Here is a 57,671-nt window from a genome sequence, read left to right on the forward strand (position 1 = left end):
AGCTGCAGCCGCGCTTTCTCAGCCTGAGCCGCATCAATGTCCAAAAGCCAGCGGAGACGGGTGGAGGGCAGCGCGGCGTAGGTCAGAGCATGCTGAAAACCGATGCCAAGCCCGACGACGCCAGCCCCAAGCGGCGCTGATGTGGTCATGATCGTTCCTCCCAGATGTCTTCGAGAGCGATGGAGACATCGCCCGCGCCTTCCAATCGCCTCAAATCGTCGAGGGTGTCGACCGTGTGGGAGGCGCTGGAGGACAGGTCGGCGCCCAGACGGATGTTGAGGATGCGGAAATCCTTGGGATTCCGATAGAAATAGGGAGTGACATGCTCTCGGTCGTCAGTCGTCAGCGCGTGGTCGGAAAGCGCGTTCAGGCTTGCCGTCCGGATCAGTTCGGCGCTCTGCCCCTTCGGAAAGCTGCGTGGAAAGATGTTGGTCACAAGGTCGCCATCAAAATCGCAGCGGGCGGCGACCGCCGCGATCACTTGCGGATCGATCAGGGGGCTGTCGGCGCTGATCCGCAGCATCCAGGCGCAGGGAAAAGCCACAGCCGCCTGACGGAATCGCGAAAGCACATCATCCAGCGGCCCTCGGAAAACCGGAAAACCTAGATGCTCCACGTAGAGCGCCAATGGATCATCTGTCACATCGTCGCTGGTGATCACTACGACTTTGCCGTCGCCGGGCAGCGCCTGGGTGGCGGCACGCAGGACATGCGCAATCATCGGCTTGGACCGGAAGGGGGCGAGAACCTTTCCGGGAAGCCGCCGGGACGACATGCGGGCCTGAACGAAGATGCGCAATGGAACGCATTCGACGGGACCGCTCAAGGCGGCTGTCCCCTCAAGGGCGATCATGATGGTCATTGGTTCCAGTCAAAGTGCAAGGATGCGACCGCTCCGGACAATTGCCCAGACTGCGGTGCTCGATACACCAGATACGACCGAGGACGCTACCCCGCACTGCAACCCAACATGCTGTTGCTCGTTCTGTTGGGCTTGCCGGTGAACAAAGTTGCCCACCACATCGCCTCAATCGAATTCGTTGCTTGACAGGTTGGCGACGCAAGCGTGTCAACGCTCGACGATCCCCCGTTCTTCCAGCATTGCCAGCACCCGTTCTGCCAAGCGTTCCGGCGGCTCCACACCCGCAGATAGGCGCAGTTCGGGTGCTTCTGGCATCTCATAAGGGCTGTCAATGCCAGTAAAATGTGGCAATTGGCCGATCCGAGCCTTGTGGTAAAGCCCCTTCGGATCGCGGCTTTCGCACAGCGCCAACGGGGTGTCCACGAAGATTTCCAGAAACTCGCCTGGCTCCACCAGATCACGGGCCATTCGACGTTCGCTGCGGAAGGGCGAAATGAAGCTGACCAGCACGATCAAACCGGACTGCACCATCAGCCGCGACACCTCGGCGACGCGGCGGATGTTTTCCACCCGGTCTTCGTCGGTGAAACCCAGGTCTCGGTTCAAGCCCAATCGGACATTGTCGCCGTCCAGGCTCATGGTGTGATGGCCCCGGAGGTGCAACGCCTGTTCGACCAGATCGGCAACGGTGGATTTCCCCGCCCCCGACAGCCCGGTGAACCACAGCACGCAGGGCTTCTGTCCCAGGGCGGCGGCGCGGGCGATCTTGTCGACCCTCATTCGGCGGTGATGAATGTTTGACGCCCGCCGCAAGGCGAAGTCGATCATGCCGCAACCAACTGTGGCGTTGGACATGCGGTCGATCAGCACGAAACCGCCCATCGTCCGGTTGTCGGCGTAGGAATCGAACGGCACTGGGCGGTCCAACGCCAGATTGCACACGGCGACACCGTTCAGTTCCAGATGTTTGGCCGCGATGTGCTCCAGGGTGTTCACGTCAATGGCGTGCTTCAACTCCGTCACCTGGGCGCCGACCGTGCTGGCGCCCAGACGCAGAATGTAGGAACGGCCAGGAAGCAGCGGCTGGTCGCTCATCCACACCACATGCGCGGAAAACTGGTCGTAAGTCTGCGGCATCCGGTCGGGATCGACCAGGACGTCGCCGCGCGACACGTCGATCTCGTCGGCCAGCACCAGGGTGACGGCCTGGGTGGCGGCAGCCTCCTCGCGATCACCGTCCATTGTGACGATCCGCGTCACCGTGGTGGTGCGCCCGGCGGGCAGAATCGCCACCCGGTCGCCCGGACGGATGACGCCACTGGCGACCGTGCCAGAAAAGCCTCGAAAATCCTGATTGGGCCGATTGACCCATTGGACTGGGAAACGGAACGGAACGCCTCGCGCCTCGGCGTTGGCCGGGGTTGTCTCCAGATGTCCGAGCAGGGTCGGGCCGACGAACCAGGGCATGGCCTGTGACGGGGTCGTCACGTTGTCGCCGGTCAAGGCCGACACTGGAATGCAGGTCACGTTGGTGATGCCGACGCGGCTGGCAAAGTCGCGGTAATCGGCGGCGATCCGCTCGAACGTCGCTTCGTCCCAGCCAACCGCGTCCATCTTGTTGACCGCCAGAACGACGTGCCGGATGCCCAGCAACGCCACGATGGCGCTGTGGCGGCGGGTTTGCGTCAGCACGCCCTTGCGCGCGTCCACCAGCAGCACGGCGACGTCGGCGGTGGAGGCCCCAGTCGCCATGTTGCGGGTGTATTGCTCGTGTCCCGGCGTGTCGGCGACGATGAATTTCCGCTTGTCGGTGGTGAAAAACCGATAGGCGACGTCGATGGTGATGCCCTGTTCGCGCTCGGCGGCAAGGCCGTCCACCAGCAGGGCCAGATCAAGCTGGCCGCTTCCGGTCGTGCCAAATCGGCTGGAATCTTTTTCCAGGCTGGCAAGCTGGTCTTCGAACAGAAGCTTGCAGTCATACAGCAACCGCCCGATCAGGGTGGATTTCCCATCATCCACCGAACCGCAGGTGATGAAGCGCAGGAGATCTTTGTTTTCCTGAGCGCGCAGATAGGCTTCGACCTCGGTGGCCGCTTGCCTGGCGTTGTCGGATGCCGTCTGGAGAGGGATCGTGTCTTGGCGCGCGGGCATTAGAAATAGCCCTCCTGCTTCTTGATCTCCATTGAGGCGGCGGCGTCCTGGTCAATCACCCGCCCTTGCCGTTCTGAGGTGGTGGCCAGCAGCATTTCGTGGATCACTTCCGGCAGGGTGGCGGCCCGGCTTTCAACCGCCCCTGTCAGCGGGTAGCACCCCAGCGTGCGGAACCGCACCCACCGCATTTCCGGCGTTTCGCCGGGACGCAGCGGAAAACGTTCGTCATCCACCATGATGAGCGCGCCATCCCGTTCAACCACCGGGCGCGGTTTGGCGAAATACAGCGGCACCACCGGGATGTTTTCCTGGTGGATGTATTGCCAGATGTCCAACTCGGTCCAATTGGACAGCGGGAAGGCGCGGATGCTTTCCCCTTTGCCGATCCGACCGTTGTAGAGGCTCCACAGCTCCGGGCGCTGGTTTTTGGGATCCCAGCGATGGGCGGCTGTGCGGAACGAGAAGACGCGCTCCTTGGCGCGGGATTTCTCCTCGTCACGCCGTGCGCCGCCAAAGGCCGCGTCAAAGCCGTGGCGGTCCAGCGCCTGTTTCAACGCCTGGGTCTTCATCACGTCGGTGTGCGCCGCCGACCCGTGGCTGAATGGCCCGACGCCCTGGCGCACGCCATCCTCGTTGACGTGGACGATCAACTCCAGCCCCAGATCCGCGATGCGGCTGTCACGGAACGTGATCATTTCCTGAAATTTCCAGGTCGTGTCCACATGCATCAGCGGGAAGGGCGGCTTGGACGGGTAGAAGGCCTTCATGGCCAAGTGCAGCATCACCGAGCTGTCCTTGCCGATGGAATACAGCATCACCGGATTGCGGAATTGCGCCGCAACCTCGCGCATGATGTGGATGCTTTCGGCTTCCAGGCGCTGCAAATGCGTCGGTCGGGGGGATGACGTGGACACGGGCGAACAAGACCTTACAAGCGGCGGTGCGGCGCAAAGGGCGATGCCTAGGCGCGTCGCGGGGCAAGACACCTGATATACGTCGTTGGCGCGCTCTTCGGCAACGGCTTCGCTTTCCAGCAAAGTCGGAAGAGGTAGGCCACACTGCAACGCGATAGTGCGTGACAGCCACGGCTGTCTAGAGTAGGACAGCGGCGTATGGCTTTGCGCCTGTCACCGAGAGGAAGGGGGCTTTGCGTTGGATTGCCCTCCCATGCCTTGCCTCCACATCGCGTCCACACCCGCATGATCCGCCGATGACCCTCTTGTTCGATTCCGCCGACCGCAGTCAAGCCGCGCGCGCCTGCGAAGACCTGCAACTCGGCGCGATGAGTTGGTCGCTGTGGGGCATGCTGGGTTGGCATGACATCCGCAAACGCTACCGCCGTTCGGTGCTTGGGCCGTTCTGGCTGACTCTCAGCATGGCGGTCCTGGTCGCCAGCCTGGGCTTCATCTACGGTTCCCTGTTCAATTTCCACCTGTCAGACTATCTGCCTTTCCTGGCTCTGGGACTGGCCATTTGGAATTTTGTCGCGGCCATCTTGAACGAAGGCTGTCACAGCTTCCTGGAGTTCGAGAGCCTCATCAAACATGTGCGAATGCCGCTGTCCGTGCATGCTTTGCGTGTTGTCTGGCGAAATCTGATTATCCTCGCTCACAACGCGGTCATCTTCGTGGTCATGGCGCTGTGGCTTGGTCTGTGGCCGGGGTTTGGCCTTCTGGAGGCCATGCTCGGGGTTGTTCTGCTTGTGGTCAACGCGGTGTGGATCGCTTTGCTGTTGGGCATCGCCTGCGCGCGCTTCCGCGACATCCAGCCGATCACCGGCAGCGTGGTCCAACTGCTGTTCTTCATCACGCCGGTGATGTGGAAACCGGAACTGATGGCGGAACGCCAGCTTCTGATCACGTTGAACCCGATCTATTATCTTATGGAGGTGGTGCGCGGCCCCCTGCTGGGCGAGACGCTGCCGCTGTCCACCTGGGCGGGCGCCCTGCTCATCACCGCGCTGGGATGGTCGCTGACCTTCGCCGTCTATGTTCGTTTCCGCAAACGCATCGCATATTGGCTGTAAGCCCGTGGCTCAGATCCATCTCGATCAGGTTTCCGTGGATTTCGTCATCTATCAGGGCAGCGGCCGCTCCCTGAAGAAGACGCTGCTGCACTCGTCAACCAGCGGAATCATCCGGCACGACGCCCAGCACCGCATCCAGGTGCAAGCGCTCGACAAGGTGTCCATACAGCTGGAGCATGGCGACCGGCTCGGGCTGATTGGCGGCAACGGAGCCGGCAAGACCACGTTGCTGCGCACCATCGCCGGCGTGTATGAGCCGACCGCAGGCCGGATCCGGGTCGAAGGCAAGATCACCCCGCTGTTCGACCTGTCGATCGGGTTCGACGGCGACGCTTCGGGTTATGACAACATCCGCATGCGCGCGGCCTATTTGGGCGTGTCGCGTGAGGAAATCGAACGCAAGATGGACGACATCGCCGCGTTCACCGAATTGGGCGGCCATCTCGACCTGCCGGTGCGCACCTATTCGGCGGGCATGATGCTGCGCTTGGCCTTTGGCGCCGCCACGGCCATTGACGCGGAAATCCTGCTGATGGACGAATGGATCGCCGTCAGCGACGCGCAATTCCTGGAAAAGGCGGAGCGCCGGGCGGCGGAGTTCGCCGGGCGGGCCAGCATCCTGGTTGTCGCCTCGCATGTCGAAAGCGTCCTGCGTCGGCTCTGCAACAAGGTGCTGTGGCTGGAAAATGGCCACGTCGTCAAGATTGGTCCGGTGGATGAGGTGTTGACCGAATACCGGCAAAATCAGCATCTCGACGCCGCTCCCGCCAACCGGGATCTGGAGCCAACGGTCGGCAAACTGACCATGTAGAAGGCTCTTGCGGCCTTTTTGCCCGCCCCATTCCTTATCAACACAGAACGCCAAGAAAGCCCATGCCGAACAGCGCTGTGGTTCTTGCGTCGGAGCCGGATCGGATGGAGCGGCCACCGCCGCCATCGGAACTCCGCCTCGACGCGCCGCCGCCCGAGCGCGTGGATGGTCGGCGTGACTTCACTTGGGTTTTTTCCGGTTGGGCGCGACGACCGGACGCGCGCTTGCGCGCCACCCAGCTGTCCCTTGGCGGGCGGAGCTTTGCCGGACGGACTCCGGCGGTTCGTCTCGACGCCGAGGACACGCTCGGTCGAACGGGCGCCAACATCGTCTGCGGTTTCGTCGGTGTGGCCAACCTGCCCGCTGGTCTGCCCACGGCGGAGCTTGACGCGGTCCTGCGCCTTGACTGGGATGACGGCGTCCAGGAAACCCGCCATCTTGGCGCCGTGACGGTTGCTGTGGACGCTTCTCCTCCGGACGGCCCCGCCAAAACATCGGAACGACGGCTGGTCGCGGTCTGCATGGCCACCTACAACCCCGATCCGGCGCTGTTCCGGGCGCAGATCGCCTCGCTGCTCGCCCAAACCCACCAGGATTGGATCTGCCTGATCCAGGATGACGGATCGACCGAGGCGCGTTGGCGTGAGATCATCGACGCCACCGCCGGGGATGCCCGCTTCCAGCTCGACCGCAACCCGGTCAATCTCGGCTTCTATCGAAATTTCGAACGCAGCCTGACCCGCGTGCCGCCCGACGCCGCTTTCGTCGCCTTCGCCGACCAGGATGATTCCTGGCATCCCGACAAACTCCGCGTTCTGATCGGCCCGCTGGAGTCCGGCGCGCTTTTGGCGTTCTGCGACATGCGAGTCGTGGATCGCCAGGGGACCGTGTTGTCCGAGGTGTTCTGGCCCGGTCGGCAGGGGCGCCACGACCAGCCCGGGGCTGTGCTGATGGCCAATGTCGTGACCGGCTGCGCCTGTCTGTTCCGCGCCGAGCTGCTGGAGCGGGCGTTGCCCTTCCCGCAGGTTGGGCGCCACGCCTACCACGATCATTGGATCGCCTGCTGCGCCGCAGGGGCGGGAAGCGTCGCCTATGTGCCCCAGCCGCTCAGCGATTACGTTCAGCATGGCGGCAACACGCTGGGCTATCGGCGGGCGGGCGTCCGCTTGATCGCCAAGGCGGCGACGGCGCTGCTGCTGGCGCCGCTGGTCGCGGTCGCGTTGTGCGCGCATGGAGTCCGCCGCCGCTGGTCCGGCGTGTTCAACCTGCTGATCGGTTCGGCGTTGCAGGAGTATCTGGTTCGGGCAGCGTTCGCCGAGACCCTGCGGCGGCGCGGCCTGCTGCCGGATGGGCCGGACGCCGTTCCGGCGGACTTCCCGCTCGACCAGGGCGCGCAGCGCTTCCTCATCCGCGCCGGTTTGGCTCCTGGCCGTCGGGGGATCGCCTACCGCGCCACCGCCCTGCGCCTGCTGGCCGGGCTGAAGATCGAACGGCTGCTGGTCGCGCTTGCCGACTGGCGTTTCCCCGGTTCCAACTGAACCTTCCCCGAAGCCATCTCCGGCGGCCGCCCATGCGCGTTCTTCTGCTGTCCCGTTACGGGTCTCTCGGCTCCAGCAGCCGTTTGCGCCATTATCAGTTCCTGCCCTTTCTCAAGGCGCAGGGAATCTCGGTGGATGTCGCCCCCCTGCTGTCCGACCATTATCTGACGACGCTCTATGGGGAGGGGCGGCGTTCGCCGGGCGCGATCCTCGCGGCTTACGCCACACGCATTCCCAGGCTGCTCACCGCCCGCCGCTACGATCTTCTGTGGATCGAGAAGGAGGTTCTGCCCTGGTTGCCTCCCATGCTGGAACGGTTGCTGCTGGCGATGGCCCCGCCCTACGTCGTCGATTTTGACGACGCTTGGTTCCACCAGTATGACCAGCACCGGCTGGGAATCGTCCGCCGTCTGCTGGGCGACAAGTTGGATCGGCTGATGCGCGGCGCAGCGCTGGTCACGGTCGGCAACCCGTATCTGGAGGCGCGCGCCCGCGCGGCGGGTGCCTCCAACGTCCTGATTCTGCCCACCGTGGTCGATCCAGCCCGCTACCCGACGACGGCGCCGATGGACGGCAAGAGCCGGACGACCATCGGCTGGATCGGCTCGCCCAGCACCTCCCCCTATCTCGATCTGTTGCGGGGGCCGTTGGAGACGCTGGACGCTCGTGGGGTGGCCGACGTGGCGCTGATCGGCGCCGCGCCGGACGCTCTCGCCGGATTGCCGGTGCGGCGCCTAACCTGGACCGAGGACAGCGAAGCCGCCAACATCCTGGGCTTCGACATCGGCGTGATGCCGTTGGCCGACACGCCATGGGAACGCGGCAAGTGCGGCTACAAGCTGATCCAATACATGGCCTGCGCCCGCCCGGTGGTCGCCAGCCCGGTCGGCGTGAACCGGAGCATCGTCGAGCATGGGGTGAACGGCTTTCTGGCCGAAACGCCGGAAGAATGGCTCCAGGCGCTCGACCGGCTGTGCGCCGATCCCGCGTTGCGTCAGCGCATGGGCGCCGCCGGTCGCGCCAAGGTGGAGCGCCTCTATTCCGTCGAACAGGTCGGCCCGTTGCTGGCCGATGGGCTGCGGCGGGCGGCTGGAACGGGCGGCTGAACCAGAACGCCGAAGGCGGTCACTCGGCCTGGGACAGTTCCGCTTGACGGGCCATCAGCCGGGCTTCCGCCGCCGCGTCTTCGGCCCCGTCGGCCATGCGCAACAGCAGGGCGTGCAGGTCACGGGTGATCGGGCGGATCGGCGCGTCGGAATTGGCCGCGTGCTGCTTCAGGTTCGGGTCGATGTTGCGGGCGACCTCAGCCCGCGCCGCCGCCCGCTTGTCCGGGTCGGTCAGGCCCAGGAAATCGGCCAGCCGGTCATATTGACGGCCCCAATCGGCGAACCAAGCGTCGTAATCGACGACGAGGCGCGGCGCGCCCTGGCTGTATTGCAGCGATTCGAAATAATGCCGTGTCCACAGCCGCTCGGCCTGTGGATAGGGGACCTGCCCCTTGGAGGCGAAGGAGGTGGCGACGGTGCCCGGCCCGCGCAGGCTGATGAGCAGCATCGGATCCAGGCGCAACGACGCCATGATGTCGTTCCACAGCGGCATCAACCGCACCGTTCGGGGATCCTTGAATCCCCACAGCCCCGGCGCCTCGGCCAGTTCGCGGCGGACGATCTCCGCCAGCTCGCGCTTCATCGCCAGAATCTCGGGCTGCCGCCACGCGCTCTCCGGGATCGGCCAGTCGGCGCTTTCCCGGTTCCAATAGCGGTCCAGAGTCTGCAACAGCCGGTCCTGGATCTCGGTGATCTGGGCGTGCTCCCAGTAATCGTAGCGCGGCGCCTGTTCAAAATTCTCGCGGGTCAGCACATGGCGGCCAAGCTCCACCCCCATCAGCGCGATCGCGCGCGCCAACAGCGAGGTGCCGCTGTTGTGCATCCCCAGCACGATGACGATCCGGCGGCGGCGGGGACGGGAGAACAGGCCTTTGAACATCGCGTGCATCCGATGGTGTGAAACGGCTCAAGCTCAGAGCGGTTGCGCCCGGCTGTCGAAGGCGAAGTCGATGGGGCCGTTGGAGCAGCGGCCGCGCACCGGCAGGACCATGAACATGGCGACGTCCACCAAACGGCTCAGCCACTGCCGCTCGCCCTCGATCAGGCCGGAGATGGCGGCGTTGAGGAAATAGGTTCCCTCCATCATCCGGCACTCGAACTCGTGCGTCACCTCCAGCGTCGTCCCGGCCTCCACATAGTCCAGAACGCGCGTGGTGTTCAGCGTCGTCGCTCCGCCCAGTTCGACGCCGGTCACGGTCTTGATCCGGGTGCCGACGGCGACGCCCCAGGCGGCGTCCTCCACCGTGACCCGGTAACGGATGGTGTAGCGGCGACCGGACATCAGCACATTCACCGGGCGGCCGTCCTGCGACACGATCTGCACGTCCAGAATGTGCGCGCCCCGCGTCTCGTAAGCCGTTGGGCTTTTCGGGACGAGGCCCGGGTTGAAATGCTCCTCCAACTCCGCGTCAGCCTTGGCGGCGGCGTTGGTTTCATCGACCACGACGGCGTCGGTGGCGGCCCCTTCGTCGGGCAGCGGCGCGTTCCCCCGGCGGGAGGCCAGCAGGGTTTCACGGAAGGCGGCGCGGCGATCCGCCGGGGTGTAAAGCAGCCGGTGGTAAAAATTGATCGCCCGGCGCGGCGGGCCATCATACAGAAGCTCGCCATGGTCGAGCAGGATGGCGCGGTCGCACAGCTCGACCACTTGGTTGGCGGAGTGCGAGACGAACAGGATGGTCGCGCCCTTGGCCTTGATCGCCTCGATCCGCGCCATGCAGCGGCGTTGGAACGCCTCGTCGCCGACGGCCAAAGCTTCGTCCACCACCAGAATGTCCGGGTTGACCGAAATGGCGACGGCGAAGGCCAACCGCATGACCATGCCGGTCGAATAGGTCTTGGTGGGTTGGTCCAGATAGGGGCCGATGTCGGCGAAGGCGGCGATGTCGTCGAACAGCCGGTCCGTCTCGGCGCGATCAAGGCCGAGGATGGCGCTGTTCAGATAGACGTTCTCGCGCCCGCTGAACTCCGGGTTGAAGCCGGATCCCAGCTCCAACAGCGCGGACACGCGGCCATTCACCGTCACCTCGCCCGAAGACGGGCGCAGGGTGTGGCAGATGATCTGCAAAAGGGTGGATTTGCCGGATCCGTTGTGACCAACGATGCCGACGGTGCTTCCCCGCTCGATCTCGAAACCAACGCCGCGCAGCGCCCAGAATTCCTGATAATAGCGGCGGCGATGACGGAACAGTGCCTGCTTCAGACGGTCTTCCGGACGGCTGTAGATTTGATAAACCTTGGAGACGTCGCGGACCGCTATAGCCAAATTGGATCGGAGCATGAAGGACGAACCGCTGTAGAACCCGGAAAGCTTGCCGTATCTTGCCGCAACGCAACGCACGCAGTATTCGAAGGGCGCATCCAGAAGCGGGGCATACATAGTCCTGCGGGCTTCCGCCGCGCAACCTTATTCTTTCCACAGCGTCTTCCTCACCACCCCGGCGCAGGGGCTGGAACATTGGACGGGCAGCGGCTTTTCCACTAGAAAAACAAAGCGTTGGAGACAGGCGGCGGGGTCGCCGATGAGACGAGGATGGCAACGATCATGGTCCGCGCGCACGACGCTTCGCCCCCCGCCCGCGTCCTGTTCGTGACGGGCGCGCCGCCCGACGGGCTGGCCGGAGGGGTGAAGGTGGCGCACCGCCACGCCGAACTGCTGGTTGATCTGGGAATCGACGCTCAGGTTCTGGCCCCGCGCGGGCGGCCTGTGTGGTTCCGCTCCAAAGCCGTGGTGACAACCGACCCCCGGCTGCGCGTTGGCCCAAGCGACCTTCTGGTGTTCGGCGAGGAGATGGACCGCAATCTGGACGCGGCCCGGCCTCTGCCCTGCCAACGGGCGCTCTACTGCCAGAACCATCATTACCTGCCGCTCGACCGCTTGAACGGGCAGGGGCTGGCCGAGGCGGGGTTTCACCGCGTCGCCGCCGCCAGCCGGGTGATCGGCGCCTTCCTGGACAGCGCCATGGGATGGCCCGGCGCGCCGGTCCTGTCGCCGCCGATCGATCCGGCGCTGTTCCGCCCTGGGCCGAAGACGCTGCGCGTCGCCGTCCTGCCGCGCAAGCTGCCGGAGCATGCGGCTTTCATCCGCGCCGTCTTCCGCCAGAAGAACCCGGATCTGACGGGAGTTGAGTGGGTGGAGATCGTCGGCCGTCACGAGGAGGAGGTCGCCGACATCCTGGCCGGTTCGGCGGTGTTCCTGTCGCTTGGCCACCGCGAGGGGCTGGGCATGGTCGCGCTGGAGGCGATGGCCAGCGGCTGCGCCGTGGTTGGCTTCCACGGCATGGGCGGGTTGGATTACGCAACCCCGGAAAACGGGCGTTGGTTCTTCAGCGACGACATGATCGCCTGCGCCGACGCCCTGGCCGACGTCCTGCGCGGGTTGGAGGGCGGAGACTCGACCGTCGCGGCGATGATCCAGGCTGGGCAGACCACCGCCGCCGCTCACGCGCCGGATCGGGTGAAAGCCCAACTCCTCCCCTTTTACGGAGCGGGCGCATGACGGCGGCCCCCTTTCCCGTCCGCATCGTGACCGGGGCGGACGCCCGCTATTTCGCCATGGTCGGCCTGCTGACCCAATCGCTGGCGCGGTGGCTGCCCGCCGCTCCGCCGCCGCTGGTCTGCGATTTCGGCCTGACCCCGGCGCAACGGCGCTTTTTTGCTGACGCCGGGCGGCTCTTGCCCCGCCCAGACGGGGTGGCGGAGGGCACGCACCCCTACCTCGCCAAGGCTGCCTTGGCCGATTATCTGGCGGACCATCGCGAAGGCGCGGACGTTCCGCTGCTCTGGATCGACGGCGACATGATGGCGACCGGCCCGCTGGAAGAGCCGTTGCGCGCTCTGACCGACGGGATGGCGCGGGCAGGGGCGACTCTGGCCGCCGTTCCTGACGCCGAAGTCGGCGACATCGACGCCTTCATCGCCCGCTGGGGCGTCGCTCCCTTCGCCGGAGCCATCGAGGCGGCGGGGATCGCGCGAACCCGGCCCTACCTGAACTCAGGGTTCTTTTTGTGCGCCGATCCCAAGGCTCTGGACGACGTCCGCGACCGCTGCGCCGCGCTGGTGGATCATCCGATGATCGATCAGAACGCCTTCAACCTTGTCGCCTGGGAAACGGGCCGCCGCTGCGGCGTCCTGAACGGAGCGGTGTGGAACGTTCATGGCCGTCGGCTGGCGCACACCGTCGTGGGCGAGGATGGGGCTGTCGCGTGCGGTGGACAGCGCGCCCTTGTCCTGCACGCCACCTCAATCGGCGGGACGCATCATGAGGAGCGGAGCGGCGATCTGCGCGGGCCTACGGGCGCGTTGCCGGTCACGGTGAAGCTTTTCCGCACGCCCGCCCTGGCGGCGATGCAGCGGGCGTTTCTGAGCGATTTTGCCGCCACCCACCGCGACGCGCTGGTCGCCGCCGGGTGCTACGGCTAACCGCCACTCCAACGGACGCCCAAGCCCAGGCTCAGCGGCAGGTGTGCGCGCGCGCGGACAACCAGACGCGCAGGCGCTGGGACAGGGTCAAAGGCTGGGCCGAGCCGGACAGCCAGCCCGACAGGTCTCGGCCCAGATAGCGGCCAAGACTGTCGATCTTGGGGCGGTACAGGCTGTCCAGATAATGGCGCAGCGTCGGGCGCATCGGCTGGCCGGAGCCGACATTGTGCGGTGTGGAGAGGGAGTCATCCGGGATCCCGTCATACACCGCCGGGTCGATGCCCAGATGCCCACAGCAACGCCGCAGCACCCCACGCGGATCGGCGACGATGTCGTCGAACGTCTCGACGTGGATCTGCTCCGCTGGGAAGTGGCTGCGCCAAACGGTCAGGCACGCCTCGTAATCGCCGCGTTTGGCCGAACCGCGCGCGTTGAAATGGTCGATGAACCAGGCGTCCGACGCCTCTTCGAACGTCATCTCCGCGCGCGGCAACGCCATCAGCGCCGCCGACCAGGCCCGCTCGATCGGGTTGCGGACCAGATAGATCAGGCGGATGTCCGGAAATTCACGTCGAATGTCCGCCACGATATCGGACGGCAGAATGCCATAGGCCGGGGTGATTTCCCCCGCCACGGTTCCGGCGGGGGCCAACGCGAATTGCTCCCGATACCAGTCCAGGCCACGGGCGCGATGCCAATCCCAGAAATGCAGCTCCTTTTCATCCGTCAGACAGACGCCCGGATGCTTCTTCAGATTGAAGTACAGCCACGTGGTGCCGGCTTTCTGGGCGCCGATGCCGAGGAACTGAAGCATGAGCAAAGGTTTCCGGGTTGAGGCCGACAAGAGAGCGTTGACGGGCGCGCCGCCGTCACATCACGTCGGCGAAGGCCGGGCGGCTGCGGTTGAACCAGTAGAGTCCAGCGGCGGCGACGATGGCCGCGACCACGCTGTAGACGCCCAATTGCAGCCAATTCGGCAGGACGCCCCAGATAATCAGGTCGCGCGCCTGCTCCACCGGAATGGTCAGCGGGTTGAGGACAAGAAAGCCCCGCAACGCTTCGGGAATGGCCGAAATGGGAAACAGGATCGGGCTGAGGAACAGCATCAGGGTCAACACCGGCGGCATGACCTGCCCGATGTCCCGCAGAAAGACCCCGAAAGACGCCAGAAACCACACCAGCCCCAGCGTCAGCAGAACCAGCGGCAGCACCACGATGGGCAGCAGGACCACCGTCCAGGGAATCGCCCCCTGCACCAGCCCATAGATGGCGAACAGCGCGACAAAGCTGATGGCGCCATGGAACAGCGCCGAGCCAATCGTGCTCCAGCCCAGGATCTCCAACGGAAAGACAACCCGCTTGACCAGATTGGCGTTGCCCAGGATCAGACCGGGCGCCCGGCTGAGGCATTCCGCCAGGAAACTGTGCAGAATCAGGCCGACGAACAGGATCAGCGCGAAGCTGACATGGCCGTTGGCGGGAACCGTGGAATGATCCGGCGCGGCGGCGGTCCATTGGGTCTTGAACATCACCCCGAACACCAGCGTGTACATGGCCAGCATGACCAGCGGCGTCAGGAACGACCACAACAGCCCGGCAGCGGATCCCCGGTAGCGTCCGGCGATGTCGCGCCACGTCAACTGACGCACCAGATAATGGTGCTGAAGCAGGCTGCGGGGAATGCACAAAAGGCTGGCGAACATCGATCCGCTATCGAATGGTGAGAAGGGAACGGCCTGAACCGCGCCTTGGCGCGGAGCGGCCGATCTATAACACGCTTCTCTTCCCATGGTACACCGGGAACGGATTTCCCGCATATTGCACTGCGATGGTGTCTTTTTTGCGTTTTTCCGCCCTCGCACCCTCAACATTGCCAAGAAGTAATGTGCAATGCCGAGGCTCCCATTTTATCCTGCTTTCGAGCCAAGCTGAGTTTGCCAACTATAGAGCGCGACGCCGAGGTGGCAGCCCCATGCCTTGTGGCGGCGCGCGCTATAGTTGGCAGTCCCTTTTCATCCAATCTCCAGAGTGCTTCAATGGTTTTAAACCCGGCCTTTCAGGCTCGGGTTTTTTGCCATGAGCGGCTTTCTGGACAAGCGTTTGCCCGGCGGGCATAAGAGCGGACGCGACGTTCAGCGCCTTCCCAAAAGCGGCACCCCATGAACCTTGCCTTCCTGTTTTGGTTCTACAAGGACCTCGACGTCTGCGAGAACCGGCTGTCCGCGCTGCGCGCCAAGAACCCAAACAGCCGGATTTATGGCCTGTATGGCGGCGATCCTGCGAAAGCCGACGTGGCGCAAGCGCGTCTGGGCCGTTGGCTTGATGATTTCTACGCGTTCCAGGATGACCGTGACGCTCATTGGAAATGGCGCCATGGCGACCAACTGATCGCGGCGTGGCACCGCGACCGGGGACACGCCCTGCCCTGGGACAGCCTGATCGTCGCGCAATGGGACATGTTGCTTTTGGCCCCGGCAAAGCGGCTGTTTCCCACATTGAAGCCGGGAGAGGCGCTGTTTTCCGGGCTGCGACCCGCGCGCGAGGTGGAAGGCTGGTGGGGATGGCTGAGCGGCGTCGATCCTGACAAACGCGCGGACCGAGACGCCTTCCGCGCCTATCTCGAAACAGAACATGGCTATCAGGACGAGTTGCTGTGCTGCCTGTTCATCGTCGCTTGCCTGCCCCGCCGTTTTCTAGACCTTTACGTCGCCGCTGGACCGCCGGAGGTTGGATTCCTGGAGTACAAGCTGCCGACCCTGGCGCGGGTTTTCGGCATTCCCTTCTGCCAGGACCACCCGTACCGCCCCTGGTGGGCAAGCAACCCAGCGACCAAGGATGCACCGGCACGAGAAAGGCTGCTGAACGCGGTCGGTCAGGACATCGCCTTCGACGATGTGCTGGCGGAAATGGCGCGGTGGGACGGGTTGCGGATCATCCATCCGTACCGCCGCCGCTTTCCGAACTGGCTTGTAAACGGCCTTATGGCATCAATCATGTTGCGGTTGCGTCACTTGATCAGCGCGCGCAACTAGATGTTTAGAGCGCCGCGCGCTAAATCTGAAACAGCGCGGCGCTCTAATCTTTGATTTATCGAGCAGATTCACGCATTAGAGCGCCGTGCCTAAAATATGAAACAGCACGGCGTTCTAAGCTTTGATTTATCGAGCAGATTCACGCGTCGAATCGATCCCGATTTAACGCGATCTGCTCTAATCCCGGTGTTTGATGATGCGGATTCAGGCTGAAACGCTCTGGCTACGGTTGGCGGCTTTTGCCGAGAGACTTCCCGCCGTGGCAGGCGGTGTATTGGTGGTTCCAGCAATTCATCCGGCGACTCCTCTTTCAAACGATCCACGACGTGGCGTTGATGCTGGACCGGGAGCACGCTGGACGGGAGGCCAGTCCAACCGCTGGAGTTGTCGACAGTCAGACGGTGAAAGCTTCCTCGGCAAAGGAAGGGCTGCGTAAACGGATGCTTGGAGGAGGTCCTTGCTCTGGAAGAGGCTCTGCGGCAAAAACGGCAACGCTGATGCCAGAAAAAAGCCGGGATTTTATGGACGCTGTCCCGCCCTCCCGTTACAAGCAGCGTTTGTGCATGCCGGGAGCCTGATGACGATGGACGCTGACCGTATCAAAGCCCTTCAGACAGCATTCGGCCTTACCTATCATGTGTCCTACGCTCTTAACGCGGAAGCGCTTGTTGGACTGAAAGGGAAGGACGTGCTGGAGGTGGGAGGAAGCCTGCCGTCAAAATTCGTGCTCAATGCCCTGGAGGCCCGTCGTTGGATTTCCATTGAGGAAATGGACTATTGGCGGGAATCCACCGCTACCGGTCATCAACAGGGGACACCGCCGCAGGCATCGGCGGGTTTGCTGACAGCGGTGAGGGGCATTGACACGCTTGGGTCCCACGCTGTCCTGGATGGACGGATCGAGCGGCTGCCACCCAGCCTGCACGGTTGCTTCGACGTCATCTTCTCTATCGCTGCCTTCGAACACATTGATCGCATGCCCCTGGCGCTGGATCTGATGTTTCAGGCTCTGCGCCCCGGCGGCGCCATTTTCACCATGTACTCGCCGATTTGGTCGGCCCATGATGGCCATCATCTGCCGACGATTGTCGACACGCATGGCAACCAGTTTGATTTCGGCAACTCGCCGATCCCTCGCTGGGGACACCTGACCATGCGACCGCCAGAGTTGTACCGTTATTTGCTGAAGCACACCGATGCAAAAGCCGCAGGCGAGATCATCTATTACGTCTATCAGTCCCCTCATATCAACCGGCTGTTTACCGAGGATTATATCAACTTCTTTCAAAAAAGCCCCTTCACCGTGGAGAAACTTCATCTGACATTTCCCCTTCAGGAGTCATCTGAATTTATCGCCAAGGCGCAAGGTGCGTTGGAAAACTTACATCCAGGCCGCAAGCATTTTTTAAACAACGGTATTTTGGCTGTTCTGAGGAAGCCGGAATCATGAAAATAAATGATCCTAGTAAGGTTTATAAATGGCTTTTATGTCAAGGAAATATATTTCCCGACCCTAGTCTATACCGCTTCCCAGCAGAGACATAAGAGCTGCTCTGGACATTCGCAGAACCTTTGTCTAAAAGCATGTTCCGGGTGGGGTCGTTTCTTTTGGTCGATTGGGAATGGTGGGAATGGTGAACATGCCGTCTTCTGAGCAAACCGGCCTGAAATCCCGTATCACGGATGGCAGCGCGACAATCGGCATCGTCGGCATGGGGTATGTTGGGCTTCCTCTCGCTCGAGCTGCGGCAGGAGTGGGATTTGCCGTGACGGGCTTCGACATCGACCCAGACAAGGTTGAGATGCTGATGCGGGGGCAATCCTACATCCGGCATATTCCAAACGAGGATCTGGCCGCCCTGATTGGGAAGGGGCTGCTGAACGCGACCACAGATTTCTCACGCATCCGTGACATGGACGCCATCCTCATCTGCGTCCCGACACCCCTGACCAAGCATCGGGAACCTGATGTTTCCTACATCGTCTCGACCGGCGAAGCGATTGCCCCCCACCTTCGCCCTGGTCAACTCGTGGTGTTGGAATCCACGACCTATCCAGGCACCACTGCGGAAGTCCTGACTCCTATTCTGCAACGCGGCGGCTTGGTCTGCGGTCGCGACCTATTCGTGGCTTATTCTCCCGAACGGGAGGATCCGGGCAACCCCCATTTCAATACCGAGCGCATTCCCAAGATCGTCGGAGCGGATGATCCCGTGTCCCTTGAACTCGCCCATCAACTCTATAGCCGCTTGGTGGTCGAGGTGATGTCTGTCAGCAGCGCCGCCACGGCCGAAGCCGTGAAGTTGACGGAAAACATCTTCCGCGCAGTCAACATCGCGCTCGTCAATGAGCTAAAAATCATTTTCCAACGCATGGACATCGACATCTGGAGCGTGATTGAGGCGGCCAAAACCAAGCCCTTCGGCTACATGCCTTTCTACCCTGGCCCGGGCCTGGGCGGGCATTGCATCCCCATTGATCCTTTTTACTTGACCTGGAAAGCTCGCGAATACGACATCGCCACCAAATTCATCGAGCTGGCCGGCGAGATCAACACGTCGATGCCTCATTACGTGGTGCAGCGTCTTGCCCAGGCCATTGACAAGACGCTGGGCAAGGGTTTGAACGGTTCGCGGATCATGATGGCGGGCATCGCCTACAAGAAGAACATCGATGACGTTCGCGAAAGTCCAGCCTTCAAGCTGATGCATCTGCTTGAGGAGAGAGGCGCCGCCGTCTCCTATCACGACCCCTACGTCCTCGAGATCCCGTCGCTGCGCGAACACGCCGACTATATCGGGCGCCAGTCGGTTCCGCTGACGGCGCAGACGCTGAGCGAAGTCGACGCGGTGCTCGTCGTCACGGACCATGATTGCGTGGACTATCGCCTGATCGTTGACTCCGTGCGCGTCGTGGTCGACACGCGCAACGCTACCCGGACCGTTCGGCAAGGACGCGTCAATGTTTTCGATGCATGACCATGATGCCTGAAACGGTGCGGCGGCACTGTCCACGCCGCACCGTCACCTTGCGCCCATCAGAGCAGAATATGGGAAGAAGAACCCTCTCCCGCAAATCTGCCAAAGAAGGTCGGAGAAAAGCCGTGTCCATGGGATATTGACGAGATACGACATCACCAGGACCATTCCCACAATCTCTGAAACATTGAGATTCCGAGGCTACATGGACGCCCCCTCTGCTCGCTCTTCTGGTTCCACGTCACAAAAACGCCGTGTTCTCGTCTATGCGCCGGAAGGCATGGTCACCATTCACCTTGCGACTCTGGTCACGGTCGCGCGCTGCTTGAGCGATCAGGGGCATGACGTGTACATGCCTCGCTGCAATGGCCTGTTTGAACGCTGTGTTTCCATGGACAGCGTCACCTTGCCGTCCAATGCGGCGCCCGAGATGGTGAGTAAATTCTGTGCGAACTGCTTAGCATCGCACGATGCCGTGATGGCCGACACCGACCTTCATGGGGTGAAACGCTTCGATCTGGGGCTGCTGATCTCCCAAGACATCAAGAACGAGGCACGCCGCATCGTCGACGCCACGCCGGATCCACGCGAACTCGCGCATGATGGGGTTCTGTTTGGCGCGATGTGTCTGCATGATCTCCTTCTTAGCTATAAATTGATGAAGGACACGCCGCTGCAAGACTGGGCGTGGCGCTATTTAAGGCAGTATTTAAATTCGACGCTTGCAACCTATCTTGCCCTATCGAAGCTGTTCGCCTCAGGCGACCTGACCGATCTGGTGGTCTACGGCCAGTATGCGGCAAACATCGCTGCCGTCAGCGCCGCCCAGCGGTGGGGCGCCAACAGCCGCCTGATCACTGCGATCAATCATCGCGGCGTGGACCGACGGTTTCTGCATGTGAACAAGCACCATTATCACCTCTGGTATTCATCCTTGATCGCGGATTGGCCAACCTGCCGAGATTTTCCTCTGACCCCAACGCAGATCCGCGAAATCGGGCACGATATTATTTTCCGCCTGAGCGGCAACGGGGTGCAGACCTATTCGCCGGGCCGGACCGGAACCGAAATCCACAGCCGTTTGAACCTTGACCAGAGCAAGAAGCTGATTGTCGCTTATACCAGCAGCCTGGATGAATACAACGCCGAAGACCAATTGGACATCGCGCTGGGCGCGCCGCCACAGCAGCCGCCCAAGCCATTCGTTGACCAGATCGACTGGCTAACATTCATGGTCGATCACGTCAGGGGGCGGGATGACCTTCAATTCGTGATCCGAATCCACCCGCGCGAGGATGCGAACAAACGCGATAACCTGACGTCGCAACATCTGACAATGCTGCGCGCAGCGCTTACTGACCTGCCGCCGAACGTTCGGGTGGTGTGGCCGCGCGATCCAGTGTCGAGCTACGACCTGATGGAGGTCGCGAACCAGGTGCAGGCATGGAGCAGCACGGTGGGGCTGGAGGCCGCACGGCTGGGCGTTCCCGTGCTCAAGGCCAACCGCGGCTATTCCAGCTATCCCGAAGGTGATTTCGTGATGAGCGCAGCGGATCGCGAGGAGTTCGGGGCCATGGCCGACTCCCTGATGGAATTTCCCCCCACCCTCGAACGCCTGATCTTTTCCCACCGCTACTATGCCTGCTCCCGCTTCAATGCGGCATTGGACCTGGGCGACATCATCGGGCCAACCCCATTCAAGACTTGGCTGGCGGCCTATCGGCGCCCCAAACGCATGGAAGACGTCGAGCGGGCCTTCTTCTCCAATGAGCCTATCTGGCGCTGGAAACAGGCTGATGAGACGACCGATCAGCTTTCCCTGAACCATGAGGCCATGCTGGTCATGACGGAATTGCGTCGCGTGCTGCATTTTCTCATCACCGGCACCGATCTGCAACGCGATGTTCGAATCGTTTTGAACGCCTCCGACACCCCTATTCTTCATCCGGTCGATGGGGAGGCTGTTCTCCAACTCAATTCTGGTCGGTATGTCTATCGCTTCGGAAAAGAGATTTATTCGCGATATTCGCCCCTGTGTGCCCGTTTGGCCCAGCTTTGCGCCATCATGGCGCCCGAGGGCCGATCTTAACCTTGCAAGCTTCGACCAGCCCCAAAAGCTGCCGGGCGCAAAGGTCGGCGGCTCTTGCGAGGTTAAGGCTCGCGCGAATCGGATCGCCGCCATGAGCCAACTGATGGCCATACAATTTCAAGGCATCGCCAATCTGCCCAGGAAGCCCCCGCCAAGAGGTCATGTCCACAAAATGCCTAGCGCTGACGCGCAGTTCATTGGCTTTGCTGGAGTGATCCATGGCTTCCAGAAATTTTCCCGTCTTCGACTGGGCTTTTGCCAAGACATCATAGGCGGAAATGCAGTCAGGATTGGATGTTAGGGCCAATTGGAGCAATGCAACGGCCTCCTCATGCCGCTCCATTCGGACGAACTGATTTGCCATGAACAGATAGCCCGCTGGTTCGTCCGGGCGCAATTCAAGGGCACGGCGACATAATTTTTCGCCCTCCTGAGCAGCGCCTTCCGCGAAGCGGATCTGGGCTAAGTTGAAATAGGCCCCGGCTGGAACGGGGGGGCGGGCAATGGCCTCGACATAGGCAGTTGCCGCCTCAGCGGCGCGGCGTTGCGCTAGAAGACAATCCCCCAGAACTTTGTAGGGGCCAGCCATAGTTGGCAAGCGGGCGACAGCTTGCCGGGCGGCCCGCTCGGCTTCCGACGCAGAGCCGCTCCGAAGCAAGCTTTCCGCAAGAAAACGCCATGCGTCGGCGTCCTCCGGATCACGCGCCAGCCAGCTTCGGCATAAATCGATGATCTGATCCTGAAAGGACGGAGCGTTTGTCGAATCCTGTAGATGCGCAGTGTTTTTTGACATCGTTTTCTTTCCATGCACGACGGAGAAAAAGTCTTTCCGAAGGGCCGCCAAGCAATGATTGCCATGCCTCACCGTGTGGTGTGGGAGACGTTTGTTCATGGCAAGGGCGACATTGTGTCGGTCTTCGATTCGAAGCGAAAGCATTTCTCTTAGAGTCTGACCGGAAATAAAGTTACGTGATCTCGCTGAGCTGTGATTCGCTCAAGTGGCGACACAGGAAGGAATCAAAAAATGGTCTGGAGCGAAACCACATGACCGGACTATGAGCGGAAGGAGTCGCGTTATGCAAGCGATCCGATGGAGGCGGAATAGGCGATTCGTGACTGCCCAGGTGCCCATTGAGCAAGAAAGTGGTTGACGCGGGGATGGAGTTGCCCTGGAAACGTGGAGAGCCTTTGGTTTTGGGCTATGCAGCGGCCTCGAAAGCGCATGGGCTTTTGTGGCCAAGCGCCGAAGTCGCCGCGCAACAGGATTATAGAACCCGTCGATGCAGCGCCCAATGGCGATTTTGGCCACTGATCTGGAAAGGAAAATTGTTCTCCAGATAAGTTCGGCCTTCAGCGGCTTGAACACCGTTTCGACCATGGCGTTCTCTTTAGAGCAGATCGCGTTAAATCGGGATCGATTCGACGCGTGAATCTGCTCGATAAATCAAAGCTTAGAACGCCGTGCTGTTTCATATTTTAGGCACGGCGCTCTAAATTGGTTTTTCCATCGCGTCAGCGTCGATTTGCCGATACCCGGACCAGCGGCGACCTGCGCCACAGTGCGTCCGCTCGTCTCGGTCAACCGCACCGCCTCACGCTTGAAGTCTTCCGTAACTTCCCGTTTTTTGGTTGTTCTTGTGGAGGCTTTCTGATCCTCGTTGTTTTCTCAAAAGGCTCTCCACTTTTTCAGGGCAACTCCAACAGATGGGGATCAGCTCAGAGCAAAGGGTTTTGCATGCTCCCTTTCGGGAGAACGTTTGCTGAAATATCACTGGGGATTAGCAGAGGAGATGGCTTTGTAAAGCGCGATATAGCGCGCGGCGCCGACGGAGGTGGAAAACATCCTTTGCGCCGCTTTGGCGATGCCCAAGCCTACGTGACGGCGGTCGGTTCTGGTCATGGCGGCGGCGGCGGCGATGGCGCTGGACAGCCCGTCGGCGGTCGGTTCCACATGGTGGATGCCAGGAGCGAAGCCTTTGAAGTCGGCCAACCCCGGAACGTCGCTGAGGATCTGCGGCAGCCCTGTGGCCATGGCTTCGACCGCCGCGACGCCCATTCCCTCCCGCAGGGACGGCATCAGGTGGATGTCGGCGGCGTGGAGGTGGAACGGCACGTCGTCGGTTTCGCCGACAAAGCGGGTGATCGCGGACAGCCCCAGGGCTTCCGCCCGCAACGGCAGGGAATCGCCGGTGTTGGGATCCGTCGGACGACCAAGATGGAGAAAACGCAGCCGCCGGTCGCCTCGAAGCGACGCCAGGGCATGGAGCGCCTCTGTCAGGTTCTTCACCGGCGCGTGGGAACCAACGCTGACCACCACCACATCATCGTCCGCATAGCCCAAAGCCTGCCGGGCCGCGTCTCGCTGGGCCTGATCGGGTGGGAAGAAACGGGTGTCGTCGTACCAATTGGGGCAGAGCAGCGTGTCGTTCAGGAACCGCCGCCGTTCGTTTTCGGCGACGGACGGGCTGGGCGCGATATGGCGCGCGCCGAGAAGTTGGCGGCAGACCCAGCGCTCCAGAATTTTACGCGCTCGCAGCGAGCCGGTAAAATCGAACCAGCCGTGAACCGTGCGGACCACGCGCGCCCTGGTGGCGGCAAGCGCCGTGTAAAACACGGCGGCGCGCTCGCAATGCACATGCACGATGTCCGGACGCTCCTGGATCGTCAGGGCGTGGAAAGCCTGGAAAAAGGCTGGATTCTTGGCGAAGGGGATGTGGTGGACCACACAGCCGACCCGTTCGAGAGTCGGGGCGAACGCCCCAAGCTCCCGGCCTGTGGAGAGGATGTGCGTGTCATAACCGGCGGCGCGGAAATAGGGGACCGCCGCCGCCAGCATGACTTCGGCGCCCGAGCGTTGCAGCGTGTTGAGAACGTGCAGAACCCGGGGCATGGATCAGAACCGGCGTTCCAACACCTTGATGACGTCGCCGGGCGCGATGGGGGTGAATTCGGTGGCGCGGTAGAGCCGCTGCTCGGTCCCCTGCGGGCGAACCAGAATCACTTCCCCCTGCCGAGCGCGGTAATCATAGCCGCCCGCCCGCGCTATGGCGCTCAACACCGTCAGGCCGGTGGTGTAGGGGAATTCGCCGGGCTGCCGCACCTCGCCCAGGACGTAAAAGGGGCGGAAGGTTTGAATTTCCACGGACGCCGAGGGGTTCAACAGCAAAGCGCTGCGACGCAGCACATCTTCGATCCGCTTGCCGGCTTCCTTGGCGGTCTGGCCGCTCATGGGAATGTTGCCAGCCAGCGGCAAGGCGATGTTGCCGATGCCGTCCAGCGTGAAGTCTCCCGACATGTTCGGTTCGTCGAAAACGATGACCCGGATGCGGTTGCCCGGTTCCAGGCGATAGCCTTCCGTCGGATTGCTGATCGTCGTGGGAGCCTGTTCGCTCGGAAAATCGCCGACGGTGGACGCGCACGCGGCAAGCGCCAAAGAAACAGTCAGAACCAGCGCCTTGCAAGCCATAGTGGAAAGTCTTTGAAACACGATTCCCTCACCCCTTGTCTCACGGCACGCTAGCACAATTCACCAGCCAAATGCGCCGCCGTTGTGCCGAACCATGGGAACAGCCGACGGCTGCGAAGTCCGACTGCGGCCTTGCGTTTCCTGTCGGCATGGCTCTCAGCGCCAGCCCGCCCGCCAGCAGGTCCACAGATAGCGAACTTGCCAATAGGCATAGACGACATCGGCGGCGCGCGGCAACCCTGGCGGCATCAGCCCCGGCTTTTCCCACGGATGACGGCCATAAACCACATCGGATGTGGGCTTCGCGTAACGGTGCAGCACCAGACGTTTGGCCGATAGGCGGGGAAAGGATTCCACCAGATTGGCGAACGCGCTGTCAATGCAGTGGATCTCATCGGCCCGCTCGATGATCGCCAGGTAATCGAAGATGTTGTCGCTGCCCGTCGGGCGGATCACGGGAAGAGGGGAGTGGACGCGTCGGCGATCAATGGTGAATCCGCGCGATGAATCATCATGCAGAAAGATATAGGGCGTCTTGCCGTCGGTCAGCCGCAGGCAACAGGCTTCTTCCCGGTCGCGGTCCCGTTCGACGTGAAACCCCGTGTGGCGCTGTTCGGCGTCCAACCCGACCTGCCGGTAAAAGGATTCCACAAAATTCCGCGAATCCAGCCGCTCGAAACCAACCTTGAGGACAGGGGTGTCCGGCATCGTCTCCAGCAGCGCCGCCGCTTCCTGGTCGTCGACGACCGGCAAAATCTCGATCTGTGGCAGATCCCGATACATGAAAGCCACCGAGGTTCGATAATGCGGCTTGCAGAACAACCCGACTCGCTGGAGTCCGGTCGCGTGATGGCGAACCAGCGCGTTGCAGACGAGGTGATCGCCCAGTCCCAGATGGTGATAAACGATCAGATCGTAGGAGGGGGGCATCGCAGAGCACCGAAAGAGGCACCCCCTTCACAACTTGGGTGCGGGGGGAGGGGGGCATCTTGCGCCACCTTTTTCCAGTCTGGCAAGGTGACAAGAGGCAGAGTGAATATGGAGATAATCAAGTGGCGCGATCTGTGCCTGCGACAGGAATATTGAGATGAAAACGGATTGGGCTGTCCGTATAAAATGAGTTTTTCATGGCGCGCGGTCGGAGGCCGTGGCAAGCCTCTTATGAGATAAAACGATTTTCCGCCTGCATAACCCCCGTTTTGAGCGAGGCTTCTGCGAGCACGGGAATGTCGATTTTATGATACGGATCGAGGCTGGCATGTCAGCCAAGTCTATGATACGTGGGGAAATGGCCGTGGTTGTATATCAAATGGGGCGCCGAATAATGCATATGGTCTCAGATAAAGGTTATCAGCCGATCATTCGCGCTCTGGCGGCGTGTGTGGCCATGGGGCTTTTGTCATCCGCTTCATTGTCTTACGCTCAGGCTTTGAATGTTCAGAAAGAGGAAGACCCTCGGCGAGCTAAAAACGCAGCTCGCGTGACAAAAGAAGTTACCCCGAGTGACGATGACAATGGGAGCAATGACAAAGAGCGCGTTGACGAGTCATTTCAGCCAAAAGGGCTGGAAGTTGGGAAATTTCTTTTTTTCCCGTTGATTGAAAACGATGTATCATTTAATAGCAATATTTATAGCACTCGCGACAATGTAAAATCTGATCTTGTCACAAAAATTGCGCCAGAATTCAGGCTGCGCTCTCGGTTTTCCGAGCACTCCTTGAATATTACAGGGCGCGTTGAAGAGTTTGTTTATAAAAACCATGAGAAAGAAAACCATCTTGACGCCAATTTGACCGCCGACGGTCGTTATGACCTGTCGCGGGATTGGGAGGCCACTGGGCTTTTGAACTACGCCCGCCAGTATGAAGATCGCGGCAGCCCCGACGCGGTTGCTGGCAAACGGCCGACTCTGACTCACCTCTATTCCTCCCGCGTGGGCTCCAAGCTGCGGGAAGGCCGCATGACCTATGCGGGCAATATGACGCTGGATCGGCGTATCTTCGAGAACGTCACCACGTCCACCGGATCCGTCATCAACAATTCTGACCGTGACCGGACCGAAGCAGAGGGTGAACTCTCGACATCCTACGAGATGTTCCCCGGCTATTCGGTGGTCGGCGAGGTTTCGGCCAACCGTCGTTCCTATGACAGCAACCGCGATGACCAGGGCTTTCAGCGGTCCAGTTGGGGCTACGCCGCCCGCACGGGTATCGGCGTTGACATCAGCCAGTTGATTCGCGGTGATTTCATGGTTGGCTATATGGCGCAGAACTATGAAGATCCGCGCTTCAAAGATCCGCAAGGTCTGTCGGTGCGCGCCTCGTTCAACTGGACGCCAAGCAAAATGACGGTTGTGGTTCCCAGTTTTGAACGTTCAATCCAAGAAACCACCACCAGTCAGGTGAGCGGATCGGTGCGAAGCTCGGCAGGTCTTTTGGTTCGTCATGAGTTGGAACGCAACGTCGTGTTGACGATGACAACGCGGGTGTCCAACGATTATTACAAGGGAACAGGCCAGAGCAACTGGACTTATGAAGCCCGTCTGCGGGGTATTTGGTCTCTTGCGCCTGAATATTACATTGGCGGCGAGGCCGGAGGCCGCATTCGCACATCGACCGTGCAGTCGTCGGAGTTCAAACAAGCCACCGCTCTGCTGCGTTTTGGGTTGCGGATGTAAGACGGGATGAAAGACATCCATATCGCGGCTCAGGCGTCGCCAGTGGTGGCGGCGCTGCGCGGCCCACGGGTCGCGGCTGCGCCGTTGGCGCTTGCGTTTGTCGATCTTCTGGTTCTTGAGACCGTGGTTCAGTGCGGGGTCGCGGGGCGGTATCTTCTCAACGTCTGGGTTCCTATCGGCATTGGCTCCGAAATCTATTTTGGCGCGATGATCGCCGTTGCGTTCATTCTCGTCGGCTATTGGATGGCGGGGCTTTATCCAGGTTATGGCCTGACCGGCGTGGAGCGGCTGCGGCTGCGGACCATCGTCACCGCGCTTGGGTTTGGCGGCCTGATCCTGTTCGACTACATCGCCCAAAAGGGGCAATGGTCGCGTGGCATTCTGCTGATTGCCGCCTCGGGCGCGCTGGTCGCCATCCCGGTGGCCGACGCGCTGACCCGTCGTGTGCTGGCCCGGTATAAGCTCTGGGGCATGCGGGTGGCGGTGTTCGGCGCGCCCAACCACCGAGGGGAAGTGGTGGCGCGCCTGAACGGGCGCCCCGACATCGGTTGGATTCCAGTCTATGAAGCCGATAAGCCGGTGGCGGTGGACGGGGTTTCGGTCGCCGTCCTGGCGACGCCGTCGTTCGATACTGGCGATGTGGCTCTGCTGGACCATCTGCCTTACCATGCGGTGATTCTGGTCTTGTCTGGAACGACGGGCCTGCAAAATCTCTGGGTGTCTGCCCGCGATGTCGGCGCCTGCCTGGGGTTGGAGATGCGGCGCAACCTGCTGGTCGGCTTGAACATGGTGTTCAAGCGTGGCGTCGATCTGGTGTTGGCTTTGCTGTTCGGTCTGTTCGCCGCCCCCATCGTCGGGCTGTTCGCCCTGCTGGTGAAAATCCTGTCGCCAGGTCCTTCGTTCTTTCTGCAACGGCGGGAAGGGCGTGGCGGGCAACCATTTCTGATCATCAAGCTGCGGACCATGCGCGTGGACGCCGACGCTCGTCTGGCCGAGTTTCTGGAACGCTCGCCGGAGGCTGCCGACCAATGGCGGCAGGGCATGAAGTTGCGCGACGATCCGCGAATCATCCCCGGGCTTGGCCATTTCATGCGGCGCTTCAGCATTGATGAGCTGCCGCAACTCCTCAACGTCCTGCTGGGGGACATGAGTTTGGTGGGGCCGCGCCCTCTGCCCGCCTATCACATCGCCGCCCTTGATCCGGCATCCTGCCGATTGCGCCGTTTGGTCCGTCCTGGATTGACCGGCTTATGGCAAGTGTCAGGCCGCAGTTCGAGTTCTCTGGACGAGCAACAAACGCTTGATTCCTATTATGTGCGCAATTGGTCCATCTGGCTCGACTTTCACATTCTGGCACGCAGCGTTGTTATTGTGCTGATGGGGCGGGATGCGTGGTGACATCTCCGCGCTTCGCCCAGAGTCTTAAGTGGGAACGTCCTCAATGAACTCCGCCGAGCATCAGGCCCTGGGGCATCCGAACAGGGATGCCCCCCATGTCATGGGTCTTGTCAGCGATCTCGACCTCAAACAGACGCTGGTCACGTTGTGGCGACGGCGGTGGGCCATTTTGGCGTTGACGCTGCTGAGCGCCGTCGGCGCTTGGCTTTTCGTGTCCCGCATCCAGCCGATTTACACGGCCACCGCCGAAGTCATGATCGACAGTCGGCGCACCCGGATCGTGGACATCAAGGAAATCCTGTCGCAGCTGTCCCCCCAGATAGCGACTGTGACCAGCGAGGTCGAGGTGTTGCGGTCGCGCACTCTGGCCAAACGGGTGGCGACGGCGCTCAACCTCTATGAGGATCCTGAGTTCAATCCCGCCTTGCGTCCGGTCCAGTCATCGCGGTTTGACCTGAGCGTCGTTCAGGATCTGGTCGACACGGTGCGGAGGATGATCCATCTGGAAAAGGAAGCGGTTCCCGAACTCGCCCCGGCGGAGATTGAGGAGCGTCAGCGCGCCGTTGTGATTGATGGGCTGCGCGGCGGGTTGACCGTGTCGGCGGTTCCCCAATCCATGGTGATCCGCATCGCCTACCGTTCTCCCAACCCGGCAACGGCGTCGCGCATCGCCAACGCCTTTGCGGAGCATTACGTAACCGAGCAGTTGGAGGCTAAATTCCAGGCCCTCCGTTACGCCACGAATTGGCTGAACGAACGTCTGGAAGGGCTGAAGCATGATCTGTCAGCCAGCGAACAGGCCATCAGCGCCTATCGCGCCAATCACAATCTGCTGGAAAACCGGGGGGTTTCAAGCACGCAGCAGAAGCTGACCGAACTGAACACCCTTCTGGTGACCGCCCAAACCAAGCGGGCTGAAACGGCGGCGCGCATCGCCCGGCTGGAGGCGGTGGGTCGGTCCGGACGCGGGGGGATGGCCACGGATGAGTTGTTGGACTCCACCTTCCTGTCCCGCCTGAAGGAGCAGGAAGCGACGCTGGCGGGCGAGGCTTCGGATCTGGCGTCGCGCTATGGCGACCGCCACCCGCAGATTGCCAAGATCCGCGCCGAGCTGGGCGAGATCCGCAGCAAAATGTCGACGGAAATCGGACGCCTGACTCAGGGGTTGCGCAGCGAACTGGCTGTTCTTGAGGAGCGGGAGCGGTCCGCCACCCGTGAGATCGCGGACATGGAAAGCCGGTCGCTCAGCCAGAACAAGGCGGAAATCGGGCTGCACGCGCTGGAACGGGAGGCGCAGGCCAACCGCATCCTCTACGAAACCTTCCTCAACCGCTTCAAGGAAACCGACCAGCAGGAAACCATCCAGCAGCCGGACGCCCGCATCATTTCCTTCTCCGAACGCCCGCGCGCGCCCTCCTACCCGCAAAAATCCACGCTGATTATGGCGGTGACGGTCGCCGGGTTGGTGGCGGCCATCGCGCTGATCCTGCTGATCGAGAAGTTTGACAACACGATCCGCACCAAGGACCAGTTGGAGCATCTCATCGGCCTGCCCGCTCTGGGACTGGTGCCGCAGGTGGCCGGCTCGACCGCCAACGTCGCCGCCTATCTGGTCGAACGACCGTCTTCGTCCTATGCCGAAGCGTTCCGCATCGCTTGGTTCGCCATCCGTCACCCACCAGACCGGCCAGAGCCAAAGACCCTGGTCGTCACCTCGTCCGTGCCTGATGAGGGGAAAAGCCTGACCGCCCTGTCTCTCGCCCGCACCGCCGCCGCTCTGGGCCTGAAGGTCATGCTGGTGGACGCCGATCTGCGCCGCGCGACGGTGGGAACCAAGGTTGGCCTGTCGTCTGAGCTTTCCTTGGCCGAGGTGTTGGCCGACGGGGTGGATTTCCAAAACGCGGTGGTCCGTGATCCGTTGACGTCGCTGGACATTCTGACCGCGCGGGCGGGCGGGCAGAAGCAGGTGGACATGCTGGCCATGGCCGATAAGGTGCGTCAGACCATGGACGCGATGCGGGCGGTCTACGACGTGGTGATCTTCGATTGCCCGCCGGTGCTTTCCGTGGCGGATGTCCAGATCCTGGTGCGCCACGCCGACGCCACGCTGTTCTGCTTGCGCTGGAACACCACGCCCAGGGAAAGCGCGCTGACGGCGGTGCGCATGCTGCGGGACGCCAAGGCCAAATTCGCCGGCGCCCTGCTGACCCGCGTGAACGTGCGCAAGCACTCCAGCTATGGCTATCGCGACATGGGGTATTATTATGGCCGATACCGCAGCTACTACAACAACTGATGGCGTCAGAAGCGGCGGCGGTGGTCTGGCGGCGGCGAACCGCAACCGTCGGCCTTCCCAGCCAAAAGCCACCGCCCTTTTGTCCGTGCTGTTCGGGTTGGCCGGGTTGGCGCTCGCCTCCAGTCGGCTTCCGGTTGAATGGCTGATGCTCCAGGCGCCCGCATCGTCGGCGCAGACGGTTCCGGTTGGGTTTGCTGACGCGTTGAGTGACGCGGCGGCGTCACCGGGGGCTGCGCGGGGGGCTGCGACAGCGGCCCGCCTGCGGCTTGCCGCGCTGCCCGACCCGGCTCACCGCGCCGAGCGGGAGGCCGCGTTGAGCGCCGCCGTGGCGGATCTGCACCGCGCGCTGCTCGGCGCGCCAGCCGACGCGGAGATTTGGGAGCGCCTTGCCTTTGTCGAATACGCCCGTCACCAACCTCTGGAAGCGGCGCGGGCGTGGCGCATGGCCATTGTCGCCGGAACCTTCAATCCATCGGCGATGCCCCGGCGTTTGCAAAGCGGCTTTGCTCTGTGGCCCTTCATGGACGCCGATGGACGGGAGAGCATGAACCGTTTCGTCTGGTCCTTTTTTGCCTGGGGGCCAGGAACGGTCACGGAACTGACGGCCCGTTTTGGCGCTGCGGCCATCGTGCGCCAGGGGCTGGCGGCGGATCCGGCGGTGGTCGCCGACTTTGATCGGCGGTTGGCGGCTTTCAAGAAACCCTGACCACACACGGCGCGCGCCGCCGAGAGAGATGCTGCCGATGGGGGCCGAGTTTTCGTATGATTTTCTGAGCGATGCGGAAGTTGTCGTCATCGCCGCTGGCTTTTTTTTCATGATGATCGCCGCGACGATCTTCTGGGAAATCGCCATTGTCGGCGCGCTGCTGATGAGCCTTGGAGAAACGCATCTCGGGTTCGATTTCGGTTTCGTGGCGATGGGTTACACGGTGTCGCCCTTTGATCTGTTGTCGGCGGCGCTGGTGTCGGCAGCCTGCTTCCGCTTTCTGATCGCCGGAGGAATGAGCCGCGTCCAGCTCCTTTGGATGGTCATCCTGGGGTACGGATTCCTGCGTTTTCTGGGAGGAGTGGCGGATTTTGGCCTGCCGACGGCCGTCAGTTTCTACCGACAGTCTTTTTACGTCGCCTCGGCCCTTTTCTACAGCCTGACCATTGATTGGACGCCGGAACGGCTGGAGCGTTTGGTCAAGATATGGCTTGTGGTGGGGCTGACGCTGGCCTGCATGACCATTGTTGAATGGCTTTTCCCCAATGTCATTCCGCGTCCCACCACCTCGAACGCGATGTCCTTGTATGCTTTCGATCAAGGCCGGGTGGTGCCGGCGGCGTCGGCGCTGATTATGGCGCAGGCGGGCATCATAGGGTTGGTCGTCTGGTCAGAGGCGCGTTCGTCTGTTCTGATGCGGGTTCTGTGCATTTTTCTTCTGGCCATCTCATTTGGGCTTTTTCACCGCAGCGTGTGGATGGCGGCGGCGGCTGGAATTGCCGTTCTGTTGGCGTTCAGCCGGGAATCCCTGGTCCGGGTGGTTCCCTTCATCATGTTGGGGGTGGCGGGGGCGGCGGTGTTGTGGATGTTCCAGCAGGGGCTGGGTGGTGATTTCCTGACGCGCGCGGTGCAATCCGCCGTGCAGGAGCCCTTTGCCGCAGACAGCAGCATCGCCTGGCGCGTCACCGGCTGGGAACTGCTGCTGGAGCGAGCCTTTTCCAGCGGGGTGGAAACCGTGATCTTCGGCGCCGGTTATGGCGCTGGGTACGAACGCCAGATCGGTTGGTCCACGGTGCTCTACTCCCCTCACAATTTCTACATTGCGACCCTTCTGGACACCGGCCTGATCGGCGTGGGGCTGTGGGTCTACGGCTTCGCCCGCATCACCCTGGGCCTGCTGGGCGCTCTGCCGCCGGGCTTTGTGATTTTGCGGCCCGGCCTGATGGCGCTCTTCGCCACCATCGTCGTCTACGACATCCCCTACAACCACCTGACCGAGCAAGGGCTGTGGCTGGGGGCCTTGGCCTCAACGGGAGGCGCGCTGCTCGTCAGACGCAACGCGGCGGTGGCGCGGCTGGTCGCAAGGCCATGAGCGGAGTGGCGACGGAAAGGCGGCTGATTTCCACCGTCATCGCTTGCCACAACCGACGGGACACCACCTTGCGGTGCCTGGAAGGATTGCGCACGGCTGTGCGATTGGTTCCGGATCTGCGGCTTGAAACCATTCTGGTGGACGATGGCGGCAGCGACGGCACGGCGCCAGCCGTGACGGCGTGGTTTCCCGACACGCGGATCATCCAGGCGGACGGCGCCCTGTGGTGGGCCGGGGCCATGGAATTGGGGCTGCGCGCCTGTGACCCGACGGCGGATTTCCAGCTTTGGCTCAACGACGATGTTTTGTTGCGGGACGACGCCCTGCTGCGCCTGCTCGACGCCCATGACCGTTGGCGCGACCGCCATGGCCAATCGCCGATCATCGTTGGGGCCGTCGTCGCGGCTGACGATGGCGCCGTCACCTTTGGCGGTGGGCGGCGGCTTGGCTCCCACCCTCTCCGTTCAGCGCGACTGGCGCTGGATGTCCAGCCCCAGCGGTGCGAGCTTATCAACGGCAATGTGATTCTGGTTCCTGCCCCGGCGGCGGCGCGGCTGGGCGGCGTCGATCCGGTGTTTATTGGCACCCAGGGCATGGCCGACACTGATTACGGGCTGCGCGCCGTCGCTCTGGGCATCGACGTGATCGTCGCCCCCGGTTCGGCGGGGGTGTGCGAGCGTGACCGCCGCCCGCCGCCCTGGCGCGATCCTGATCTTGGGGTTGTTGATCGGCTGCGCGCCATCACCGGCCCCCGTGGCTGCCCCTGGCGCTCCTGGCTGGTGTTCACCCGGCGGCATGGCGGCCCCTGGTGGCCTGTCTGGTGGGCGGCGCCGCTGATCAAAAGGGCGTTCGCCGTTCTGGCGCCCGACCGCTCCCCGGCCCCCCGCGTGGCTCTGGTGGAGGGGGTGGTCCCTGATTATCGGCTGGGGCTGATGCGGGAACTCGCCAAATCCACCCATCCGCGCTTCATCGTTTATCATGGGGATGGGCAGGCGGGATTGATGGCGGCTGGCAGCGCCGCGCCGCTGCCCATCGCCGCCCGGCGCGGGCGCAACCTGTTCTGGCCCCGCCTGTGCGGTGGTCGGGTTGTGTGGAGCGCAGGCGTTCTGGAGGCGTTGACCGGCGGTTTTGACGCGGTGTGCGTCGGGCTGCACACGCATGACCTCGGCATCTGGGTCCTTTGGCTGGCCCGCCGTGTGTTGGGGCGGCCCCGGCTGATGATTTCCGGCCATTTCGCCTTTTCTCAGCCCGGCGCCTGGCCGTTCGGGCCGCTGCGGCGTTTCCTGCGCCGTTGCCTTGCCCGTGGGGCCGACGCCGTTCTGCCTTACACCGAGGAGGGGGCGGAGCAGTGCCGCGCGGCGGGGATTGCCGCCGACCGTGTTTTTGTGTCGGGCAACAGCGTGGACGTGGCGGCGGCGCGGGCCGCCATAGCCGCCTTGCCCGCCGACGCCCTCGACGTGACGCGCCGCCGCCACGGGCTTGCCGATGGGTCGGTTTTCCTGTTTCTCGGGCGGTTGTATCCGGGCAAACGGGTTGACGCCGCCATTGAGGCGATGCGGGAACTGGCGCGGCGCGGCGGGCGGGCAAGTCTGTTGATCGTCGGTTCGGGGGTGGATGAAGCGCGGTTGAAGGCCTTGGCGGCTGACCTCCCCGATGTGCGCTTCGCGGCGGCGGAATTCGACCCTCACGCTCTGGCGGCGCTTTTCGCGTTGGCCACGGCGGTGATCGTGCCGGGCGCGGTGGGGTTGGTCGCCGCCCACGCGGCGGCCCATGGCGCGCCGCTCATCGCTTGCCACGGCGGCGCCCCCCATGGGCCGGAGTTCGCCTATCTGCGTCACGAAGAAAACAGTCTGCTGACCGAAGCCGTCGATCCGGTTGAAATCGCCCTGGCGATGGAACGGCTGTGCCGCGATTCTGCCCTGCGGGCGCGGCTGCGCCAGGGGGCGTGGCGCACCGGCGATGATCTGGGGTTGGAACAGGCGGCCAACGCCTACGCCATGGCCGCCCGGCGCGCTATCGGCCTTCCGTCCGGAAGAGGACCATCGCTGTGAGCGCGTCTTCCGTTTGCCCGCCGGAAACCATCCCCGCCGATGTCGGTCATCGGCTGGCCGCCGCCGGGGTGGAGGGAACGCCGGAGCGGGTGCGCGCCCTGTCCTTTGGCAAGACCGCCGTCCGGTTGGGCGGCGGAGCTGGCTTCGTCAAGCTTGCCTGTGGTCCTTTCGCTGTGGAGTTGGCGCGACGCGAGGCTGCGGCCTACGCCGCCGCCCCGCCTCGACCGCCCTTCACCAGACCGGAATTGTTGGGATTCCATGACGGGGGTGATTGGGCGGCGTTGTGGCTATCGTCGATTGATGGAACGCCAGAGTCGGCGTGGCGGGCGCTTCTGCCCTGCCGTGGCCCGTTCGACGGGGCTGGCGCGACCGTTCAACCCCTGTCCGTTGTTCTGGACGTCATGGTTCCGGGAAACGATCCGTCATCGTCGGCCGCGTCTCTGCGGCGCCTGCTGATCGAGCGCGAGGGCGACCGGGCCATCGCGTGCGAGCGCGCCCATGGCGACTTCCTGTATTGGAATGTCCTGCGCCGTCGTGGGGCGCCGCCAACGCTGATCGACTTTGAACACAGCCTTTCCATAGCCCCGCGCGGCCATGACCGGCTCTATTGGACCGCCGTTCCGCTGCTGCGCCGGGCGGCGGCCATGGGCGGGGCGGAAGCGGCGGGCCGGGCGATGGGGCTGCTGCTGCGTTTGACCGCCGGGCCGCATCTGGCGGCGACGTTCCTGCTTCATCTGCGCGCGCGTCTGGAACGCGAGCAGGCGGCGGCGTGCCGTCCAGAGGACGCGCGCGCCCATGAAACCCAGTGGCGCGCCCGCCAACTGGAACTGATCGGCCACCTGTTGCGGGAGACGCTGCGATGACCCCCCGGCTTGTCGCCCTGTACCGCCGGGCGCAGGATCTGATCCTGCCGGAGCGGGCCATTGTCCGCCGCTTCATCGCCACCCATCTGGCGGACAGGACCATGCCGCGCCTGCCCTGTCTGGACATTGGCGCCGGACCGGACCCCTATGGCGCCGCTTTGAGCCAGGCGCTTGGCCCGGACACGCCGATCATCACCGCTGACATCGGCCCCGGCGACCGGGTGCAGGCGATGGCCGACGTCCAGTTTCTGCCCTTTGCCGACCGGACCTTCGCGGCGGTGATCGCCAGCCATCTGCTTCAGCATGTGGAGGATCCGAGGGCCGCTCTGGCCGAAATCGCGCGCGTGCTGGCCCCCGGCGGCGTTGTTCTGGTCATTCACCCGTTCGTCACGCTCCAGGGCCGTCACCGGGATCTCTGGCGCTGGACGTCCGGGGGCATGGCGCTGGAAGCGCGCCGCGCCGGGCTGACCCCCATCGCGCAGCAATCGGTGGGGGGCCGCTCTACGCCGTGGCGGATCTGTTGGCGTCGTTGCCGGGGCGGCTGCTGACCGCCCACAGCCGGGGATGGCGGTCGGGGCGCGGTCCGGTGGAATCGGCGCGCCTTGCCCTCGCCTTCGCCCTGGCCGTCCCCTTTCACATCCTCGCCCGAATCGGCGGGGCGATCGACCGGGCGCTGTGGCCCGACGCGCCCTTTTATGTGGGCGGCGTCACCTTGGCGCGGAAGGATGGTCATGGCTGAGTCCCTTCGTTCGGCCCCTGTGCTGACCACGTCGTGGGACGATGGTCATCCGCTGGATCTGAAACTGGCGGAGATGCTCGCCCGTCATGGGGTTTCCGGCAGCTTTTACGTTCCGGTGCGCAACCGCAGCGGTCGCCCGGTGATGGCGGCGGCGGAACTGCGCCAACTGGCGGCGGCGGGTTTCGAGATCGGATCCCACACGCTCGACCATTGCCGTTTGCCGCAGTTGCCGCGCGACGAGGCGCGGCGCCAGATGGCCGATGGACGGGCCGCGCTGGAAGACATGCTCGGGCAGCCGGTGACGGGATTTTGCTTTCCCGGCGGGCGGATGGGGCGATGGGGCAAAGCCTTGGCGCAGGAATTGGGTTTTTCCCACGCCCGGACCACGCAGATGTTGTGTTTCGACGTCGGCGCCGATCCTCTCGCCATGCCCACCACCGCCCAAATTTACCCGCACCGCTCGGCGGCTCTGTGGCGCAACTGGCTGCGTCATGGCGGGGGGCTTGGCCGTCTGAAAGCCCTGCGCGCCCTGGCGGTGACGGGGCATGGAAACCCCGCCGACCGCTTGACGGACATCCTGACCGCTCTGCCCGACCACGCGGCCCGGTTGGGCGGCGTCTTGCACCTGTGGGGCCATTCGTGGGAGATCGAGGCCCACGGGTTGTGGCCTGTGCTGGATCGCGCCCTGGCGGCGGCGGCGGCGGCGACGCCGCCGGAACGACGCCTGACCAACCACGCCTTGGCCTGCCCACCCTTTGCGCCGGAGTCTGCCCGATGATGCGTTTCATGGCGAAAGTCGCGATTCAACGCCTGATCGGGGCCATCCCTGGCGGTCCGGCCTTGTATGAGCGCGCGCGGCGACGGCGCATCTTCGACGATATCGACTCGGAGGTGGCGGTGAAGCGCGCGGTGGCCGAACGCTACGCCAGCGTGCTGCGGACGGTGGGCGGGGTGGAGGTGGGCGCCCTGTCCAACCATCTGGAGATGGGCAGCGGTTGGTTGCCGGTGCTTCCATTGACGTTCCGCCGGTATGGGGTGACGCGGCAGGTCTTGACCGACGTCGCTCCGCTGATGCGGGGGGAGGACGCGGTGGCGGTGGCGGCGGCCCTGGACCGGGCGGCTCCCGTCGGTGCCCAGCCGCTCGCCCCGCCGCCCGGCGAAGCCGCCGACCGTTGGTTGGAGCGGCTGGGCATCCGCTATCACGCGCCGCAGCCGCTGCCCATGCCGTTCCCCGACGCCAGTTTCGATCTGGTGACGATCACCCAGGTGCTGCAATACCCTGCCCCCGACGTCATCCGCGCCATCCACCAGGAAGCGGCCCGCCTGCTCCGCCCCGGCGGGTGGTACATCCTTTCGGTGGAGCTGGCGGACCTGTACCATCACTTCGATCCGGCTCTGCCCCGCTTCAATTTCCTGCGCTATTCCGAAGCGACGTGGCGGCGCTGGTTCAACAACCCCTACACGCCGCTCAACCGGCTGCGGACGACGCAGCACCGGGAGTTGCTGGCGGCGGCGCCCTTTGACATTCTGCTGTGGGAAACGGCGGGCGGCGGCCCGGACGACATCGCCGAATTGCGGCGCGCGCCCCCGCACGCAGCCTTTTTCCACATTCCCGAGGCTGAATTGGCCCGGACCAATCTCATCGTTCTGGCTCGGCGACGGTAAGGCCCATGCGCGTGCTGCTGTCCGCCTACGCCTGCGCGCCCCATCGCGGTTCCGAGCTGGGGGTGGGGTGGGGGTGGGCCACCGCCCTGGCCGCCGCCGGGCATGAAACCCATGTGCTGACCCGGTTGCGGCGGCGGGCGGACATCGAACAGGAGATGGAGCGCGCGCCCCGCTCCGGTCTGCATTTTCATTACCACGACCTGCCATCGGCGCTGAACCGGGCGCTCCGGCTTTTTGGCAAGGGCGTCGGTGGGCGGATGCGCTATGTCCTGTGGCAAATCACCGCCCGCCGCCGGTTGCGGACCATTCTGGCCGCCAACCGCTTTGACGCCGCCCATCACGTCACCTTCGCGCAATTCTGGTCGCCCTGCGCCCTGACCGAAGCGGCGCGGCTGGGGGTGCCGGTCATCTGGGGGCCGGTCGGCGGAGGAGAGCGCGAGCCAGCGGCCTTCTGGCCCGGCCTGGGTCCGCGCGCCGCCGCGTGGGAGGCCGCGCGCGCCCTTCTCCATCGCTTTTCGCCCTGGCTGCCATGGGCGCGCCGCGCCGCCGCCCTATGCCGGGTTGCGGTGGCGGCGACCCCGGAAACCGCCGAACGCCTGCGTCGTCTGGGCGCCCGTCATGTGATCGTCCGCTCCCAAGTGGCGTTGGAACCGGATCGGCTGGCCTTGCTGGGAAGGCTGGCCGACACGCCGCGCCGTGAGACGCGGCTGGTCTATCTGGGCGACCTGCTGCCGCACAAGGGGGTGCATCTGGCGCTCGACGCCCTGGCCCGATTGCCCGGAGACTGGCGGTTCGACATCATCGGCGACGGGCCAAGCCGCGCCTGGTTGGAACGACGGGCCGCCCGTCTCGGCATTGCCGGTAAAATTCTTTTCCATGGTCGGCTGTCGCAGGATGAGGCGTGGCGCTTGATGGCGGGCGGGCGGGCGCTGCTGTTCCCAGCCCTGCATGATTCCGGCGGCTTCGCGGCGGCTGAGGCGATGGCCGCCGGTCTGCCGCTGGTCTGTTTGGCCCTGGGAGGGCCGGGCATGATGGCCGCCGGGGGCGGGGGAATCGCTGTTCCCGCTCCCTCTCCGGCGGTGGCGGTCGAGGGGTTGGCGCGGGCGCTGCGTCCGTTGATCGACGACGTCCGTTATGGGGAAGCCCTGTCACGGCAAGCGCGAAACGAGGCGTGCGCGCGCTTTTCCTGGGCGGCTGCCGTCGACACGGTCTACGCCGCCGCCGGTCTGACGGAGGGCGCGCGATGAGCGCATGTTTCCTGGTCTATCACCGGCTGGCCGATCATGGGGCGAACCGGCGCTTTCACGACGTCGCCCCCGCCCTGTGGGAACGGCATCTGGACAGGCTGGCCCATTTGGGCGCCGCCCCCATGGACGCCGATCCGCTGTTGCGTCTGACCGATGGCCGGAACGTGGCCCTGACCTTCGACGATGGAACGGCGGATCATCTGGACGCGGCGCGGGCGCTGGACCGGCGCGGCTGGCGCGGCGTCTTCATGGTGCCCGCTGGACTTCTGGGCGAATCCGGGCGACTGAGCGACGCCGACGTCGCGGCGTTGGCGGCGTCCGGCCACGCCATCGGCAGCCATGGTTGGAGCCACCGCCGTTTTGACCAGTTGTCGGAGCGCGAACGGGCCAACGAACTGGCCGCCAGCCGCGACCGTCTGGGCGGCGTCACCGGAAGCGCTCCGGTCTGGCTCGCGCCGCCCGGCGGGCTGTGGCCCGCCGCCGCGACGGCTCAGGCGCTGGAGCTGGGCTATCGCCATGCGCGCGGAACCGCTTGGGGCGTGGTGGCGGACGGGTGGCAGGAACGCCCGGAAACCCTTCTGCCCGCCTTCGTTCTGTCGGGCCGGGTCGGGCCGCAGGCGTTGGCGTGGTTGCTGCGCGCGCGGCCGGGCGGCGTCTTTGACCGGCTCGCCCGCATGAAAGAGGGGGTCAAGCGTCTGACCGGCGAAGCCGCGTGGGACCGGATGCGCGAGGGGATACGGCGATGAGGAACGACGTCGCGCCGGAACCGCCGATGCCCCGCGAGGCGCTGCTCGCCGCTCTGCTGCGTTTGGCCCACGAACGCGGGTGGCCTTTGGCGCGTCTGGATGGGGAGGCCGATCCGTCGGCCCCCTTCCACGGCGCCGACGCCGACCTGTTGGCCGACTGGCGCCCCTGGTCGGACTGGCTGGGTCTGTTGCGCGCCGCCGCCGGGGACAGCGGATGGGTGATCGTCAACGCCGTGCCGATGGGCGGGGTGCTGTCGGTTTGGGCCGCCGACCCTGCGGCGACCGATGAGGTCGCGGGAACGGCGCAGGTCGATTTTCACCGGGCGCTCAGCGCCTGCGGCGTTCCGTTCATCGACCCCGCCGTCCTGTTCGCCCGCGCTGCGCCGATGGCGGGCGCGCTCCGCTTGCGGGTGGAGGACGCTTGCGGCGCGCGGGCGCTGGAAAAATGGCTGGTCCATGGCGGGATCTTGCCCGCCGACGCGCCCGCCGATCTGATCGCGGCGGCTGTCGGCGGAGCGGCGGCGGCGATTCGGGACCGGACGCTTTCCGGTCGGTCGGCGCGCCAACGCGCCTTGCCCGTGGCCCTGCGCCGCCGTCCGGGGTTGGCGTTGCGGCTGTTGGCGGCAAAAATTGGCGACAACGTCCGACGTTTGGCCCGCCCGCCCGGCCTGCTGTTGGCGGTGAGCGGCCCGGACGGCGCCGGAAAATCATCGCTGATCGCCGCCTTGGAAGCGGCGATTCCACGGCGTCTCGCCCCCGGCTTTCGGGTTTTCCACACACGTCCGTTCCTGCTGCCCCGCTTTGGCGTGGCCCCGCCCGCCCCGCCGCCGGGGGACGCGCCGCCGTCCAAGCCGGGGTGGGCGCGGGGGTGGCTCCGCTGGGCGGTCGCCTGCGCCGATTATTGGTTGGGGGGGCTGCTGTGGGTCCGTCCGGCTTTGGCCGCTGGCGACATCGTCATCTTCGACCGCTATGTCCTGGATTATCAGGCGGCGCCGGAACGCCGGGGCGTGGCCGTCCCCGCCTGGGCGTTGGCGCTGATGGCGCGCGTGGCGCCGTCACCCGGCGCTCTGGTGGTTCTGACGGCCCCCGCCGAGGAACTCGTCCGCCGCAAGGGGGAAGCCACGCCGGAAGAGGCCGCGCGCCAGAGCCGGGTTTACGTCCGTTTGGCCGCCGCCGCGCCCGGCGGTCTGGTTGTCGACAGCGGCGCGTTGGATCCGGCGGCGGTGGCCGCCCGCGTTCGTCGTCATCTCATCGAGGTCATGTCCGGCCATGCGCGTCCTGATCGTCCATGAACGCTACCGTCAGCGCGGCGGAGAGGATGTGGTGGTCGAAAGCGAAGCCGCGCTTCTCGCCCGCAACGGGGTGGAGATCGACCTGTTGCTTGGCGACAACACCGCCATCGAGGGGCAGGGATCGGTTGGTCTTGCCCTGCGCGCCCTGTGGTCACGGGAAGGCCACGCGCTGACCCGCGCGGCCATCGACCGCTTTCAGCCCGACGTGGTTCATGTCCACAACAGCTTTCCCCTGCTGTCGGCCTCGGTGTTCGAGGCGGCGCATGGCATGGGCGTTCCGGTGGTCCAGACGCTGCACAATTACCGCCTGCTCTGCGCCAACGCGCTTTTGCTGCGCGACGGCTCCCGCTGCGAGGACTGCGTCGGGCGGATTTTCCAAGGGCCGGGCGTGCGGCGCGGCTGCTATCGCGGCAGTCCCGCCGCGACGGCGGCGGTGGCGGGCTATGCGCTGTCCCAGCGGTTGATCGGGGTGTGGGGCCGACGGGTGACGCTTTACCACGCCCTGACGCCGTCAGCGGCCGAGCGCTTCGCGCGGGGCGGCATTCCGGCGGATCGGCTGGTGGTCCGTCCGCCGTTGCTGGAATACCCGTCCGCCTTGGAGCCTGGCGGGGGAGAGCCGCGACAGGGCGCGCTGTTCGTGGGGCGGCTCAGCCCGGAAAAGGGCCTCGACAGCCTGCTGACCGCGTGGCGCGGGGTGGAGGCCCCGCTGGACGTGATCGGCGATGGGCCGGAGATGGAACGGTTGCGGCGGATGGCCCCGGCGCAGGTCCGCTTTCACGGGCGTCAGCCCGCCGCCGCCGTGGCCCGCGCCATGGCCCGCGCGGCGCTGCTGGTCTTTCCGTCCCTTTGTTACGAGATGTTCCCCCTGACGGTGGCCGAGGCGATGGCCGCCGGGCTGCCGACCCTGTGCGCCGACGGCGGCGCGGCGGCGGATGTGCTGGGGGAGGCTGGGGAACCGAGTCTCTTCGCCCGGCCCGGCGACGCGGCGGACTGGCGGGACAAGGCCGCCGCCCTGCTGGCGGATCCGGCGAATCTGATCCGGTTGGGAGCCGCCGGGCGGGAAGCTTGGCGGGCGCGGCTGGCCCCCGAGGCGACCGTCGCCGCCGCCCTGGCGCTGTATCGCCGGGCGATCAGCGGCGGCCCGGACGGAACAGCCCCTTCAGAATCCGGCTGACGGTCAAGGCGATGAAGATGGAGTTGCCGACGGCGTAGCGCCGGGCCAACCGCTGCGGCTCCGAACACAGGCGAAACAGCCACTCCAGCCCGTTCCGCCGCATCCAGAGCGGAGCCTGCCGCTTCACCCCGGCGTGGAAATCAAAGGCCGCGCCAACGCCCAACGCCACGGGCGCGGTCAGTCGCCGACGGTGGGCCGCCATCCATTTTTCTTGTTTGGGCGCGCCCAACCCGATCCACAGAATGTCTGGTTGAGCCGTGTTCACGGCGTCGATCATCGCCGCGTCCTCCGCCGCCGAGGTGGCGCGGAAGGGGGGGGCCAGCGTTCCGACGATGCGCAAGCCGGGATAGCGCTGTTGCAGAGTCCGCGACAGGGCGGCCAGCGTCTCGTCGGTGGCGCCCAGCAGGAAATGCCGCCAGCCCCGCTCCACCGACGTCGCGCAGACGGCCAGCATCAGATCCGGGCCATACACCCGCTCCGCCGGCCAGCCCAGCGCGCGGCACCACCAAACCAACGGCATGCCGTCGGTCGCCACCAGGGCGGCGTCGGCGTAGGCCGCTTTCAAACCCGCGTCCCACCGACTTTCCACAACGCCGTGAACCGTCGCCAGACACACATTGGCGGGTTGACCAGCGTCGATCCAGCCGGTGACGGCCTTCACCGCAAGGTCCAGAGTCAAAGGATCGACGCCGACGCCCAGAACATCCACCCGCGCCGCGCCGGGGCTTGGCAAAGCGGGGGGCTGGGCGGATGGCTGGGCAGGAGACTGAACGGTCGCCGCCGATCGCCGCATCGTCAAGGCAGGCCCGATGACATCGACCACCGCCTGGCGCAGCGGGCCATACGGGTTGAGCCGCAGCGAAACCGCCAAGGCCGCCGCGCACAGCGGCACGACCAGCGCCACCGACAGCAGCGGCGTGTTGGTGAGAGACAACCCGACCAGCGCCGCCGCCACAACCGGCCCCACAGGAAGCAGCGCCGCCGCCAGATGGGCGGCCACCGCGCCCGCCGTGGCCCCGCAGGTCCGCGCCGCCGCTGGCAGCAGAAACAGCAGAGCGGCAAGCTCCACGACCACCAGACATTGGGCCACGCCGCTGGCGCGAGTCGGGGCCAGCCCCAGCAGAAGAGCGGCGGTCATCAGCAGATAGGCCGTCTGGATCATCGCGCGCGCGCGCAACCGACCCGCCCCTTCCAGCAGGGTTCCCGACACCCCGGTCAGACAGCGCGCCGCGCTCCACACCGCCAGCCAAAAGAATGGCTCCGCACTGTCGGCCCAGCCGCCGCCCAGGGTCATGGCGACCAGAGGAACGGCGGCGGTGGCCATTCCGGCGGCGATGGCGGCGGTCAGACTGACCGTCAACGCCATGCCGGTCAGCCAGGTTCGCCGCCGCGTCTCGGGATCGTCGCCCAAACGGCTGAACAAAGGGAACAGAACCTGCCCCAATCCCACCGTCACCATTTCCAACGGCAGGATGGTCAGGGCGAACGCGCGGTCCCACATCCCGGCCTGCTCCGCGCCGCACAGGGCGAAGACCGCCAGCGGCAGCAGATGAAGCCCCGCCGAATCCAGCAATCGCAAGGTCAGAAACCGCGAGGACAGCGCCGCCAGCTCAATCCCACGGGCGCGGGAGGAGCCGAGGCCACGCCAGCGGACGCCGCCCGACCGCAAGGCGAAGGCCGCCGTCACCGCCGCTTGAACCAGCGCCCCCGCCATCAGGCTCCACACCCCGAAACCAGCGATCGCCAGCGGCAACGTCACCAGCCCTTGGCCCGCCAGCGTCGCCGCCAGCCCCCACAGGCTGACGGCGCGGAAATCCAAACGCCGCCGGGCCAGGGCAAGGCCGGTCAAGCCAGCCCCGGAGAAGAGAGCGGTCAGGCCATAGAGCCGGATCAGCGTGGTGGCGTCCGGGTGCGCGCTCCACTCCGCCAGCCAGGGGGCCAGCAGCCAGACCGCCAGAGCCGTACCCCCGCCCGCCGCGACGGACGCCCGGAAAAGGACCGGCACGTCCTGCTCCAGATCCAGATCCGGTTTCTGGACGATGGCCGATGAGATGCCAAGATCGGCCAGATAAAGGGCGAAGCGCACCGCCGCCGCCACCGCCGCCATCAGCCCATAATCGGCGGGCGCCAGGAAACGCACGGTCAGGCAGGCCAAGGCCAGTTGCAGCAGGGCCGACAGGGTGTTGACCCCCCATGTCCACCGCAGCGCCCGCCCGATCAGAGCCGCGCTGTCACCCATTCCGCCCCACCGGACGACGCGCGACGGCGTCGGTTGGGATGAATGCGTGTTCGCGCGCGTGACGACGAACGCCCCTGATCGGCGAATCGTCGACGCAACCAGCGATGAAAGGGGCAATGTCCTGATGCGTGCAGTCGAAGGCTGTCGTTCGCACGAGCGTTTTATGACTCATAAGCGCCCATCCGTGTCCACGTCTGCGGGGTGAATACACCAAAAGCAATGGAACCACCGTTCAAATCCGAGCCGTGTGAAAAGGGTTGACGCGGCAAGACCACCGCTTGTGACGAAACCGCGTATCCCCTATTCCTTGAACCGCCGCCAACTGAGAAAGTCGAACAACGGACTATGCGACCAAGGCGAACGCATTTCTCGATTTTCCTGGGCGTCCTAGCGGCGGCTCCCTTGCCGTTGGGTTCGAACCGCCCCTTCGCGTGGACGCTCCTTGCGGCGCTGTTGGCGGCGTTGGCGCTGTTTTGGCCATTGGCGATCCTGCGGGAACGCGGCGCCCCGTTCAACGCAGCCCGCCCTCTGGCGATTCCGGGCGTCGCCTTTTTCCTGGTTTTGGGGTGGGGCGCCGCGCAGATCTGGGGGGGCGCGCTCTTTCCCGATCTTTGGCATCCGCTGTGGCGCGACGTGACGACGGCGTTGGCGATGGCGCCGGGGGCTGTGGGTCAAATCGGGCTTGCCCCGTCGGCGGGGGTGGATGGGCTGATCCGGTTGTCCAGTTACGGGCTGGCCTTCTGGCTGGCGTATCAGCACGCGGCGTCCAGCCGCCGGGCCGACGCCATGACCGACGGTTTGGCCATCGCCGCCGCCCTGTACGCCATCTATGGGTTGGCGGCCTTCTATTCCAACTCCAACAGCATTCTGTGGATGGAGAAATGGGCCTATTTTGACAATCTGACGTCCACCTTCGTCAACCGCAACAGCTACGCCACCTACGCCGGGCTTGGGCTGCTGACGGCCCTGGCGGCCATCAGTCGCCGGATGGACGGGGTGGATGGGTGGCGACGCCTGATCGTTCATTTGGCGCGCCCGGCCATGCTGTATCTGTTCGGGTTCGGCGTTGGCCTTTTGGCCCTTCTGGAAACGGAATCACGCGCGGGGATTGTCGCCGCCGGAATCGGAATCGCCGTCTTTGCCTATGCCCGGCACGGTCATCGGCTGGGGCCGTGGAAACGGGCGGTCATCGCCCTTGGGTTGGTTGCCTCTGTCGCCTCGGCCTTTGCCCTGTTCCTGTATTATGGCGCGGCCAATCCCAGCTCCGAAGCGGCTGACCGGGTCAGAGTCTATGCCGCCACCGTCGGCCTGATCGCCGATCGCCCCCTGCTTGGCTATGGTTTGGGCAGCTTCCCCGACATGTTCGCCATGGCCCGCCCGGCCAGCGTCTCCCAAGTGTGGTTGCAAGCCCATTGCCTTTACCTGGAATTGGCCATGGAGCTTGGGATTCCGGCGGCTTTTCTGCTGGTCGGCGCGGTGGCCGTCACCTTTGCGGTGTGTTTGCGGGCCGCGTTCCGCTTTCCAGAACGGCGAACCGAAGCCGCCCTGGGCTGCGCGGCGACGGCGCTGATCGCCACTCATTCCTTGTTGGATTTCAGCATGCAGATTCCCGCCATCGCCCTGACCTGGGCCGCCATCGCCGGAACGGCTATGGGCCGTGTGGTCCACGCCAAGAGGCCCGCCGACGACAGACGGTGATGGGTGGAAAAGGCAACCGGAGCATGATACTCTAAACGACACTTAATGATGGGCATAGGTGGGGGTGCGCCACCACTCCTGAGATTGTGATTGCCCCGATTCGCCATTTGGAGCGTAGGAATGAAGACGAGCTTTTACACCGGAACGAAAAGCGGCCTGCGCGCCGCGCTTCTGCTGACGGCTCTGGCGCTCACCATTCCGGTCGTTCCCGCCCTGGCCCAACAGGGCGCGCAGCAAACGCCGGGCGCCACGCTTCCCCCGGCCCTGCGCGCGGCGTTTGTTTCGGGCAACGCGCAGCAGATGTCGGCGGCCATCAACACCCTGTCTGGCGGCAATCCGGAGCGGGCGGCCGCGTTGGCCTCTCAGGTGGTGGTTGCGGCGGAAGCCTCGTTGGCCACCAACCCGCAGGTGGCCATCCAGGCCGCCGCCGCCGCCGTGGAGTCGGTGCGCGCGACCCCCGTCCTCACCTCCTCTCCGCAGCAGACCGAAAATGTGCTGACGCGCGCGGCGCGCATCTATGTGTCTCCGGCGGTCCAGCGGACGGCGCCCCAACTGGCCGCCTCCGTCGCCTCGTCGTCGATGACCATCGCGTCCCAGACCGGCAACTCCACGCTGATCGCGAACATGGCTGTTCAGTCCATGGTCGTGGCTGAAAGCGTTCTGGCGACCAACCCGGCCGCCGCCGTCCAACTCGCCGGTCAGGCGACCCGGTCGGTGGGATCCAGCGCGGCGGTGCAGCAGACGGCGCCGCAACAATCCATGTCGGTCGCCACCTCCGCCGCCCGGATCATCGTCAATCCGGGCGCTCAGCGCGTGGCCCCCGAAGCGGTTGCGGCGATGACCGTCTCCATCACCTCGGTGGTGTCGAATCCGACGGTGTACCAGTCGTCGCCCACCGCCGCCGTGCAGGTCATGGCGAACGCCTTTGCGGCGTCCAATTCCGCCGCGATCACCGCCTCCTCCCCCGGAACGACCGTGGCCGTGACACAGGCGATCAACAACGCGAGCGCCAACACCACGCTCAATAATGTCAACACGAGCAACGCGTCACAGATGAACGAGATTTTGGCCAAGAATGTGCCAGCTCAACAGACGGCGCCACAGACGGGGACTGGTGGCACGGTCGCAAACACGCCTCAGCAAAACACGACCACGACGACGACCACCACAACCCAGCAGGCGCAAGATCCGCAGGTTGCGGATCCTGTTAGAGACACGTCCACCGCCAGCGCATCGTGACAGGTGGTTGGTTTTCGCCGGGCGGGGGCTTTGGCTGGTTTCGCACTCTGATCGGTTCTGTTGCGTCCTTTGTCGAAAACGCCCGGTCCGAGCCGGACTCTGAGGCCGCCGTCAGCCTCGTCCCGGATGGGGACGAGGTTTATGCGGTTGGCGATGTTCATGGTTCGCTGACCTTGTTGGATGATCTGTTGGCGCGCATCGGCGATGACGCCAAAACAGCTCCCGGCGTTGGACGGCGGACGTTGATTTTCCTTGGCGACTACATTGATCGCGGTCCTGACAGCGCCGGGGTGATCGAACGGCTGGCCGGGTTGTCCATGCCGGGCTTCACGATTCACCATCTGGTCGGCAATCATGAACTCGCGATGCTGGATTTTCTGCGCGATCCCGAAGGCGGGCAAGATTGGCTGCGATTCGGGGGGATTGCGACGCTGGCAAGCTATGGCGTTCCCGGTCTGCGCGACACCGATGATCCGGCGGAATTGACGGCTCTGCGCGACCGGCTGCGCGAGCGGATGCCCCCGCATCACCAGACGTTTCTGGAAAATCTGCAACCCATGATGACCGTGGGCGATTATGGCTTTGTCCATGCCGGCGTCCGACCGGGGGTCTCCCTGGCTCGGCAAAATCTGGATGATCTGTGCTGGATCCGGGATCCCTTCCTGATGTTTCCCGGACGGCACGAGAAACGGATTGTGCATGGCCATTCCATCACCCCATACCCCGAGGTTCGCGACAACCGCATCGGCATCGACACCGGCGCTTATGCCGGTGGCCCGCTGACCGCCATCGCGCTGCGCGGTTCGACCATCCGTTTCATCCAGGCGCGGCCCCCCGTCTCTCTCGCCAAGGCATCATGAGCGGAACCGGAAGCGGGCCGGTGTTGGCGCCGGAATTTCAACTTCTGTGCTTGGCCGCCCGTCCGAATGTCGATGACGACGCCCGACAGGCGTTGAACGCGCTCATTCGCCAAAACCTCGATTGGGGCGTGGTGTTGCGTGGGGTGCGACGGCATCGGGTCGCCTTTCTGGTCCGGCCACGGTTGCGGGCTGACACGGGCCTTTCCATTCCGCGCGAGGTGGAAGAGACCCTGAGCCAGTTGGTGACGGTCAACACACGCCGCGCCTTGGCGCAGACGGCGGAGGTTTGTCGGTTGATCGACCGCCTTGCCGCGATTGGCGTGCGCGCGATCATTCTGAAAGGCGTGGCGTTGGCCGCTTCCTTGTACGGAAACATCGCCGCGCGGGGGGTTGGGGACATTGATCTTCTGGTCGCCCCCGATGATTTTCGCGCCGCCGGGGAGGCGTTGACCGCCATCGGCTATGTTCCCGATGGCGGTCCCATGTCGGAGGCCCGTTTCAAGGCCGAACTGCGCGGCGGCAAGGATTGGACCTTCCGTCACCCGGACACCGGGGCCATGGTCGAGCTTCATCATCGGCTGGTCGGTTCCCGGACCTTGCTGGCCACCGATTTTAGCAGTCTGTGGCAGGCGCGCGCGGAAACCCATCTGGGATCCAGCGCCGTCCCCTGCCTGTCCTTTCCCATGCTGCCGCTGTATCTGTGCATTCATGGGGACTGGCACAATTGGGACCGTCTGCAATGGCTGATTGATCTGGAGCGCTGCGTCGAGGCGGACCAGAACGACGCTCTTCTGGCCTTCGCCGATGGCTCGGGCAGCGGGGGAGCCATGCGCCGGGCGATGATTCTGGGACGGGATTGGCTTGGATCCACCAGCTTCGGCGCCCAGGCTGTCAGTCGCAAGGCGCAGGTCAGCACCGACCGCTTCGTTGAACGGCTGTTCGGTGGCGTCGGCTGGCTGCGCGAACCGCCGCTGGGAAGCGCGGCGCACATGACGCGGAGTTTCTGGCGCCGCTATCACCGCTGGGAAACGCGCGATCGCTGGCGGGATATGTGGGAGGAGGTGGCGCTGGAAAGCCACCGCTCCACCGATTGGGACACCATTCCGTTGCCGGAACGGCTGTCCTGGCTTTATCCATGGCTGCGCCCCGTCGGGCTGCTGTTGCGCCATCGGGCGCAACGGGCGGTTCGCAATGGGGGTGATGTTGAGACTGAAGCATCGAATCGGTGTGGAGAGAGACCCGCCCGGTGGTGATGCGGGTGGAACTGTTCGGGGGGCGCTGCGGCGACTGCGGGCGGCGCTACCGGGCCGAACCTCCTGCTTTGATGCCGCCGGGGAGCGCGATAGCGTCCACGAACGTGGGGGAAATTCGCTGATCGCCCTGGGGGTGGGGCATGCTCCCCCAGGGCGGCGTCTCGACCCGGCGCGTCGACGAACTGGCCCAGGCGATGGGCCTGTCAGGCATCTCGAAGTCGACGGTGTCGAAGTTGTGCCGGGGCATCAACGAACGCGTCGGCGCCGTCCTCAACCGTCCCCTGGAGGGTATCTTCCCTGACGAAGCCTCCATCGTTCGCTTGATCGGGGCGGTGTTGTTGGAACAGAACGACGAATGGCAAACCCAGAGCCGCCGGAACAATGACCACCTCGGCGACGCTCGAATTTCCACCACCTTGACGGACGCTATCTTCGTCGGAAAAGGCCCGAGCGGATTATCCAGATCCCCTTTTCCCGTGGCAGCGTGCTGATGCACGCGAGTGCGTGACTTGTTGCCTAGGTCAGAGCGATTGGATACACCAGGGGCAAATGAGGGGGCCACCAATGTCTTATCATTGACTGTCCCCTGCATAGATTTCTCCATGGTTTCCGGCACAGCTTATTGGGAGTGACATGCATGACCACCAGGGCATTGCTGGTTGAAGGGTGGCGGCATATCCCCCATTCCTATGCCATTGTGAACCAGTTCCAGTGCCTGGAACTCGCGACACGTTCGGATTTGAGGTTGGCCCATCGGGACATTCCACACCCTGATGTCTGGAAACGTCAGACCGGCCTGTTCGACCCCGTGATGGAAGAGGCGATTGACGCCCTACGACCACCGGAGCCGGAGGAGCGCTTCGATGCAGTTCTGCGGATGGGATTTCCCTACGATTACCGACCGTCAGAGGCGCGGCGGACATTGGTGTTTGGAACGGCGGAATGGAGAAAGCTGTCGCGTCTGAACATCGTCGGGCAGGGAGACGTGCGCTTGGCGGCCTCCCGCTCCGATGCGATCATGATTACACCGTCGCAATGGTCGCGGACTGGATGCATTGAGAGCGGGTTTCCAGAATCGCGCGTTTTCTGTGTGCCCCACGGCGTTCATCCATCGCTTCATCATCCCCTGTCGGAAGAAGAGCGCATCCGGCTGCGCCAGCGGTTGGGTTGGGATGGATTTGTGTTTCTCACCATTGGTTCGATGACCCACAACAAAGGGCTGGATCTGACGTTACGCGCCTTCGCCACCCTGTTGGAGAGCCATCCCGATGCCCTGCTGTTCATCAAGGGCCTCGATTCCCTGTACGGTTCGCGTGATAAGCTGTTGGCCAACATCCGGGGGTTGACACACGAGCAGAAGGAGCGCATCCGACCGCGCGTGCGCTATGAAGGCCGCTCACTTTCTTTCCGCACCATGGCGCTTCTGTACCAGGCGGCAGACGCCTACGTGTCCCCTTACAGAGGGGAGGGCTTCAACATGCCCGTGCTGGAAGCCGTGGCGTGTGGTTTGCCGGTGATCTGCACGGCGGGTGGTGCGACCGATGATTTTACCACTTCGGATTTTGCTTTGCGCATCGACAGCCGGATCGAGCCCATCACCCCCTATCCGCAGGTTCCGGATATAAAAGGTTGGGCCTTGCAGCCCGACCCAGATCACCTTTTCAATCTGATGACGCACGCCGTCGAGACGCCTGATTTCTGCCGTCAGGCCCGGCATTTGGGACCAGCTTTCGTGGCGAACGGCTTCACGTGGCGTCACGTGATCGATCAATTGCTGAACATTGCCTTTTCATGATCTGTCTGAAGTAAATTTCCATCATACGTCAAAAGGCTGCATTCACGGCATCCCCCAGTCAAAACCGAACCGCGCCGTTGTGGCGCAGGGAGAAAGCCCCGGCAGCGGCGTCACTCATGGACAACAGAGAGCTGCGCTCCCGGTGCGCCCCCATTTATATGGCTTCTGTGGCGCTGAGATCCTTCCGCACCCGCGCAAAGACCGGCTCCCACTCATCAGCGGTGGCCTGCCGGTAGAGCCGCATCGACGGATACCATGGGCTGTCCTCCCGTTCGGAAAACCAGCACCACAGAAAGCCGGTGCGCCGCGCCAGCAACGTCCACACCGGCACCCCCAACGCGCCCGCGACATGGACCGTGGTGTTGCTGATCGAAATCACCAAATCCAGGGCCGCGACCTGCGCGGCGAAACCATCGAGATCGGTCATCGGGTCAATGGCGTCATCGTGGATGATCGGAATCCCGTGTTCGCGCCGCACGGCTTCCAAATCCGCCGAGTGCTCGCCGTATTGAAGATCGACGAAGGCCAGACCGGGCAGCGTCAGGATGGGCGTCCACAGCGGCAGGGGGGCGCTTTTGAAGTCTCGGTGGTTGGGGTTGGCCGAATGCCAGGAAATCCCCACCAGACGCCGCCCTTCGGCCATCGCCTGGTAGCGCGCGCGCAACGCCGCGACCCGCTGCGGATCGGCCACCAGATATTGGGAGCGGCGGGGAAAGGACGAAAAATTCGGGCGCAGCCAACGGCCCAGATCGCCAAGCGCCGACTGGGCGCCCAGATCGGGCTGGGTGGTCGCCGGATGCGGCGGATCGCCACGCGGCGCCACCGTGACGTTGGGGAAAGAGCGGGCGAACAGCGGAACCAGTCGGGGGGCTGTTTCCAGCACGCAGCCGATCCCGCGCGTCGCCAGATCGGGAATCATGCCCGCCAGCAGAATTTCGTCCCCGACTCCCAGTTCCCCCCAGACCAGCAACCGCTTGTCGGGCAAAGGGCCGCCGTCCCAAGCGGGCAGGGGTGAGGTGTGACGGGCTTTGGCGTTGGCCGTCGTGTTCCACCGAGCGGCGTGGTTCACCCAACCCGCCGCCAACTCCCCGGTCAACAACTGGGACAGACCGAGGTTGCTGCGCGCTTCGGCATAGGTCGGATCGACGCGAAGGGCACGGGCGTAACAGCCCATGGCTTGGTCCAGTTGCCCCTGAAATTGCAACAAGATGCCCAGATTGCCCAAGACCGGCGCCGAGGCCGGGTGCAGCGCCGTTAGGGCGCGGCTGGCCATGATCGCGTCGTCCAGGCCGCCCGCCGTCCGCAAGACGTCGGTCAAGGCGTGAAGGGCGGCCCCGTTTCCCGGCTCCAACCGGATCAGCCGCCGGAATGCGGCGATGGCGTTTCCGGTTTGACCAAGCGCGCGTTCGACCGCGCCAAGATTGTGGAGCAGAGCGGCTTCCGCCGGGGCAAGCGCCAGGGCGCGCCGGATGGCGGCGAGCGATTCTCCATTGCGGTCCAGGCGACGAAGCGCGGCGGCCCGGTTGGCGTGGGCCTGGGCGTAGTCCGGTCGGGCCGTCGCCGCCCGCCCGAACAGGGTTGCCGCCGCCGCCGCCTGTCCATCGCCAAGCGCGATCAGGCCAAGCGTGTGCAGGGCCTCATCCTGTTGGGGAGCATCAAGAAGGATCCGACGGCACGCCGCTGCGGCCCTGTCCCGTTCTCCGGCTTGCAGCAAGCGGCGCGCCGCTGACAGGGCCGCCGCTGCGGAAAAAGGAGTCGGCGTCTGCGGCGTTCCAGGGGACATGACGTTCACGCATGGTTGGAAGGGCCGCCAATATGGCTTAAGGAAGGAGCGTCTGACCATAGAGGCTCGCACGTTGCACGCATGAACCTGCTCTGGATTTTGTCGGGTCTCTTGGAGCACCGCAAAGGCGGCCTCTTTTCTCCGCTCGGCAGCCATCGGCTGCGCGCGATCGCACCGGCTGGCGCGCTGGGACGGCTGGGGCATGGGATCGCCATGACGCAGGGCGAAAGCCTGGCGGACAAGCTTGACGCGTCAGCCCTGCGCACCGCCGACGTTGTGATCGTCGCCAAACAATTCACGGACATCGCCCCCGCTTTGCGGCGCGTGAAGGAAGGCGGGGCGCGGATCGTGGTCGATGTGTGCGACGACGTGTTCAGCCTGGATCATCTGCGCGCCATCTACGCCGAATTGCTGGATCTCGCTGACCTCTGCACCGTCGCCAGCCCCGTGCTGGCCGAACGCGTCAGCGCCCATTACGCCGCCATCGGCCGGAACACGCCGGTCGCCCTTGTCCCCGACTGTGTGGAGGGCGAGGCGCTGCCCCCTCGTTTCCGCCCTGCGCCGGACCAGCCGTTGCGTCTCCTGTGGTTTGGCCAACCCGCCAACCTTGACGCGCTGGACGCGGAACTGCCGGATCTGGGCGACTGGGCGTCCGACGTTCCCCTTGCGCTGTCCATCGTCACCAGCCTGACTCCCCAGATCGCCGAGCGTTTTCCCAGCGGGCGCTGCGGCCTGCCCATCCGGCGCTTGCCCTGGTCGCCGGAAGTGATGGGCATGGCGCTGGACTGGTGTGATCTGGTGATCGTCCCCAGCGCGGCCACTGGGGACAAGCTGGTGAAATCGTCCAACCGGGTGGCGTCGGCGCTGTGGGCTGGACGGCTGCCGGTGGCCTTTCCGCTGCCCAGCTACCAGCCCTTTGCCGACAGCGCCCTGCTGGCCGAACGGATGGTCGCGGGCATCGCTCAAGCCTTGGCCCGACCGGAGGATGTCGAAGCGCGCATTGTTCAGGGGCAGGACCTGATCCGTCGCCACTTCACCTCGGACGCGGTCGCGCAGCGGTGGAACGCCGTGCTGGGCGCCTTTTCCGTATCTGCGCCACACGACCAAGTGAGACTATGATGCAAGCAACGGACACCCCGCCTTTGCGCCTGAATCTGGGGTGCGGCGACAAAATTTTGCCCGGTTACGTCAATGTGGATGTGGCGTCCAGCCGCAACGGGGCGACGCCGGACACGCTGTGCGATCTCCACCACCTGACGCCCTTTGCCGACAACAGCGCCGATGAAATTCTGGCGGTGCATGTGGTCGAGCATTTTTGGCGATGGGAAATCGTTGACGTGCTGCGGGAATGGACGCGCGTTCTGAAGCCCGGCGGCAGCATGATTCTGGAATGCCCGAATCTGGCCGTCGCTTGCGAGGAGTTCCTGAAGGATCCCGACGGTCGCTCTGGAACCGGGGTGGATGCTCAACGCACCATGTGGGTGCTGTACGGCGATCCGGCGTGGCGGGATCCGCTGATGTGCCATCGTTGGGGGTACACGCCGCGCAGCCTTGCCCAGGTGATGCACGAGGCCGGGTTGCGGGCGCTGCGCCGCGAGCCGGCCCGTTTCAAGCTGGGCGACCCGCGCGACATGCGGGTCGTCGGTGAGAAGCCGCTCCCTTGATCCTCAGCGCTGCAAGCAGTGCATCATCCGGTCACGTTCCTGGAACCAGAGATCGGCGTAACCGCAATCGACGTATCGGTCAAAATACGGACCGCCAATGGTGTAGTGCAGGTTCGAAACCTCGTCGCGCGGGGCCGGGGGATCATAATCGACCAGATGATTCCAACGGTGCGGCAAATCGCCGATCAATGAATCATCACCCAGCCAATGGAATTGATGAAGCTCCATGCCGGTCGCCGTGTTGACATAATCAGGCGTCAGCGCGGCGCAGCGGGCGTTGTTGAACAACATCACGCTCGACCAGTTTTTCTTTTCATAGCGCGTTTGCGGCTGCCCGAGGAACTTGCGCTCTTCCTGCGGGACATGCTGGTGTTTGACGACCTGGACGGCGTAGCGGTCGTCAGCCAGATCCCACAGCGCGGCGATGTCGTCGAGCACCAGCATGTCGCAGTCGAGAAAGATCGACCAACCTTGAAACCCGCAGAGATACGGCGTGAGGAAGCGCGAGAACGAGAAGTCCGTCGATTGCAGCGGATGACGCTCCCGCCACATCAGGGATTTCAACTGCGACAGCATCAGGGGGGTGATCGAGACCGGGCGTGAGGCGCGGGCGTTGATGCTGTGCTCAAGCACGCTGAACGCCACCGTTTCGCGCGGGTCGTAACCGATGAAAACGTTGATCATGTGAGAAGCCGCCATAGAAATCCGGCCGACCTTGCGGCGGGCGGGCGGAGCTTAGGGTAAGCCCTGGCGCCGCTCAAGCCCTGGGTTTCGCCATTTCGCCGCAGGGAGTCGGCAAAAAAAAGACCAATGGGCGGCAACCCATTGGTCTTTTATAAAACCGGCTGCCGCGCGCAATTTGCGACGGCAAATCTGGCTAGATGGCTTCGCAGAAGCTAGGGGATTGGCGCAGCGGACACAAGTCGATTTATCGCCAATTTCCGTTTGCATGGCTCCTTTCCCGAAACCGCTCAGGTCGCGGGAAGCGTCCTCATGTCGCGTTCCAGATAGCGGTTGCAGGCGTGATGGATCTCCAGGAAGTTCGCGCAGGACAGGTGTGGTTTGAACAGCTTGAAAGTCTTGAGAATTCCCAGAGTCGCCGCGCTTTCCAACGGTCCAATGAAACCTGTGTCGCGGTCCAGGAAGAAGGGTTGATCCCGCCAGATCCGCATTTGCCGTTCGTCCAGGAAAAAGCAGCCGGAATGAGGGTTGGACGCTCGTTCCAGCGCCAACTGCCGATTCAGGAACGACCCTTGGATGACTCGGCGGTCATCCGGGGCGACGCTGCCTTCTGGCAAATCATCCAACATGGCCCGGTCGATGTAGAGCTTCTGGAAAGCGGATCGGAGTGCGGTTTCGTAGCGATTGGGCAGCAGAACACAGCTTTCGCCATGCGCCGCGTTGAACATTTCCAGCTTGTCAAAAAAATTGGCGTCGTGGATGACAAGATCATCCTCAATGTAACCATAATAATCATACTGGCCCAACCGTTCCGCCAGCACAGCGTGACAGGCGAAGCCGAGCATCATCGGGTCCAGGTCAACCGGCTGATGAGTGAAAAAACCGACGGGCAGATCAAGCTCGTCCAGAAGATGACGCCCGCCGGTGGTGACGACGACGATGTCCACGCTCGTCACCGCGCCAATGTTCGGGCGGCGCACGACTCGTTCGGCGTTTCGGCTGTGCATCATTCCTTGCGAGCCGAAATGGCGTTGGCAGGCGGCGATGGCTTCCCGCAGCGCGGCGGCGCGGGCCGTTCGGTCCCCATGGGTGGAGCCATATTCGACCGACACGCCCGGTTTTGGAGCGCCACAATAATGCGGGATCGTGATGAGGATGCGCATGATGGCGAAAGCGCCGCCTGTGAAAAATTCCGGGAAAGCGGCGCGACCTTCAGGCTTCCCCCGCCCCCGTGTCAAGACGATCCCGTGTTGGAAAGCGGATTGCCACAGGTCTGGGATTTTGCCATGAATGGGCGGCCTTCCCGCCCCGCACGCCCTATCAGGCGGCGCAGCATCCGGTCGGAACGTTTCGCGTCAATCACTACGGCTTCGTCTTGGACATCTTTCGCAAGAGCCCTCCGGCGCCCCATGGCGAGGGCGTATGGCGGTCGCCAATTCCCAGCCGGTCCACCATCCAATGACGCGGATCAAGATTGATCTGGGCAGCGGCCAGAAGGTTGGGATCGTCTGGCAGATCGGCAGCTATTCGGGCTGGGGCGTTCTTGGCTTGCACATCGCGCGTCATATGATGGCGGCGGGTGATCTGGAGCCGATGCCCATCTATCCGCTGTCGTCGGTTGACCGGAACGCGGTCGATCCGGCCTTTCTTGAGCGCTTGACCGCCAACGCCAACGCCATCGCCGCCGCCATGGCCAGCCGCCCCGATCCATCCGTCATGGTGCGCGGCAGTTTTCCGATGCTGCACGGGTTGGGC

At 64.1% G+C, this 57,671-nt stretch carries 49 protein-coding genes and 5 pseudogenes (2 of these 54 only partly in view); 36 read left to right on the plus strand and 18 right to left on the minus strand.

Annotated elements, in window-relative coordinates:
* The 4 genes from D3877_RS28375 to cysD form a co-directional block, all read right to left on the minus strand.
* Positions 1-149: the 5' portion of a Gfo/Idh/MocA family protein gene (locus D3877_RS28375; protein WP_119834161.1), read on the minus strand. It extends 868 nt beyond the left edge of the window; 149 of the gene's 1,017 nt are visible here — the first part of the coding sequence; its start codon is at positions 147-149; its stop codon lies off the left edge, out of view.
* Entirely contained in the window at positions 146-862 is a 717-nt protein-coding gene (locus D3877_RS28380) for a cytidylyltransferase domain-containing protein (protein ID WP_119834162.1), read from the minus strand. Before D3877_RS28380 ends, D3877_RS28375 begins: the two co-directional genes overlap by 4 nt.
* Positions 863-1,069: 207 nt before the next feature.
* Positions 1,070-3,013, minus strand: a complete 1,944-nt coding sequence (cysN, locus tag D3877_RS28385; protein ID WP_119834163.1) for a sulfate adenylyltransferase subunit CysN — start codon at positions 3,011-3,013, stop codon at positions 1,070-1,072.
* A complete protein-coding gene (gene cysD, locus D3877_RS28390) occupies positions 3,013-3,927 on the minus strand; it encodes a sulfate adenylyltransferase subunit CysD (protein ID WP_119834164.1) in 915 nt (304 codons plus the stop codon). Before cysD ends, cysN begins: the two co-directional genes overlap by 1 nt.
* 296 nt (positions 3,928-4,223) lie before the next feature.
* Between cysD and D3877_RS28395 the strand changes: the two genes are divergently transcribed.
* The 4 genes from D3877_RS28395 to D3877_RS28410 all read left to right on the plus strand — a co-directional run bounded on the left by D3877_RS28395 (position 4,224) and on the right by D3877_RS28410 (position 8,494).
* Complete coding sequence (locus D3877_RS28395) at positions 4,224-5,039, plus strand: ABC transporter permease (RefSeq protein WP_119834165.1); 816 nt, start codon at positions 4,224-4,226, stop codon at positions 5,037-5,039.
* Between the two features lie 4 nt (positions 5,040-5,043).
* Complete coding sequence (locus D3877_RS28400; protein ID WP_119834166.1) at positions 5,044-5,850, plus strand: ABC transporter ATP-binding protein; 807 nt, start codon at positions 5,044-5,046, stop codon at positions 5,848-5,850.
* A 62-nt stretch (positions 5,851-5,912) separates the two neighbouring features.
* The gene (locus D3877_RS28405; protein ID WP_119834167.1) at positions 5,913-7,388 is read left to right on the plus strand and encodes a glycosyltransferase; all 1,476 of its coding nucleotides are present in this window, start codon (positions 5,913-5,915) and stop codon (positions 7,386-7,388) included.
* Between the two features lie 32 nt (positions 7,389-7,420).
* Entirely contained in the window at positions 7,421-8,494 is a 1,074-nt protein-coding gene (locus tag D3877_RS28410; protein ID WP_119834168.1) for a glycosyltransferase family 4 protein, read from the plus strand.
* 19 nt (positions 8,495-8,513) lie between these two features.
* On the opposite strand, the gene D3877_RS28415 is transcribed toward D3877_RS28410, so the two are convergent.
* Both D3877_RS28415 and D3877_RS28420 read right to left on the minus strand, forming a co-directional pair.
* Positions 8,514-9,374, minus strand: a complete 861-nt coding sequence (locus D3877_RS28415; RefSeq protein WP_147395311.1) for a sulfotransferase family protein — start codon at positions 9,372-9,374, stop codon at positions 8,514-8,516.
* 33 nt (positions 9,375-9,407) lie between these two features.
* Complete coding sequence (locus D3877_RS28420; protein ID WP_119834248.1) at positions 9,408-10,772, minus strand: ABC transporter ATP-binding protein; 1,365 nt, start codon at positions 10,770-10,772, stop codon at positions 9,408-9,410.
* Between the two features lie 252 nt (positions 10,773-11,024).
* Between D3877_RS28420 and D3877_RS28425 the strand changes: the two genes are divergently transcribed.
* Entirely contained in the window at positions 11,025-11,990 is a 966-nt protein-coding gene (locus D3877_RS28425; protein WP_119834170.1) for a glycosyltransferase, read from the plus strand.
* Entirely contained in the window at positions 11,987-12,913 is a 927-nt protein-coding gene (locus tag D3877_RS28430; RefSeq protein ID WP_119834171.1) for a hypothetical protein, read from the plus strand. The genes D3877_RS28425 and D3877_RS28430 overlap by 4 nt, the downstream gene beginning before the upstream one ends.
* A 31-nt stretch (positions 12,914-12,944) precedes the next feature.
* Here the strand turns inward: D3877_RS28430 and D3877_RS28435 are convergent, their stop codons facing one another.
* Positions 12,945-13,727, minus strand: coding sequence for a sulfotransferase family protein (locus D3877_RS28435; RefSeq protein WP_119834172.1), 783 nt, complete (start codon positions 13,725-13,727; stop codon positions 12,945-12,947).
* A gap of 55 nt (positions 13,728-13,782) precedes the next feature.
* The gene (locus D3877_RS28440; protein WP_119834173.1) at positions 13,783-14,616 is read right to left on the minus strand and encodes an ABC transporter permease; all 834 of its coding nucleotides are present in this window, start codon (positions 14,614-14,616) and stop codon (positions 13,783-13,785) included.
* Positions 14,617-15,072: 456 nt separating this feature from the next.
* Between D3877_RS28440 and D3877_RS28445 the strand changes: the two genes are divergently transcribed.
* The 5 genes and pseudogenes from D3877_RS28445 (at position 15,073) to D3877_RS28465 (ending at position 21,012) form a co-directional block, all read left to right on the plus strand.
* The gene (locus D3877_RS28445) at positions 15,073-15,945 is read left to right on the plus strand and encodes a hypothetical protein (RefSeq protein WP_119834174.1); all 873 of its coding nucleotides are present in this window, start codon (positions 15,073-15,075) and stop codon (positions 15,943-15,945) included.
* 209 nt (positions 15,946-16,154) lie between these two features.
* Positions 16,155-16,364: pseudogene (locus D3877_RS30735) on the plus strand (IS5-like element ISRso1 family transposase); the annotation flags it as partial.
* Positions 16,365-16,522: 158 nt separating this feature from the next.
* Positions 16,523-17,395 carry a methyltransferase domain-containing protein gene (locus tag D3877_RS28455; RefSeq protein WP_119834175.1) on the plus strand — a complete coding sequence of 291 codons (873 nt, stop codon included), beginning with the start codon at positions 16,523-16,525 and terminating at the stop codon, positions 17,393-17,395.
* A gap of 181 nt (positions 17,396-17,576) precedes the next feature.
* Entirely contained in the window at positions 17,577-18,923 is a 1,347-nt protein-coding gene (locus D3877_RS28460; protein ID WP_119834176.1) for a nucleotide sugar dehydrogenase, read from the plus strand.
* 205 nt (positions 18,924-19,128) lie between these two features.
* Positions 19,129-21,012, plus strand: a complete 1,884-nt coding sequence (locus D3877_RS28465) for a hypothetical protein (RefSeq protein ID WP_147395312.1) — start codon at positions 19,129-19,131, stop codon at positions 21,010-21,012.
* On the opposite strand, the gene D3877_RS28470 is transcribed toward D3877_RS28465, so the two are convergent.
* From D3877_RS28470 to D3877_RS28490, 6 genes and pseudogenes are all read right to left on the minus strand, one after another.
* The gene (locus tag D3877_RS28470) at positions 20,987-21,805 is read right to left on the minus strand and encodes a tetratricopeptide repeat protein (RefSeq protein WP_158600037.1); all 819 of its coding nucleotides are present in this window, start codon (positions 21,803-21,805) and stop codon (positions 20,987-20,989) included. The genes D3877_RS28465 and D3877_RS28470 overlap by 26 nt on opposite strands.
* A 406-nt stretch (positions 21,806-22,211) precedes the next feature.
* Positions 22,212-22,399: pseudogene (locus tag D3877_RS30740) on the minus strand (IS3 family transposase); the annotation flags it as partial.
* Between the two features lie 102 nt (positions 22,400-22,501).
* Positions 22,502-22,639 (minus strand): annotated as a pseudogene (locus D3877_RS28475) (transposase); the annotation flags it as partial.
* Between the two features lie 141 nt (positions 22,640-22,780).
* Positions 22,781-23,902, minus strand: coding sequence for a glycosyltransferase (locus D3877_RS28480; protein WP_119834180.1), 1,122 nt, complete (start codon positions 23,900-23,902; stop codon positions 22,781-22,783).
* 3 nt (positions 23,903-23,905) lie between these two features.
* Positions 23,906-24,478 (minus strand): polysaccharide biosynthesis/export family protein, encoded by a 573-nt coding sequence (locus D3877_RS28485; RefSeq protein WP_119834181.1) that lies wholly within the window; start codon positions 24,476-24,478, stop codon positions 23,906-23,908.
* A 156-nt stretch (positions 24,479-24,634) separates the two neighbouring features.
* Positions 24,635-25,408 carry a hypothetical protein gene (locus tag D3877_RS28490; RefSeq protein ID WP_119834182.1) on the minus strand — a complete coding sequence of 258 codons (774 nt, stop codon included), beginning with the start codon at positions 25,406-25,408 and terminating at the stop codon, positions 24,635-24,637.
* A 328-nt stretch (positions 25,409-25,736) separates the two neighbouring features.
* Here D3877_RS28490 and D3877_RS28495 point away from each other — a divergent pair, with 328 nt between their 5' ends.
* The 15 genes from D3877_RS28495 (at position 25,737) to D3877_RS28570 (ending at position 42,704) form a co-directional block, all read left to right on the plus strand.
* On the plus strand, positions 25,737-27,155 hold the full coding sequence (locus D3877_RS28495; RefSeq protein ID WP_158600038.1) for an outer membrane beta-barrel protein: 1,419 nt from the start codon (positions 25,737-25,739) through the stop codon (positions 27,153-27,155).
* A gap of 6 nt (positions 27,156-27,161) precedes the next feature.
* Entirely contained in the window at positions 27,162-28,553 is a 1,392-nt protein-coding gene (locus D3877_RS28500) for a sugar transferase (protein WP_119834184.1), read from the plus strand.
* Between the two features lie 100 nt (positions 28,554-28,653).
* A complete protein-coding gene (locus D3877_RS28505) occupies positions 28,654-30,849 on the plus strand; it encodes a GumC family protein (RefSeq protein WP_158600039.1) in 2,196 nt (731 codons plus the stop codon).
* Entirely contained in the window at positions 30,818-31,555 is a 738-nt protein-coding gene (locus D3877_RS28510; protein WP_147395313.1) for a hypothetical protein, read from the plus strand. The genes D3877_RS28505 and D3877_RS28510 overlap by 32 nt, the downstream gene beginning before the upstream one ends.
* A gap of 37 nt (positions 31,556-31,592) precedes the next feature.
* A complete protein-coding gene (locus D3877_RS28515) occupies positions 31,593-32,927 on the plus strand; it encodes an O-antigen ligase family protein (RefSeq protein WP_211100299.1) in 1,335 nt (444 codons plus the stop codon).
* A complete protein-coding gene (locus tag D3877_RS28520; protein WP_119834188.1) occupies positions 32,924-34,978 on the plus strand; it encodes a glycosyltransferase in 2,055 nt (684 codons plus the stop codon). The genes D3877_RS28515 and D3877_RS28520 overlap by 4 nt, the downstream gene beginning before the upstream one ends.
* Positions 34,975-35,841: a hypothetical protein gene (locus D3877_RS28525; protein WP_119834189.1), complete on the plus strand. Its 867-nt coding sequence runs from the start codon at positions 34,975-34,977 to the stop codon at positions 35,839-35,841. Before D3877_RS28520 ends, D3877_RS28525 begins: the two co-directional genes overlap by 4 nt.
* Positions 35,838-36,389, plus strand: a complete 552-nt coding sequence (locus tag D3877_RS28530; RefSeq protein WP_119834190.1) for a class I SAM-dependent methyltransferase — start codon at positions 35,838-35,840, stop codon at positions 36,387-36,389. The genes D3877_RS28525 and D3877_RS28530 overlap by 4 nt, the downstream gene beginning before the upstream one ends.
* Complete coding sequence (locus tag D3877_RS28535; RefSeq protein ID WP_147395314.1) at positions 36,362-36,580, plus strand: hypothetical protein; 219 nt, start codon at positions 36,362-36,364, stop codon at positions 36,578-36,580. The genes D3877_RS28530 and D3877_RS28535 overlap by 28 nt, the downstream gene beginning before the upstream one ends.
* Positions 36,573-37,358 (plus strand): polysaccharide deacetylase family protein, encoded by a 786-nt coding sequence (locus D3877_RS28540; protein ID WP_158600041.1) that lies wholly within the window; start codon positions 36,573-36,575, stop codon positions 37,356-37,358. Before D3877_RS28535 ends, D3877_RS28540 begins: the two co-directional genes overlap by 8 nt.
* Before the next feature lie 8 nt (positions 37,359-37,366).
* Positions 37,367-38,245 carry a class I SAM-dependent methyltransferase gene (locus D3877_RS28545; protein WP_158600042.1) on the plus strand — a complete coding sequence of 293 codons (879 nt, stop codon included), beginning with the start codon at positions 37,367-37,369 and terminating at the stop codon, positions 38,243-38,245.
* A 5-nt stretch (positions 38,246-38,250) separates the two neighbouring features.
* Positions 38,251-39,492 (plus strand): glycosyltransferase family 4 protein, encoded by a 1,242-nt coding sequence (locus tag D3877_RS28550; RefSeq protein WP_119834193.1) that lies wholly within the window; start codon positions 38,251-38,253, stop codon positions 39,490-39,492.
* Positions 39,489-40,238: a polysaccharide deacetylase family protein gene (locus tag D3877_RS28555; RefSeq protein ID WP_119834194.1), complete on the plus strand. Its 750-nt coding sequence runs from the start codon at positions 39,489-39,491 to the stop codon at positions 40,236-40,238. The genes D3877_RS28550 and D3877_RS28555 overlap by 4 nt, the downstream gene beginning before the upstream one ends.
* Positions 40,235-41,530 carry a dTMP kinase gene (locus D3877_RS29665; protein ID WP_147395315.1) on the plus strand — a complete coding sequence of 432 codons (1,296 nt, stop codon included), beginning with the start codon at positions 40,235-40,237 and terminating at the stop codon, positions 41,528-41,530. Before D3877_RS28555 ends, D3877_RS29665 begins: the two co-directional genes overlap by 4 nt.
* Positions 41,508-42,704: a glycosyltransferase family 4 protein gene (locus D3877_RS28570; RefSeq protein ID WP_119834197.1), complete on the plus strand. Its 1,197-nt coding sequence runs from the start codon at positions 41,508-41,510 to the stop codon at positions 42,702-42,704. Before D3877_RS29665 ends, D3877_RS28570 begins: the two co-directional genes overlap by 23 nt.
* Here the strand turns inward: D3877_RS28570 and D3877_RS28575 are convergent.
* Positions 42,661-44,943 (minus strand): WecB/TagA/CpsF family glycosyltransferase, encoded by a 2,283-nt coding sequence (locus D3877_RS28575; RefSeq protein ID WP_119834198.1) that lies wholly within the window; start codon positions 44,941-44,943, stop codon positions 42,661-42,663. The genes D3877_RS28570 and D3877_RS28575 overlap by 44 nt on opposite strands.
* 402 nt (positions 44,944-45,345) lie before the next feature.
* Between D3877_RS28575 and D3877_RS28580 the strand changes: the two genes are divergently transcribed.
* From D3877_RS28580 to D3877_RS28605, 7 genes and pseudogenes are all read left to right on the plus strand, one after another.
* Positions 45,346-46,641, plus strand: a complete 1,296-nt coding sequence (locus D3877_RS28580) for an O-antigen ligase family protein (RefSeq protein WP_158600043.1) — start codon at positions 45,346-45,348, stop codon at positions 46,639-46,641.
* A gap of 120 nt (positions 46,642-46,761) precedes the next feature.
* A complete protein-coding gene (locus D3877_RS28585; RefSeq protein ID WP_119834200.1) occupies positions 46,762-47,880 on the plus strand; it encodes a hypothetical protein in 1,119 nt (372 codons plus the stop codon).
* Positions 47,877-48,740, plus strand: coding sequence for a metallophosphoesterase (locus D3877_RS28590; protein ID WP_420796920.1), 864 nt, complete (start codon positions 47,877-47,879; stop codon positions 48,738-48,740). The genes D3877_RS28585 and D3877_RS28590 overlap by 4 nt, the downstream gene beginning before the upstream one ends.
* On the plus strand, positions 48,737-49,993 hold the full coding sequence (locus D3877_RS28595; protein WP_119834201.1) for a nucleotidyltransferase domain-containing protein: 1,257 nt from the start codon (positions 48,737-48,739) through the stop codon (positions 49,991-49,993). The genes D3877_RS28590 and D3877_RS28595 overlap by 4 nt, the downstream gene beginning before the upstream one ends.
* Before the next feature lie 155 nt (positions 49,994-50,148).
* Positions 50,149-50,292: pseudogene (locus D3877_RS30355) on the plus strand (transposase); the annotation flags it as partial.
* Positions 50,281-50,367 (plus strand): annotated as a pseudogene (locus D3877_RS30360) (transposase); the annotation flags it as partial. The pseudogenes D3877_RS30355 and D3877_RS30360, both read left to right, overlap by 12 nt.
* 263 nt (positions 50,368-50,630) lie before the next feature.
* Positions 50,631-51,788 carry a glycosyltransferase gene (locus D3877_RS28605; RefSeq protein ID WP_147395317.1) on the plus strand — a complete coding sequence of 386 codons (1,158 nt, stop codon included), beginning with the start codon at positions 50,631-50,633 and terminating at the stop codon, positions 51,786-51,788.
* A gap of 154 nt (positions 51,789-51,942) precedes the next feature.
* Here the strand turns inward: D3877_RS28605 and D3877_RS28610 are convergent, their stop codons facing one another.
* Positions 51,943-53,571, minus strand: a complete 1,629-nt coding sequence (locus D3877_RS28610) for a tetratricopeptide repeat protein (RefSeq protein ID WP_158600045.1) — start codon at positions 53,569-53,571, stop codon at positions 51,943-51,945.
* Between the two features lie 81 nt (positions 53,572-53,652).
* Here D3877_RS28610 and D3877_RS28615 point away from each other — a divergent pair, with 81 nt between their 5' ends.
* On the plus strand, positions 53,653-54,690 hold the full coding sequence (locus D3877_RS28615; RefSeq protein ID WP_158600046.1) for a glycosyltransferase: 1,038 nt from the start codon (positions 53,653-53,655) through the stop codon (positions 54,688-54,690).
* Positions 54,687-55,235 carry a class I SAM-dependent methyltransferase gene (locus D3877_RS28620; RefSeq protein ID WP_199721031.1) on the plus strand — a complete coding sequence of 183 codons (549 nt, stop codon included), beginning with the start codon at positions 54,687-54,689 and terminating at the stop codon, positions 55,233-55,235. Before D3877_RS28615 ends, D3877_RS28620 begins: the two co-directional genes overlap by 4 nt.
* A gap of 3 nt (positions 55,236-55,238) precedes the next feature.
* Here D3877_RS28620 and D3877_RS28625 read toward each other — a convergent pair whose 3' ends face one another.
* Both D3877_RS28625 and D3877_RS28630 read right to left on the minus strand, forming a co-directional pair.
* Positions 55,239-55,919 (minus strand): glycosyltransferase, encoded by a 681-nt coding sequence (locus tag D3877_RS28625; RefSeq protein ID WP_199721032.1) that lies wholly within the window; start codon positions 55,917-55,919, stop codon positions 55,239-55,241.
* Positions 55,920-56,206: 287 nt separating this feature from the next.
* Positions 56,207-57,079 carry a calcium-binding protein gene (locus D3877_RS28630; protein WP_119834206.1) on the minus strand — a complete coding sequence of 291 codons (873 nt, stop codon included), beginning with the start codon at positions 57,077-57,079 and terminating at the stop codon, positions 56,207-56,209.
* A gap of 259 nt (positions 57,080-57,338) precedes the next feature.
* Between D3877_RS28630 and D3877_RS28635 the strand changes: the two genes are divergently transcribed.
* Positions 57,339-57,671 carry the 5' end (the start) of a glycosyltransferase family 4 protein gene (locus D3877_RS28635; protein WP_158600047.1) on the plus strand. Its footprint extends 921 nt past the window's final position, so only the first 333 of its 1,254 coding nucleotides appear in the window; the start codon lies at positions 57,339-57,341; its stop codon lies beyond the right edge, outside the window.

It is taken from the genome of Azospirillum cavernae (assembly GCF_003590795.1).
Classification (GTDB): Bacteria; Pseudomonadota; Alphaproteobacteria; order Azospirillales; family Azospirillaceae; genus Azospirillum; species Azospirillum cavernae.

Excerpts from the sequence above, each read along its gene's own strand:
- D3877_RS28630 (WP_119834206.1), bottom strand. The coding sequence starts at position 57,079 with ATGCGCATCCTCATCACGATCCCGCATTATTGTGGCGCTCCAAAACCG.
- D3877_RS28455 (WP_119834175.1), top strand. The coding sequence starts at position 16,523 with ATGACGATGGACGCTGACCGTATCAAAGCCCTTCAGACAGCATTCGGC.
- D3877_RS28405 (WP_119834167.1), top strand. The coding sequence starts at position 5,913 with ATGCCGAACAGCGCTGTGGTTCTTGCGTCGGAGCCGGATCGGATGGAG.
- D3877_RS28470 (WP_158600037.1), bottom strand. The coding sequence starts at position 21,805 with ATGTCAAAAAACACTGCGCATCTACAGGATTCGACAAACGCTCCGTCC.
- D3877_RS28555 (WP_119834194.1), top strand. The coding sequence starts at position 39,489 with ATGAGCGCATGTTTCCTGGTCTATCACCGGCTGGCCGATCATGGGGCG.
- D3877_RS28625 (WP_199721032.1), bottom strand. The coding sequence starts at position 55,919 with ATGATCAACGTTTTCATCGGTTACGACCCGCGCGAAACGGTGGCGTTC.
- D3877_RS28490 (WP_119834182.1), bottom strand. The coding sequence starts at position 25,408 with ATGCCCCCCTCCTACGATCTGATCGTTTATCACCATCTGGGACTGGGC.
- D3877_RS28380 (WP_119834162.1), bottom strand. The coding sequence starts at position 862 with ATGACCATCATGATCGCCCTTGAGGGGACAGCCGCCTTGAGCGGTCCC.
- D3877_RS28460 (WP_119834176.1), top strand. The coding sequence starts at position 17,577 with ATGGTGAACATGCCGTCTTCTGAGCAAACCGGCCTGAAATCCCGTATC.
- D3877_RS28485 (WP_119834181.1), bottom strand. The coding sequence starts at position 24,478 with ATGGCTTGCAAGGCGCTGGTTCTGACTGTTTCTTTGGCGCTTGCCGCG.
- D3877_RS28540 (WP_158600041.1), top strand. The coding sequence starts at position 36,573 with ATGGCTGAGTCCCTTCGTTCGGCCCCTGTGCTGACCACGTCGTGGGAC.
- D3877_RS28420 (WP_119834248.1), bottom strand. The coding sequence starts at position 10,772 with ATGCTCCGATCCAATTTGGCTATAGCGGTCCGCGACGTCTCCAAGGTT.
- D3877_RS28520 (WP_119834188.1), top strand. The coding sequence starts at position 32,924 with ATGAGCGGAGTGGCGACGGAAAGGCGGCTGATTTCCACCGTCATCGCT.
- D3877_RS28510 (WP_147395313.1), top strand. The coding sequence starts at position 30,818 with ATGGCCGATACCGCAGCTACTACAACAACTGATGGCGTCAGAAGCGGC.
- D3877_RS28415 (WP_147395311.1), bottom strand. The coding sequence starts at position 9,374 with ATGTTCAAAGGCCTGTTCTCCCGTCCCCGCCGCCGCCGGATCGTCATC.
- D3877_RS28515 (WP_211100299.1), top strand. The coding sequence starts at position 31,593 with ATGGGGGCCGAGTTTTCGTATGATTTTCTGAGCGATGCGGAAGTTGTC.
- D3877_RS28480 (WP_119834180.1), bottom strand. The coding sequence starts at position 23,902 with ATGCCCCGGGTTCTGCACGTTCTCAACACGCTGCAACGCTCGGGCGCC.
- D3877_RS29665 (WP_147395315.1), top strand. The coding sequence starts at position 40,235 with ATGAGGAACGACGTCGCGCCGGAACCGCCGATGCCCCGCGAGGCGCTG.
- D3877_RS28465 (WP_147395312.1), top strand. The coding sequence starts at position 19,129 with ATGGACGCCCCCTCTGCTCGCTCTTCTGGTTCCACGTCACAAAAACGC.
- D3877_RS28605 (WP_147395317.1), top strand. The coding sequence starts at position 50,631 with ATGACCACCAGGGCATTGCTGGTTGAAGGGTGGCGGCATATCCCCCAT.
- D3877_RS28530 (WP_119834190.1), top strand. The coding sequence starts at position 35,838 with ATGACCCCCCGGCTTGTCGCCCTGTACCGCCGGGCGCAGGATCTGATC.
- D3877_RS28550 (WP_119834193.1), top strand. The coding sequence starts at position 38,251 with ATGCGCGTGCTGCTGTCCGCCTACGCCTGCGCGCCCCATCGCGGTTCC.
- D3877_RS28620 (WP_199721031.1), top strand. The coding sequence starts at position 54,687 with ATGATGCAAGCAACGGACACCCCGCCTTTGCGCCTGAATCTGGGGTGC.
- cysN (WP_119834163.1), bottom strand. The coding sequence starts at position 3,013 with ATGCCCGCGCGCCAAGACACGATCCCTCTCCAGACGGCATCCGACAAC.
- D3877_RS28395 (WP_119834165.1), top strand. The coding sequence starts at position 4,224 with ATGACCCTCTTGTTCGATTCCGCCGACCGCAGTCAAGCCGCGCGCGCC.
- D3877_RS28610 (WP_158600045.1), bottom strand. The coding sequence starts at position 53,571 with ATGTCCCCTGGAACGCCGCAGACGCCGACTCCTTTTTCCGCAGCGGCG.
- D3877_RS28505 (WP_158600039.1), top strand. The coding sequence starts at position 28,654 with ATGGGTCTTGTCAGCGATCTCGACCTCAAACAGACGCTGGTCACGTTG.
- D3877_RS28570 (WP_119834197.1), top strand. The coding sequence starts at position 41,508 with ATGCGCGTCCTGATCGTCCATGAACGCTACCGTCAGCGCGGCGGAGAG.
- D3877_RS28500 (WP_119834184.1), top strand. The coding sequence starts at position 27,162 with ATGAAAGACATCCATATCGCGGCTCAGGCGTCGCCAGTGGTGGCGGCG.
- D3877_RS28425 (WP_119834170.1), top strand. The coding sequence starts at position 11,025 with ATGGCAACGATCATGGTCCGCGCGCACGACGCTTCGCCCCCCGCCCGC.
- D3877_RS28445 (WP_119834174.1), top strand. The coding sequence starts at position 15,073 with ATGAACCTTGCCTTCCTGTTTTGGTTCTACAAGGACCTCGACGTCTGC.
- D3877_RS28495 (WP_158600038.1), top strand. The coding sequence starts at position 25,737 with ATGTCAGCCAAGTCTATGATACGTGGGGAAATGGCCGTGGTTGTATAT.
- D3877_RS28615 (WP_158600046.1), top strand. The coding sequence starts at position 53,653 with ATGAACCTGCTCTGGATTTTGTCGGGTCTCTTGGAGCACCGCAAAGGC.
- D3877_RS28575 (WP_119834198.1), bottom strand. The coding sequence starts at position 44,943 with ATGGGTGACAGCGCGGCTCTGATCGGGCGGGCGCTGCGGTGGACATGG.
- D3877_RS28595 (WP_119834201.1), top strand. The coding sequence starts at position 48,737 with ATGAGCGGAACCGGAAGCGGGCCGGTGTTGGCGCCGGAATTTCAACTT.
- D3877_RS28435 (WP_119834172.1), bottom strand. The coding sequence starts at position 13,727 with ATGCTTCAGTTCCTCGGCATCGGCGCCCAGAAAGCCGGCACCACGTGG.
- D3877_RS28440 (WP_119834173.1), bottom strand. The coding sequence starts at position 14,616 with ATGTTCGCCAGCCTTTTGTGCATTCCCCGCAGCCTGCTTCAGCACCAT.
- D3877_RS28585 (WP_119834200.1), top strand. The coding sequence starts at position 46,762 with ATGAAGACGAGCTTTTACACCGGAACGAAAAGCGGCCTGCGCGCCGCG.
- D3877_RS28430 (WP_119834171.1), top strand. The coding sequence starts at position 11,987 with ATGACGGCGGCCCCCTTTCCCGTCCGCATCGTGACCGGGGCGGACGCC.
- D3877_RS28410 (WP_119834168.1), top strand. The coding sequence starts at position 7,421 with ATGCGCGTTCTTCTGCTGTCCCGTTACGGGTCTCTCGGCTCCAGCAGC.
- D3877_RS28545 (WP_158600042.1), top strand. The coding sequence starts at position 37,367 with ATGGCGAAAGTCGCGATTCAACGCCTGATCGGGGCCATCCCTGGCGGT.